Below are 56202 nucleotides of genomic sequence, written 5' to 3'. Positions count from 1 at the left end.
GCCGTAATTAACGCCGCCGGAAGCATCGGAATGCCGAATAATAAATACAGCCCCAGTGCCGCGCCGATAAACTCCGCAAGGTCCGTAGCAATAATCACCAGCTCACTCTGAATCCATAAGAAGATCGAGGTACCTTTGGAAAAGTGCTCGCGCGCCACTTCCGGCAGGTTCTTGCCGGTGGCAATGCCCAGCTTGGCGGATAACGACTGGATCAGCACCGCCATCAGATTTGAAGCCACAATTACCCACAGGAGCAGATATCCGTATTTGGAGCCTGCCGTAATATTGGTGGCAAAGTTTCCCGGGTCGAGATAGGCTACGGAAGCGATGAATGCCGGACCCAGGAACGGCAGCAGCCGTCTCCATCCCTTGATCTCCCCGTTCAGCACCGCTTGTGCAGATACTCTGTTGCCGCCCTTAAGAACCAGCGGCTGTTTGGCTGTTCTTTGTTCCAGCATATCCATCCCTCCTCATTCTAAAAGTTGTCTATATACATCAAAGTTTCCTTTGGGCAACTTTTGCTTTGGCTCTATTATATGCCCGTTGGTGCAGGATGTAAATGAAATTTTCATGGAAATCATTTTATCATTTCATTACTATTTATAACTCCACTCGTCATCAGGGAATCACTTGCGGGAATGTGGCGGACGACCCGAAGCACGCAGATGCTAATATGCATAAAAAATGGCGGGTGAGCGCCGGCCTGATGGCCGCACTCCCCGCCGGGATGCCGATGGTTATCCGTTTATACTCCGGACCTCCGCCCGTATTTGTTCGTTCTGTGCCTTCAGTTCCGCCAGCTCCCGCTGCAGCTCCTCCAGCTTCGGCTGCCTGGCGGAATGTCCGCCTTTCCCGTGCATCCCCCGCATGCCGCCAAACATCATCAAGATCATCATCAGCGGGCAAACGAGCGTGACCAGCCAGGACCATTTCATGCCCCCACCTCCTTCAGAATTTCGGAATCATCCTCATTATAAGGAGAGGTTGTGTAGAAACAATGTGGGGCCTTATTTGCGCCCCTTCCAGCCGTCCTTCAGCGGCACGATGCGGTGAAAGATCAGCCGTCCCGCCTCCGGTTTCGTGTCCGCCGAGAAGAACCCCTGCCGCATGAACTGGTATTTGGCTTCCGGCAGCGTCTCCAGGGCGCAAGGCTCCAGCAGGCAATGCTCCAGCACGGTCAGGGAAGACGGATTCAGCCGGTGCTCCCAATCCTCGCCGGCGCTTGCAGCTCCGTCTTCCTCCAGCAGCAGCGGCTCATACAGCCTTACCTCTGCCGGAACAGCCTGTGAAGCCTCCACCCAGTGGATCGCACCTTTGACCTTACGGCCGCTATTCGGTCCGCCGCTCTTGGAGTCCGGGTCATAGATGCAGCGCAGCTCGGCAATTTCGCCGGTCTCCGCATCCCTGACCACCTCCTCGCACCGGATGATGTAAGCACCCTTGAGCCGCACTTCCCCGCCCGGGATCAGCCGGCGGAAGCCGGGGGCCGGTTCTTCCATGAAATCGTCGCGCTCAATATAGAGCTCCCGGGAGAACGGCACACTTCTGGACCCCAGTGCTTCGTTCTCACTGTTGTTATCCAGCGTAAGAAGCTCGGTTGCCCCTCCGCTGTAGTTGGTCAGCACTACCTTGAGCGGACGAAGGACCGCCATAATGCAAGAGGCCGAAGCCTTCAGATCCTGCCGGAGGCAATGCTCCAGCAGTGAAAAGTCCACGGTCGACTGGCTGCGGACCATGCCGATCTCCTGCACGAACCGTCTGATGCTCTCCGGCGTGAAGCCCCTGCGGCGGAGGCCCCGCAAGGTTGGCAGGCGCGGATCGTCCCAGCCCTCCACATAGCCTCCGGCTACCAGCTGGCGCAGATAACGCTTGCTCGTGATGACTCCGGTCAGATTCACCCGGCCGAATTCCCTTTGCTTCGGCGGCTGCGGGATACCCAGCTCCTCCAGCACCCATTCATAGAGCGGCCGGTGATCCCGGAATTCCAGCGAGCATAAGGAATGCGTGATTCCCTCGATCGCATCTTGTATAGGATGGGCGAAATCATACATCGGATAGATGCACCAATCGTTCCCGCTGCGGTAATGCCGGGCATGGATAATGCGGTACAGCACCGGGTCCCGCAGATTGATGTTTGGCGAGGCCATATCGATTTTGGCCCGCAGCACTTTGGCGCCATTCGGATATTTCCCCTCACGCATCTCCCTGAACAGCTGCAGATTCTCTCCGGCGGACCGGTTACGGTACGGACTGTCCTGCCCGGGCTCGGTCAGCGTTCCCCGGGCAGCCGTGAGCTCCTCGGCCGTCAGCTCACAGACATAGGCCTTGCCTTTGCGGATTAACTCCTCCGCACAATTGTAAATTTTCGCGGAATAATCCGAGCCGTAATAAATATGGCTGCCAGGACTGGCGCCCAGCCACCCGATATCCTCCATGATTGCCTCGACATACTCCATATCCTCTTTCAGCGGATTGGTGTCGTCAAAGCGCAAATGAAACCGCCCGTTAAAGGTCCGGGCCAGATTATAATTCGTCAGAATCGCAAAAGCGCTGCCGATATGCAGATAGCCGTTGGGCTCGGGCGGGAACCGGGTACAGACCTGCCGGCCGAAGGTTCCGGCCTCTGCGTCTTCCCGGATCATCCGCTCCATGAAATTTTCCTCCGGCATTTCCGGAACATTATCTTTCGCTGTATCTTCGTTCAAGTTCGTGTTTGTCGTCATCTTCATTCCTCCCTGTTAGGTGGTATCCCCGCGCAGCCATTTCGCCGCACACAAAAAAAACCTCACCTCCAAGACGATAGTCTTGGGGACGAGATTCTCGCGGTGCCACCCCAGGTTTATTAATATGTCGCCATATTAATCTCATCGAGTACGGCCTTGCCCTGCGGCAAGGGTTATACTCTAGCCCTGTAACAGGAGCGCCTGTCGCACCATCCCCGGCCTAAAGTAAAGACCGGTTCCGATCCGCCGCTCAGAGACTTGGTTCAATAAAGTCTTCCCTGCCCCCTTTCAGCAACCGGGGCTCTCTGTGAAGGAACGCCTTATCTACTCTTCTCATCATCGCGTTTCGTTAATGAATTGGCTCTAGGATAGCAAATCAGGCCAGCTTTTGTAAAGCCCGCTTCCTGATGCCGGTTATTATGTCCCGTTCGCCTGCGGCTATATCACAAGCCTGAGAAATAAGCCCGGGGTGCGCAACAGAAGCCATACGGACCAGAATGATGTCCGCATGGCTCCTGTGTTTATTCGCCCGTTATTCCCCGCTCTCGGCGAAACGCCGGATCCGCTGGCCGATCTCATCCCGGACGCGCCAGAAGACGGCCCACTTTTCTTCTTCGCTTCCCGCCGCTTTGGCCGGGTCATCGAAGCCCCAGTGCTCCCGCTTCACCTGCGGCGGGGTCACCGGGCATTTATCGGCGGCATCGCCGCAGAGCGTGACCACCATATCCGCGCTGGCGAGCAGCTGCGGATCGATGATGTCCGAGGTCTGACCGGAAATATCGACACCCGCCTCGCTCATCGCCTGCACCGCTTTGGGATTTAAGCCGTGGGCTTCAATACCGGCGCTGTATACATCCCAGCTCTCGCCCAAATATTTCTTCGCCCACCCTTCCGCCATCTGGCTCCGGCAGGAGTTCCCTGTACACAAAAAGTAAATAATGCTTCGTTTCATCGTTATCGGTCCCCTCTCAACCTCATTTATGATTTCGATCCGATCAGAACAGCTTCAACCCTAAATACAGGCCGAGCAAAGTCAGAAACAGTGTAGGAATCGTCAGGACAATGCCTGTCTTGAAATAAGTGCCCCAGGAGATCTTCACGCCCTTGGAAGACAGCACATGCAGCCACAGAAGCGTCGCCAGCGAACCGATCGGCGTAATCTTCGGCCCGAGATCGGAGCCGATGACATTGGCATAGACCAATGCTTCTTTAATCAGACCCGTTGCATCCCCAGTATCAATCGCCAGTGCACCGATCAGTACCGTCGGCAAATTGTTCATTACCGACGAGATCACGGCAGACAGAAACCCCATCCCCATCGCTGCCGCCAGTAAGCCATGCTGCGCCGCTGTCTGTATCCATCCGGCCAGCACATCGGTCAGTCCTGCATTGCGCAATCCGTACACAACGACGTACATTCCGACCGAGAAGAACACAATGGCCCACGGCGCTCCCTTGACCACTTCGGTTGTCTGAACCGCATGGCTGCGGCTGGCCATCAGCAGAAAGCACACGGCGACTACGCCGGCTACAAGCGAAACGGGAATACTCATAAACTCGCTGACAAAATAGCCGATTAAAAGAACGCCCAGCACCCACCAGGACAGCTTGAACATGCGCGGGTCCGTAATCGCCTCACTGGGCGCTTTCAGCCCGGAAGCGTCAAACTCTGCCGGGATGCTCCGGCGGAAATAAAGATATAAGACCAGTAGGCTTGCCCCCAGCGAGAACAGGGTCGGCAATAGCATACGCCCCGCATACTCCATAAATCCGATGCCGAAGAAGTCGGCGGACACGATGTTAACCAGGTTGCTGACCAGTAGCGGCAGCGAGGTCGTATCCGCGATGAAGCCGCTGGCTATAATAAAGGGAAATACCTTCCGCTCGTCAAAATTCAGCGCCCGCACCATCGCCAGCACAATCGGGGTCAGGATCAGTGCCGCGCCGTCATTGGCAAAAAAGGCGGAGACCACCGCTCCCAGAAGGATAACATAAACAAACATCTTTACCCCTTTGCCGCGGGCGGCGGCCGCCATATGCAGCGCTGCCCATTCGAAGAAGCCGATCCGGTCCAGGATCAGCGAGATCAGGATGATAGCCACGAAGGCAAGCGTCGCATTCCAGACGATGCCCGTAACATCCAGCACATCCTGGAAGCTTACTGTTCCCGCCAGCAGGGACAACGCCGCGCCGCCGCAAGCCGACCAGCCGATCGACAGCCTGCGCGGCTGCCAAATGACGAAGAATAAAGTAACAATAAAGATCAGGCAGGCAACCACTACCACAATATAGCCTCCCGTACGCCGCACCATGTCATGTTCACAAACACTCCCAGCCAAAGTAATCACTGCTCATTCTCTATATCTCACCGGAAGATCCGCCCGGTTAATCACATTCGGCGCACCCCTCCCCCTGCTTCTTGCCCAGCAAGTCCAGGAGTGCCGCCGTATCCGGCAGCTGAGCGAGAACCGCCGCAATATGCGGCTTGTCCGCCACGTCGAGCGAATAATGAACCCACTGGCCGCGCTTGCTCTCCTTAACGATGCCCTTAACCCGCAGCTTCCGCAGATGCTGGCTGACCGCCGGCTGCGAAATCTCGAAGATATCCACGAATTCGCATACGCACCATTCACGCTCACGCAGCAGCCCCAGCATCCCCAGACGCGTCTTGTCTCCCAGAAGCTTAAGATCCCCGGCAACCTCGTCCAGTCTGTTCATGTGTCCGCTCCCCCCTTTTATATAAGTTAATGCTTATATACTAAAGCCGAACTCAGCCGTTAACAAGAATTTTTTTTGCAGCGTCCACCTTTAAATAACTTGCATTTTGCAATAAATATCTTTATAACATAAGTATGAGGTGAGTACATTATGGAAAATGCCAGAGAACTCTTTCAAGTCATGACCCGCAGGTTAGGCCTGCTGAACAAATGCTGCTGCAGTGTGGACGGATACGATATCTCCTTAACGCAAAGCCATCTGCTCTACGAGATTGAACGCCGCCGTAACCCGTCGATGCAGCAGGTGGCGGAAGCGCTGGGTACGGATCTCACCACCTTCAGCCGTCAGGTGCAATCCCTGGTCCGCATGGGCCTCATCCACAAAACTGCTGCGCCGGACGACCGCCGGGTGTCTCTTCTCTCCTTGACCTCCCCGGGCGAAGCCGTTGCCCGGGGCATAGACAGGCAGATGAATGATATGCTGGATGAGGCCTTCTCCTTTCTGACCCCCTTTGAACAGGAGACATTGCTGCGCTCGGTGCAGATTTTTAATGAAGCATTGGGGAAGTCAAGCCGCTGCTGTCAGCCGGCACAGGAGGGTGCTTCGCCCAATAATACTTGTAATTAACAAGTTTTATAATCCGCTTAAGGAGTGATGACGTGAACCTGCCTACCCATGACCAAATCCGCCAAACGGTCCGCAACCGTTACGGGCAAATCGCCGTGACCGGACACAGCTCCGCCTCCGGCTCCTGCTGTTCCACAGAGAGCGCTGATATCTGCTGCTCCGTTCCCACAGAGTTCGATGCCATTTCAGCCAAGCTTGGCTATTCCGGCGATGAACTGAATGCTGCTCCTCCGGGTGCCAACCTCGGTTTGGGCTGCGGCAATCCCCAGGCCATCGCCGGATTGCAGCCGGGAGAGACCGTGCTTGACCTGGGCAGCGGCGGCGGCTTCGATTGCTTTCTCGCTTCCCGCAAGATTGGGACAGAGGGGCTGGTCATCGGGGTCGATATGACTCCTGAAATGCTCTCCCTGGCGCGGAGCAACGCACTGCGCGGGGGCTTTATGAACACCGAATTCCGGCTTGGCGAGATTGAGCATCTGCCGGTCAGCGACAACAGCGTGGATGTCATCATCTCCAATTGTGTCATCAACCTCTCCCCCGATAAGGGTCAGGTGTTCGCCGAAGCCTTCCGGGTACTGCGCCCTGGCGGGCGGCTGGCCGTCTCCGACGTGGTGACGGCCGCAGAACTGCCGCCGGAGATCCGCGGCGATTTCGGCGAGCTGTATGCAAGCTGTATTTCCGGCGCATCTTCCACAGCCGAGCTGACGACCTTGCTGCAATCCAGCGGTTTCATGGAGATTTCCGTAGAACCGAAGGAAGAATCCGGAGCTTTTATCCAAGAATGGGTTCCCGGCTCAAATATTGAAAGCTATATTGTCTCTGCCGTAATCAAGGCGCGGAAGCCCCTTGAAGCTGTACTACAAGCCGGGAATACCGGTAACGGCAGCAGGACGGCACTGGCCGGCAGTAAAGGACAGGGCGATAGTACAGCAGCAGCTGGCATGACCGGGCGGAGCGGCATTGCCGCAGCGTCTCACAATACCGGCGAGGGCAGCACGGCAGCAGCTTACAGTACTGAGCATTCCGCCGTTGCGGCAGCGGCCAGCGGGGCTGAGCAGGGCTGTGCCGCTAATCCTTCCACTCTCGCAGAGCCCTCCTCCGGATTGCAGGTTCGCTCCGCCGAATCCGCAGATCTTCCCGCAATTCTAAACATCTATAATCAAGGCATCGCCGACAGAATAGCAACTCTTGAGACGCAGCCCAAGAGTCTGCAGGAAATGAACGACTGGTTCGGTGCGCATCAGGGACGTTATCGCGCTCTGGTTGCGGAGGCGGACGGCCTTATTAAGGGCTGGGCTTCCTTGAATCCTTACTCTCACCGCTGCGCTTACAACGGCGTTGCTGATCTGTCCGTATATGTGGAGCGCGAACAGCGCGGGCAGGGCATCGGCTCCGCGCTGCTAGAAGCACTTGAGCAGGAAGCGCGGCAGGCGGATTTCTATAAAATCGTGCTGTTCACGTTTCCCTTCAACGCGCAAGGGCAGTCTCTTTATCGCAAACTGAATTACCGGGAGGTCGGCGTATTCAAAGAGCAAGGCAGGCTTGACGGCCGGCCGGTGGATGTCATGATCATGGAGAAGCTCCTATATTAATTATTTACGGGGTTAGGTACTAATGCCGTTAACCGTATCATAGATTGAAGCATGGGTGAACAGAGCATCTCCGCCCGGGAGAGGAGATAACCGGTCCGAACGAGCCATTCCACTACAGGATTGGAGGCCCGGACCGATATGAGTACAGATCAGCTCATTGCCCTGCTCGTCCTTGTTATCATGATCATTCAGCTTGCCGGCAAGAAGGGGAAATTCTAGACACACGCAGAAACGGCTGTACCGTCCGGGCTTGGGCGGTCGGCCGTTTCTGCGTTACACTGGTATGTTTGTGTGGTAACCAAGTCTTCAAATGCCGGCCGGCTTTGCTCCGCTACTTAATAAAGACACGGATTTGGCTGGCACCGGTGCGGCTCATTACCCGGTAGCCTTCGCCCTCCGGCGCCGGCACGCCGATCCCTTCATCGTTCGGCCTGCAATAGCCGCCTGGTTCACAGGTGCCGTCGTCGCGGACAAGCAGCTTGCCGATAATTCCCACGGCCACCCACTCCTCCCGCTCCCGCCGCGGAATATATTCCTGCGAACCGTCCCATTCGGGACTCAGCACCGGCTCTTTCTTGATAAAGGCTGCTCGTACCACATTGCCCAGTTCATCCTTCACCTCGGGCACTTCGACCTCCTGCAGCTGCACCCGCCCCCATTCATCCATCACAAACAGCTTATGCCAGCGCAAATTGCTGGCATCGGCCAGAACGGCCGGCCGTGCGCTTACAACGCCCAGGATATAAGGATCGGACGACACCGCCTTGCGGATCTTCTCGCTGGCGCCGTCGAAGGTAACGAAATACCCCGGCGCGATGGTCCGTCCGTCCGTCGTCTCGAACATCTCGGCGTAATCCGCAGCCGCCGGTGCACTGAGCGTGCCGTCCAGATACAGGTTGCCCGTGGCTCCCTCGATAACGGCGGAATTCAGCGACGGGCCGACGTCCAGCCCGCTGGCCAGATGCCAGGAATAGGCGAACCGGGTGGAGCCGTTCTGCCCCATAATATGCGCGCCCGGGTGCTCGGCGAGCACCGTCGTGTTCTCGCCTTCGGCATGGCCGTTCGCCGCCAGCGCCCGGGTCATGAAGCCTTCGGCATGCGAAGCCTTGCCGTCGGCTGTCGTATTCGCGCCTTCGGCATGCGCATAGGCTCCGCTGGCCGAGGTCCCGGCGCCTTCGGCATGGGCGGACGAGCCGCCGGCCGCCGTGTTCTGCCCTTCGGCGTGGGAGAAGTCGCCCAGCGCGATCGGACCCGGCGCGGCGGTTATATCCGGCGTCCCTCCTTCCGCATGGGCGGCAAACCCAAGGGAAGTGGTGCCCACACCTTCCGCATGGGAGCCGGCGCCTCCGGCAAAGTTCGGAGCCGCATTCCCCAGCGGGTCCGCGCCCCCGCCTTCGACATGGGCAGCCCGTCCGGCGGCGGAATTGCCCTCGCCTTCGGCGTGGGCATTGACCCCGGTCGTCTGAGTTGAGGTATTATAGCCTTCTGTGTGCGAGCGGTCGCCCCAAGCCTGCGTGCCGCTGCCCTCCGCATGGGCCTCCCCCCCGGCGGCCATAGTCATCGAGCCTTCGGCGTGCGAACGCTCACCTGTAGCATGGGTAGCATAGCCTTCCGCATGCGATGCGCTGCCGCTGGCCTCGGTCGAGCTCCCTTCGGCATGCGCTGTATCCGCCGTAGCCAGGGTCAAATGGCCCTCCGCATGGGCGGCGTCCCCGCTGGCCACGCTGGCATTCCCCTCCGCATGCGCGGTCGCTCCGCTCGCCAGTGTAGAGTACCCTTCCGAATGGGCTGCCTCCCCGGTTGCCATTGTATTCAGTCCCCTGGCCTGGGCCGCAAATCCGGCAGCTGTATTACCGATTCCGCTTTCCACCTGATCACCGCTTTCTGTCCGTATTACAATATAACTATGTTCGCGGACAAATGGCAGGAACGGCAAAAAGGGCCCAGTTGCCGAAATGGGTGTATTGTCCTATCGGCTGAAACCTAATTCAGGACTCCTGCGTCTGGAGAGTGACGGAAGGTTCCGTAAATCCCCGTATGACAATGGGAGGGCTAACTATGAAACATAAATATCTGTTCCTGCTGCCGTTGGCACTGATGTTAGGACTCTTATGCAGCGGATGTATCCAAGAAAGGCAGCCTGAGCAAATATCGCACAATTCTGCAGGACAGGCGGATTATTCGCAGATGGACTTGGCCGAGATTTATGAAGAGCTGGCTGAGCTGACGGCAGCCTCCCCGCTCATCGCCGAGGTTGAATTAACCGGAAATTCCGGTAAGCTGGCTTACGCCGGGGCAAATTTTGTGATGAACGAGGTTAAAATAACAGACGTTATCCATGGCGACGCTTCAACTGCCGGGCAGACGCTCGGGATTTTGGAAGTCTCCGCTTTTAGTATGAACCTGAACCAAAGCAGCAGCCGGTTGATTCTGTTTCTGCAGCGGTACGAAGGTCCGGCCACAGCGGAGGAAACCTATGTAATCACCGGAGTTTATCAGGGGAAGTACGAGATCGGCGAAGACGGTAATGTCCGTTATCCTGCCGGGGAACTGGGCGGGGTAGTCACTTTTCAACCCGAAGTAACCCCGGCCCGGGTGAAAGAATTCAAGCGATCCATTGTCATGTCGCTTGAGCCATCTGACAACGATACCGCTGCCAAAAAATAGTGATTTGCATTAGTCCCCGGATCATTAGGGTAATTTAAGAATGCTTGGGGAATGGTGATTTTTGCGAAATTCCACTTACTAAAGTTGAGAAACAGTAAAAAGTATAGTAAACTGGGTCTATGAATCAAAGGAGGCGGTTTGCCATGACCCTTACAAATAATTATCACCAAATGGAAATCGGAATCAGTACCTTTCTGGAGACGACCCCGGACCCGGCAACCGGAAAAGTAATGAGCCACGCCCAGCGGCTGCGCGATGCGGTGGAGGAAATTGTGCTGGCCGACCAGGTCGGCCTGGACGTGTACGGCATCGGCGAGCATCACCGGATCGACTATGCCGGCAGCGCCCCCGCCGTTGTCCTCGCCGCAGCAGCAGCCATGACGAAGCATATCCGTCTGACCAGCGCGGTAACCGTGCTCTCCTCGGATGACCCGGTGCGCGTCTATCAGTCCTTCGCCACCATTGACGGCATCTCGAACGGCCGGGCGGAAATTATGGCCGGACGGGGCTCGTTCATTGAATCGTTCCCGCTGTTCGGTTATAGCCTGGACGATTACGACGAGCTGTTCGAGGAGAAGCTGGAGCTGCTCCTGAAGATCCGCGCTTCGGAGAAGGTCAGCTGGCCCGGCGGCCATCGCCCGGCCATTCATAACCTTCCGGTGTATCCGCGCGCGGTCCAGGACCCGCTGCCGGTGTGGATTGCCAGCGGCGGCAATCCCGAATCGGCGATCCGGGCTGGGATGCTGGGCTTGCCGATTGCTTTTGCCATCATCGGCGGTATGCCTGAGCGCTTCGCCCCGCTCGTCAATCTGTATAAGGAGGCAGCGGCCCGCGCCGGGCATAATCCCGATACGCTGCAGATCGCCACGCATTCGCACGGCTTCGTCGGTGAGACCACCGAACAGGCCGCCGAGCTGTTCTTCCGTCCGACTATGGAGCAGATGAACGTCATCGGGCGGGAACGCGGCTGGAACCAGCCTTATACCCGCGCCACCTACGACGATGCCCGCAGCCTGCGCGGCGCACTGTATGTCGGCGACGCTGAATATGTCGCCGAGAAGATCCTGCTGCTGCGCAAGAATCTTGGCGTGACCCGCTTCTTCCTGCATGTCAATGTCGGCACCATGCCGCACAGCGATGTCATGCGTGCCATCGAGCTGCTCGGCACCAAGGTCGCCCCGATCGTGCGCGCCGAGCTGGCCCGCGGGTAACTCCGCAGCGGGCGCGGTTTGCTCCGGAACTGCGGGTTGACCCTTAGCACCTTCTGATTGCAGAATGTGCAATAGATTTCCTTAATATAGCCTCAGATAAGCAATCTGCTGCATTTTGTGCAGCAGATTGTTGCATATTACCGCCATTACGCTGCTACAGCCAAATTCTAGTGTACAAAGTGCAGCAGATCGCAAATTTCAGTCTATTTTTCGGCAATCTACTGTACGAAATACAATAGAACGTAGAGAGCTCCACGGGTGTCGGCGTCAATCGGCTTGCTCATTCCCCCCGCTTCGCCCCTCTGCCCGCATCATACTCCCACCAGGTCTCCGAGGAGTACGGCCGGAACCCGATGTTGTAATAGAACTGCTGCGAAGAGCCGACAAAAGCCCTGGCAGCCCCGCGCGCGCAGCAGCGTCTTACCCCTTCCAGAACAGCGGCCTTGCCCAGCCCCATCAGGCGGTACGCCGGATCGGCGGCCACCGGTTCCACCAGCGCATAAGCGCTGCCGGGAAGATGCCACATGCCGCAATAGGCAACGAATTCGCCGTCCGGCGCAGCTACTGCCACCTTTAAAGCCAGCTCGGCATGCGGAGCGGACAGCTCCCTCCTTCTTTTAGCGATTGCCTCCTCCGTCCCGGGAACCGGTCCCTTATGGTCAAACCCGCGCCACAGCACCTTATTGTATTTGTGTAAATCATACTCCTCTTCCAGGCTTACGATCCGGTAACCCTCTGGCAGCGTATAGCCGAGCGGCGTATTGTCCATCTCCAGAACGGCATTGCGTTCCTGCTCCTGGGTGGGCCGGAAGCCCCGGCAAGCGGCAGCTCTCTGAAGCTCGGCATCACTGTCCTTGATCAGCACTTTTACGGCGCCGTCTTTGCTCATCTGTCCGATGGCGTAATCCAGCATTTCCGCTTTCAGTCCGGCATAGCGGGGATCTAGGGCGAACCAGGCATTGCCCAGCCCCTGCTCGGTCACCGCCACGGCCACCACTTCCCCTTCGTCTTCCCACAGCCCCATACGCCCCAACGCCGCCGTCTCCAGATACGGCAACGAAAAAGCCCACTCCCAGCGGCCCCACAGAAAACCTTCGGTAAGTACCTGCCCGGCATTCAGCCGGACCAGGAAATCAAACACCCGGCCGTAATCGGCAGAGAACCCCGGTTCTCCGCTATAGGCTCTGCATACAACAGTCATTTTGTCAGCCTCCCCAAAAACACTTATCTGCTGCTATTGTAGAGTCTGCGCGGAATCCGGTGCTATCCCGAGAATGCCTTATAAGCGTTTATGCCCCAGCTTCAGGTCCCGGCGGAATTCAGGGAGGTCTCCGTTCCATTCTTATAAATCCGGATAGCCGAATAATCCTGCGAACCAATCAGCCGGTAAATCCGCATGTCCCCCAGCCGTTTATCCGCAACATCGGATACAGACCGTTCTTCCAGCTCGATCTTCAGCGTCTCCTCCCGGACTTCGGCCGTAAGCTTTTCCAGATAGGGAGCCTTCTCCCCATTCGCTACGGATGCATAGTTGACGATCAAATATTGACGTTCACCTGCCGGAGAATAGAGAAACAAACCGTCACTGTCCCTGATTCTCTCCACATAAAGCCGGGCATCTTTATCCAACTGCTGTAATTGCACTTCTTTTACATAGGCATCTCCGCTCATCGTACAGCCCGTTATTAAGACTGCAGCCAGAAAGGCCAGACCTGGCCGTAACCGCCAGACTGTCCATCGCATGAATGTCCCCCCTCTATGGATAGAAACAGAACTTCCTTATACTCTACACACTGTATTCGTGGAGCTACACGGTATATCCTCCCAATACATTTGAACACTCACTTCCTCGCAAAAATATCTCCAACACGCCAAAAACCCGCGCCATGCGCGGGTCCATCGTGCTTATCCGTATTTGGCCTGCACTAGGCCTCCAGCAATCTCCGTTTCAGCTCTGCAAGCTGCGCTTCACTTAGGCCAATGGAAGCCAGATAGGCTTCCGCACCGCCGTACCGGGCATGCAGATGCTGCAGCATGATCTCCATATTCTCCGGAGCGCTGCCCATAAAGGCTTCGTAGCCGGCGCTGCGCATCTCTTCCGGCATCTCGGCCAGGAACTCCGCCATCAGCGGGGCCAGGTTGATCTCTGTCTCGGCATAGTCCTGCACGATCAGCTCCTTTGGCACGCCCGCAAGGTCCAGCAGCAGCGCGGCGACCACACCGGTGCGGTCCTTCCCGGCCGCACAGTGGAACAGCACGCCGCCTTCTCCGGCTTCGGCAATCAGCGTGAACACGCGGCCAAGCTGCGGTCCGCATTCATCCAGCATATTCACATACATGTCGCCCAGGCAGCGGATGTCCGCTTCCATCGTCGTTGCCGGATTGATCAGGCTCACATTGTAGTAAGCCAGCGCCTCTGAATCTGCGAATACATTGCGCTTCGCCAGACATTCGTCGTCGTGGCGCAGGTCAATCACCGTGCGGAGACCTTTGTCCAGCAAAAGCCCCTGGTCCCCTCCGGTCAGCCTGTGCAGGCCGTCGGCACGGAATAACCGGCCGCGCTGCACCAGTTTCCCGTGTTCTGCCGGGTAGCCCCCGATATCCCGTACATTATATGCGCCTTCCAGCTTCAGCAACCGTTCGATACTGCTGTTCGTTGTTGTAGTCATGCGTTCCGCCCGCCTTTATTGTTGGATTTAATGTTGCCTTGGTGCCGCCTAAGCCTAAGCCGTCTGTTGCCCTGCTACTCTCCCGCCGCCTGTGCATGCATCTCATGTTCCTTGCCCTGGTAAATATTATAGATCATTTCTTCAGTCAGTTCTTCCGGTGCGCCGTCAAAAACTTTGGCCCCGCCCTTGATGCCCACGATCCGGGTTGCATATTTCTTCGCCACTTCCACCTGATGCAGGTTGACGAGACAGGCAATGCCCCGCTCCCGGCAGTTCTCGTAAATCGTATCCATCACCACCGCCGACGATTTCGGGTCCAGCGAAGCAATCGGTTCATCGGCCAGAATGAGCTGCGGCTCCTGCATAATGGCCCGGCTGATGCCGACCCGCTGCTTCTGTCCGCCGGAGAGCTCATCCGCCCGCTTGAACACTTCGTTCTCCAGGCCCACCTTGTGCAGCAGCGCAATGGCAGCCAGCTTGTCCTCTTCACTGTAGCGGCTGAACACTCCCGCCAGCGGGGACATATAGCCCAGGCGTCCATGCAGCACATTCTCCAGCACGCTGGAGCGGTTCACCAGGTTGTAATGCTGGAAGATCATCCCGATCTGCGACCGCCAGCGGCGCAGGCTGCCCTTGCTCTTGCTGTTCATCACTTCGCCGAGAAAAGCGACCGTTCCCTCCGTCGGCTCAATCAGCCGGTTGATGCAGCGCAGCAGCGTTGATTTGCCCGCTCCGCTGGGGCCGATGACGGCGATGAATTCTCCCGCTTCAACAGTCAGGTCGATGCCTTTGAGCGCGAGTGTGCCGCCTGCATAGCTTTTGACCAGACCTTCTACCTGCAATATTGTAGTCATACTATCCCTCCTGCGATTAACGCCGGGCCAAACGGCTGCGGACGCGGTTTGAAATCAGCTCAACGGCAAAGATGGTTACAAACACAATGATAATGCCCATCGCCAGATCGGCGAACTCATAATAGGAAATGTAGTCCTGGAGCAGAACGCCGATCCCGCCGGCGCCGACCATCCCCAGCATGACCGTCTCGGCCACCTCCATCTCGAAGCGGAACGAAATGATCGCCAGGAACGACAGCAGCAGGTTCGGCAGCAGCCCCTTGAACACGATCTGCAGCCAGGAAGCGCCAACGGCGCGCATAGCTTCAATGGTGTCGTCGCCGGATTCCTCAATCTGGGCGGCAAATGACTTAATGAGGTATGAAGAGGTCGGGAAGATCAGTCCGAGCACCCCGGCCATAGAGCCGAAGCCCATGCTGGCCACCGCCAGCAGCACCCAGATGGTCGTCGGCACGGTGCGGATGACCAGCAGCACTACGCGCAGTGCACGCCCGGCCCACTTGAACGGCGTAATATTCTCGGCAATCAGAAACGACAGCAGGATGGAAAGCACCACGCTGATCACCACCGTCAGAAAAGCAATAATGAGCGAGGTTACCATCCCGTCCAGCAGCGCCGGAAACGCATGGAAGGAAATAGTCATTACCTTGGACATAATGTCCGGAAGTCCGGCGATGCCGCTGCGGAACTGCTCCCAGCTCAAATCGAGCAGGCTCAGGCAGACCAGGAACAGCACAGCCGCAGCTGCGAAGAACAGCCTGGTCTGGCGCTGGGTGCGCCGGTGTCCGATTCTGATTTTGCCGCCGGAGGTCTGGACACCAGGCTGTGCCTGGGACGGCGAGTACGCCTGAAAAGAAGTTTGCTGCTGCATTAGAGAATCCGCTCCCTTATCCGTTGAGTCAGAAATTCCACGGCCAGGATCAGCACAATCAGGATCACAATAATCATGGAGGCTCTGCTGTACTGGAATAGATCCAGCGATTGCTTCAGGTTGCTGCCGATGCCGCCCGCCCCCACCAGACCGAGGATGGCCGAAGCGCGGATGTTAATCTCGAACATGAACAGCGTCCAGGAGAAATAACCGGGCATAAACTGCGGGATAATCGCGTGCTTGATGATTTGCCCGTAAGTTGCGCCGCTGGCTTCCAGCGCTTCGGTCGCCTCCTTGTCCAGCTCCTCGATCGATTCGGCATAGACCCGGGCCAGAAAGCAGGTGCCGAACACCAGCAAGGAGAACAGGCCCGGCATGGCGCCCACTCCGAAGATGACGACCAGCAGCGAGGCCCACACCAGAAACGGAACGTTCCGCACAAAAGAGACTACGCCACGGAGCGCGATCCGCACCGCCGGATGCGGCGCGGTGTTCCGCGCCATTAGAAAGGCGATGACCAGTCCAAGCAGGGAAGAGATGAACGTGCCGACTACGGCAAAGATCAGCGTATCCAGCACCGGGCGGAGATAACTGTCCATATTCGCGAAGTTCGGCGGCAGGAAATCCGTAAAGAGAAAGTTCAGGAACAGCGGAATGCCGCTGATAAATTCGACCATGTCAAACTTGACATACCAGATGGAGAAGGCCAGCGCCCCCGCCAGCAAGGCGAGCGACACCATGCGTTTGGCTTTTTTCTGCCGCTGCTCCGTGTGAGGTGATACGACTTGGCTCATGCTTCCAGCCTCCCTTCCGTATTCGTTACTTCAGCAATTCCTCCGTGCTGAGGTTCAGCTTCTTGGCTACATCGCGGATATTGTCAAAATCGCTGTCGCTCACTTCCACGAACTTGGCATCGGCCATCCCGAACAGATTCTCGAAATACTCCGGGTTGTCATAGCTGAGCAGGAACTCTTTAACCTTACTCTTGGTCTCTTCCGGCACCGTGGAACGGATGCCCATTGGCGTAGCGTTCAGAGGACCGGATTCGGCAATCACCCGGTAGGAGTCTTCCTCGATCAGACCTTTGGCCGCCAGCATGGCCGGATACATCCCGGATACGCCTGCCGCGTCGTATTGACCCTTCACTACGCCCAGAACAGCTGTGTCATGCTTGCCGGCAAATTGGATGCTGCTGAAAAAGCTTGTCTCCAGCTCCTCCGGGTCAATGCCCAGTTCATCGACAATCATCGATTTCGGGAACAGGTGGCCGGTGGTCGATACCGGATCAACAAAGCCGATGGTCTTGCCCTTCAGATCCGCGATGCTTTGAATCTCGGAGTCTTTCGGAACGATAATGACCGAGGCCGGTGCATCGGCCATCGACGGCAGGCTGATACCTACGACAGGCTCCACCTTTGCCCGGTCCACAGCAACGATATAAGAGAAGGGACCGAACGTTGCCATATCGGCTTTGCCGTTCTTGATCGCTTCAATGGCGGCATTGTAGCTGGTTGCTTTATAGGATTCCACCGGCAGGCCGATGGCCTCCGACAGCGAATCCTCAAAGTCCTTGTTCAGCTTTGCGGCGCTGTCGTTCGACTCGCTGGGCAGATAGGCAATGACGAATTTGTCCATGGCTCCCGCCTTATTGGTCCCGCATGCGGACAGTACGGTTACGGCGGTGAAGAGGAGCAGGAGCAGGCTAAGCGTTTTTTTCACGATCGATACCTCCAAGTAGTTGTAGATACTTCAAATTGAAAATGAATACAACTAGAATACTACATGGTTTTTGTAAACTCCGTATTAGCGGTTTCGGGTATTTCTGTAAAGGGGCGTTGATCTTGCGATGACACTTTTTTACACAAACTTAACTTTACGCTCTCTTCTCTTTCGTTCTATACTAGCGTCATGACTCATAGGAAAGGCTGAGAACCGTTATGAAGGAATCCGGAAGGCTGATCGACACGGCCTATGCCTATTTAAGAAATCAAATCATCCAAGGTGAGATTCTGCCGGGAACGATGCTGTCGGAGAATGAAATTGCCCTGCAGCTCGGCGTCAGCCGGACACCCGTGCGGATCGCCATTTCCCGGCTTGAATCGGAGGGCATTGTGCAATCGCTGCAGAAGCGGGGCGTTCTGGTCAAGGAGGTCTCCTACCAGGAGGCAGCCGAAGTTGCCGAGACCACGCTGGCCATGACGCTGTACGCCGTCTCGGTGATCGAACGCGAGGGCTTCAAGGAGCTGGAGCAGCTCCGCGGGCATTTCCGCCAGCAGCAGGAAGCGACGGAGGCCGGAGATTATGTGGCTTATATTCACAAAGCGCTCGATTTCGACCGCTGCCTGCTCTCCTCGGTGCGCAACCGCAGCCTGCTGCAGATGCTGGAGACGCTGCAGAGCAAGATCATCCTGATCGCCGTCATGAACTACCGCATGACCCCGCTGGAGCCGCATTTCAGCGCTACGCTGCTGAACGGCAGCATTCTCGAAGCGCTGGAGGCGCAGGATTACGCCAAGCTGCGGGAGGTTCTGCACACCGCCTCCCGGCGGATGCGCCAGAACCGTTCGTTCTATTAAATGCCGCGCCTGCATTCCGGGCAAGCCAAAAACGCTTCCTCAGCCATGTTCTTACATGGAGGAGGAAGCGTTCTTTATTGTCCGGAAATATAGTTAACTATAAAAAAACGTCCGCCGCACATCCGCCACCCACTCCACCGGTACCTCCCACGGAATAAAGTGCCCGCCCCGCGCATGGGCGGTAATGTTAACGTGGTTGTACCAGACGGCGCGGTCGCTGTCCAGAAAATGCTGCACGCGCTGCTCCGTGGTCACTCCCGGCGGATTCTCATAACCGACAAAGGTTATTCCGGTCTTCGCCTCAATGACCGGCCAGCGGTCATGGGCAGGCGTCCAGGGATAGCGGTTATTGTTCGAGTAAATGCGCGTTGAAGTCTCAATGGCATTATTAACCCAGTAGATGGTCGCGTGAGTCAAAAGATCGTCCTTGCTGAAGACCGTCTCCAGATCGCCGTGGTTATCGCTCCACCGCTCCCACCGCTCCAGCATCCAGGCCAGCATGCCGGCCGGCGAATCGCTGAGTCCGAAGGCCAGAGTGCCGGGGTCCAGGACATGGATCGCCAGATGCGAGGCAAACCGGCGGTCCAGACGCAGTATTCCTTCACGGATATGCGGGGGCAGCTGCTCCGGCAGCGGCCGCCCGCCCGAGAAATCCCAGGCCCGTTCGCCGCTGAAGAAGCTTAGCTTCTGCGCGGACCCGATATGGATGCCGTACAGCTCTGCGCCGTATTTATGCCCGAGCTGGCCGGTCACCAGTGCGCCGACATCGCAGCCGCCTGCCGCGTATTTACCGTAGCCGAGAATATCTGTCATCAGGATATGCCACAGATCGGCAATCTTCCAGAAATTCATCTCCGGATGATCCGGCAGCGGCGCCGAGAAGCCAAATCCCGGCAGACAAGGCACAATGACCTCGAAGGCCTCCGCCGGGTTACCGCCGTATGCGCCCGGGTCCGCCAGGGCATCGATTACTTTGGACCAGTGCCAGAAGGTCCACGGCCAGCCGTGGGACAGGATCAGCGGCACCGGATTCGGGCCGGCGCCCGGCTTGCGCATGAAATGCACGGACACCCCGTCCACCTCCACCTGATAATGCTCGTAGGCATTCATCGCCCGCTCCGCCTTACGCCAGTCGAATTCATTAATCCAGTAATGGACAAGCTCCTCCACATAGCTGCGGCGGACACCGTAATAACCGTCTTCATTGCCGGCATCCAGCGGCCAGCGGGTGTTCAGTAACCGGGTCTGCAGATCATCCAGAATGGGCTGGGGCACATGGATCGGGCTTGGCTCCAGCGGAAGCGGAACACGCGCGGTGGTCATGGTCTCTCCTCCTTTGGTGCGGTAACAGTCTGCGGCGACTGCTTCCCGTTGCCCAGCTCGGCCAGCCGCCGCAGGGCGGGAATGGCGGCAGCGATATGCTGCTGCTGTTCCAGGCTCAGTCCGTCCATATACCTGCCGAGCCCGGCAATTCGCTCATGCCGGCGGGACTCAATGACCCTGGCTCCCTCCGGGGTAATGTGCACCAGCACCACCCGCCCGTCATGCGGATCGGCCCGGCGCTCTACCAGTCCGTCCCGTTCGAGACGGGTCACAAGCTGCGTCATCGCCGACTGCGTCACCTGCTCGGTAGCGGTAAGCTCGGTAAGCCGCAGCGGGCTCTTCAGGGTCAGGGTGTGCAGCACCGACAGCGAGGTGAAGCTCAGTTTGTCCACGGACGGCAGCCGGATCATGAATCTCGTCATTTGTTCAAGAGCCATAGCCAGTTCGGCAACATCTAATTCTCGATTGGGAAAGTTTTCTGTAGTCATGAGCCGATTATATCAGCAACTTATATAAATTACTAATATAATTTTCAAAGCTCCTCCAAGCCCTGATTATTAGAGCAGTGCGTTTATCCGTTAAAGGCGCCTTTTTTGTCTCCCTCTACCAATGTCTATATCACCTTCTATGCATTTACATATACTAGCAGTGTAATCAAATCTATAGAATGGAGTGATATTCATGGGCTTCTATGTACAGAACAATACCCCTAACCCTGTATGGGTGGCCATTGGTTACTATGATCCTAACTGTAATCCCATCACTTATGTTAAGAGGGGCTGGTACCGGATCATTCCCGGAAGACGTTCACTTCTTGTGGGCGGGTCTGCGGCAAATCAATATTTTTATATCTACGCGGAAGATAACGCCAATAATTACTGGGGCGGTGATTATTACACGTATGTTCCCGACTCCGCCTTTACTATGTGTTGGATCGAAAGATGCCAGGGCGAAGGCTGTAACCAAGTAGGTTTTGAAGAAATCCAGGTCGGAAACTTTCAGAATTTCACATTGATTCTTACAAATGATGCTTCAACCAGACTTAAAAATACGTTGCGCTCCAAAAAAAGAGCCCGGAAATTTAAATTGGGCCGGTCGAGCATTAGAAAAACTCCCGGAAAAGTAGGTTCTTTAGGCAGAGTGGTCAGACCGCGTCGCCGTCAATAGCACAAGTTGCATAAGCAATAATACAGAAGCGATCGGCAGATGCTATTCCTGCGGATCGCTTCTGATGTTTTTTTCGTAAAACCGCTCCAGAGCTCATTTACAGGTAACACAGCATCGACTTCTCAATCCAATACATAAACTCTGTACCGGGACTGAGGTGCTCGTACTGCTTCATCCGTAAATACAGGTCAATGCCGTCGGACACATCATGCCACAAATCGGTAAACACAAAATCGTACATTCCTTTGGGCAGCTCAGCCTGGGCGAAAGCAAAGGCATCCGCCTGGACTACCTTGATCTTTCGGGCCTGGCCGAATTGGGGCAGCACATGCTCCTTGAACAGTGCAATAACGTCCGGATTGATGTCCACTACCGTCACGCTCTGTACCCGCTCCTGCTCCGAGACCATATAGGCGTAATAACCCAGCCCCAGGCCAAACGCCAGCACATGCCCGTGCGCCCGCTCCACCGCCTCGCGCATCGTCTCGATTTCATTGGGGGTTACGGTCATCCAGATCCGCCCGTTCTCCAGAATTGCCGGATACCTGAACTCCTGGCTGAAAAAACCGATCTGCGGAAGCTGCCGTCCCTCGGCGGTACGGAGGATATCGTTGCAGACAAAGCCCTCATACGGCTGATATGCCTCATATTTCAGCTCGCTGCCACCGGCGGCAGCCGCGGAAAATTGGATATGCTTGTAATAGGGATTATCTGCATATGTTTCGGCATCAAGCTGATGAATCATCCGGCTCAAATAATTGTTGAACAGCGCCTTGTCTTCCGGCTGCTCGGCAATATCCAGACCGAAGGCGCCGGCCAGAATGACGGCAAAGGCATATTCCTCGGAGACGCCGTATTGCACAATCTCCGCAATCTCCTCCGCTTTGATGAAGTCGGGGACATCATTCAAGTAGCGGCTCAGCCAGGCAAAAATTTTATAGTTGTCCGCCCTGATCCCGTCGTCGGCAGCCGGATTATGCTCCATTTCATCACCTGTGTTCTTTCTGTTAGCATCGAATTAATGGAAAAGCTTCATGAGATTCATTAGGCCTGGTCCGCGAACCGGTAAGTCCAGAACTTCTCTGTTCCGTAGCGGAGCCGGATTTCTTCGGCGGTCAGCTCACGGTTTCCGACCAGCTCCGCCGCCTGAAATTGCGTGGCATGGGCGCGGATCGACGCCATTTTCTGGTCCAGGAAATCGGAGACGTCGAAGATAACATCCGCTTGTCCGATCGCCTGCTCATGATTGACCGCAAAAGCGCTGCAATAGACCACCGGCCGCTCCGCCTCCGGCAGCCGGCCGACTGCGCGAATGACCGCAGCCCCGGTGGCATCGTGATCGGGGTGCACGCTGTAACCCGGATAGAAGGTAATGACCATCTGCGGCTGCAATTCCAGAAGCAGCGCCGTGACTGTGGAATCCAGCAGCTGCCGGTCTTCGAATTCAACCATTTTATCGTGGAAGCCAAGCATTCTCAGGTCCTGTATGCCGATGGCACGGCACGACGCCGCCAATTCTTCCTTGCGGATGCCCGGAAGGCTTACCCGGTTGGCAAAAGGCGGAATGCCCATGTTGCGGCCCATCTCGCCCAGCGTCAGACAGGCATAAGTGACCTCGGCGCCGCCTGCGATGTACATCGACAGTGTGCCTGCGGCCACAAAGGATTCATCGTCGGGATGGGGAAGCACGACCAGGATGCGCTGCTGTCCGGTTTGTTTTGTATCGTTCATAGTTGTCAGATCCTCCGTTCTCATCAGAACATTTCCCGGCTTAGCTGCAAAGCCACAACCAGCTTGCCCTGCCCGTCGTGTCCGGCCAGGATCAGGCGTTCCGCCTCCGTCTCATCCACATGGGTCAGACCCTCGGCATATACCCAGCCCTGCTCCGTCTTTAAGCCGACCCGGTAGGGACCGGAGCCGGAGATCGAGCCTTGCGAATAGCGGACTGCCGCATTGGTTATAAACACCGATGCAGGGTGACGGGTGCTGTCCAGATGGCTGGCATACGCCCCTGTCGTGAGTTCAAGGTGTATGTACAGATCCTGACCGGCGAGGCGGTCGATCCGGGATTGAATGTCTTCGAATGGTATGGGCTGCATGGGGCGGCCTCCTTACTGTCGGGTTGGTTTGTGATTTTCATTCCGTTAATCATTCATGGCCTGATGCATTAACGGCCTATTTGAAAGTATAGCACAACAGGGAAGAATTCCGTTACCCTCTGGATGAGCGTCACTCCTAGGGATTCCATCCCTATTACAATTCCCATGATTTGCACCTGCTATAAAAAAGGTCCGGCATACGTCTTATATGTGAAAGGGGGACGGCGGCAACATGGAGGAAGGATCAAAGGTACCCGAGCTCTTCCAGCGCTTGTTCCGGGAGCATTACCCCGAGGTGGTGCGAAAGCTCTATGCCCTGACCGGCGATTACGCGGCGGCCGAGGATTTGACCCAGGAGGTATTCCTGCGGCTCTACCGGAATCCGCCGGAGCGGCTGGAGGCGGTAGGCGCCTGGCTGCACCGGGTGCTTACCCGGGCCGGTTATGATTACCTGCGGCAGCGGTCGTCGGGCAAGACATTAGTGGAGAAGGAAACGGCCCGCATCGCAGCCTGGTCGGAAGGCGCTGCCCCTTCAGGGGAGACTGAGGTCATCCGCGAGTGGGAAAAGGATGTGGTCCGCCGGGTGCTGCAGAAGCTCTCGGACCGCGACCGGACCGCCCTCCTGCTGCGGGAGGAAGGATACAGCTATGAGGAGATTGCCCGGCGGCTGGAGGTTAACCCGAAGATTGTCGGCACTCTGCTGGCCCGGGCGGAAGAACGGCTGAAGAAGAAATATGGTCAGGAGGAGAAGCAAAGCGATGACGGACAAAGCGAAGCGGGCCGGCGCGGAGCCGGTCTTTGATACAGACCGCGCTTGGGAGCGGTTTGAGGGCCTTGCGCAGCGGGAGCCGGTTCCGGCATTCTGGACCGCGCCCGCAGAAGACTGCCGGGATTCCGGCGGAACAGCTCCCCGGCCCCAAATGACAGGAATGGAAGCTCAAGATGAAAAGGATGGTGTAATTCACATGTTGCAAAGCGATCGTTTACAAGATACGCCGGCGATGGCCGCTGCACCGGCAGCGGAAGCTGCAGACACGGCAAGGACCGGCAAGGCCGCAGGAGCCTGGAAGACAGAACGGCCGGCCAGACGCCGGCTGCGGAGAGCGGCGGCCGGGGTTACCGCAGCCGCCATAGCTGTAGGACTCTTCACCACACCGCTTGGAGACCGGGTGCTGGCTTCGATGCAGCATACATTCCGCATTCAGCAGATGGTCGGCGTCAGCATTACGGCCGATGATATGACGGCGATCTCCTCGCTGCTGGAGAACGGTTCGCCCGCCGGTGACCGCAGCTTCAATCTGGCCCAGTACGGCAGCTTGTCCCAGTCCAGCAGCGGCGAGGCCCTTGACCTGAGCTGGAACGAAGCCGAAGCGCGGATGGGCGGCAACCTGCTGCGGCTGGAGGACTCCGCCGGTCCTGTCTTTCAGCCGGCTTCCAAGCTGACCTTCAACCTGAACGTGAAGGCCGTCAACCGGCTGCTGGCCCGGTTCGGCAGCGGCACCGCCCTGCCGTCCGAAGCCGACGGACAGCCGATTACGCTGTCGATCCCGGACGGGGTCGTCTCGGCGGGCAGCTTATCCGGCCACCCGGTCCGGCTGCTCCAATTCGGCAAACCGGAGCTGACCGTAGGCAATGGCATTGACCCGCAAACGGTGCGGGATGCGGTGCTGGGTCTGCCCGTGCTGCCGGACAGCCTGCGGACCAAGCTGGCCGCCATCGGCGACTGGCAGAACACCCTGCCGGTTCCGGCCGTCGACGGCACGACTACCGTTCTCAAACTGAACGGGTATGATGCGGTCATGGCCGAGGGCGGCGCCGAGCGCTTCCTGCTCTGGCTCGACGGAGACCGGATGAGCCTTCTGAGCGGAAGCACGCAAGACTTCCCGACGGACGCCTCCTTCACTCAGGCTGCACAGGAGCTGATGCAGCAGTGATGATCGAGACGGCGGAATTGACCAAGACCTATAATGGCCGCGGCGGCTGCCGCGGCATCACCCTGCAGGTGCAGGAGGGCAGCATCTTCGGTCTCTTGGGACCCAACGGTGCCGGCAAAAGCACCTTCGTCAAGATGCTGGCCGGCCTCCACCGCCCCGATTCGGGGCGGGCCACCGTTCTGGGACAGCCGCTGGGCCGGCCGGAAGCAAGGCGTAAGCTCGGGTATTTACCCGAGCTGTTCCGCTTTCAGGACTGGCTGACCCCGGCGGAGGTGCTCCGCTTCCACGGCCAGCTGGGCGGGCTGCGGCCGCAGGAGACGCGCTCGCCCGCTTTCCGCGCCCGGGTCCGGGACACCCTGGACCTGGTCGGCCTCTCGGAAGCCGCAGACCGCCGGGTCGGCGGCTTCTCCAAAGGCATGCAGCAGCGGCTGGGCCTGGCGGCCGCGCTGCTGCTGGAGCCGGAGCTGGTCATCCTGGATGAGCCCGCTTCGGCCCTCGACCCTGTCGGCCGCTACGAAATCCGCAGCCTGCTGAAGCAGCTGCGGAAGCGCGGCGTGACCGTCTTCCTCAACACCCATCTGTTGGAGGATGTGGAGGAGCTGTGCGATGCAGCCGCCTTCCTGTACGGCGGCGAGCTGCTGGCCGCAGGCCCGCTGCACGAGCTGCTCGGCGGCACCGGCGGCGTCAGCTGGCGCTTCCGGCTCGGCGGCTGGCTGCCGGAGAGCTGGGAGGAGCTCGCTTCTGCCACCGGCGGCACGCAAGCTCCGCTGCTGCACCTGGCCGAAGCAGACGATCAGGGCAACGCGCTCCTGACCGCGCGCGTCACGGACCGGGAACAGGCCGGCTACCTCTGCTCCCTGTTCATCCGCAGCGGCCTGACGCTCTACGAGTCCGGCCCCGAGCCGAACAGCCTGGAGGCCTGGTTCCTGCGGATGGCAGAATCCCGCAAGGGAGGTGTCCGGCAATGACCATGTATATTTCAGCCACCTTCAAGGAACTGACCCGTAAGCGGGTGTTCCTGGTGACCTTTATTCTGACCGTGGTGTTCATGGTTCTGTTCGCGCTTGGCGTCCGGGAGCTGACAGGTGTAATCGGAATGAACACGGTCTCCGCTGCCGAACGGATGCTGAACGGAATGGTGCTGATGGTGCTCGGGCTGTTCTTCGCGCAGCTTCTGTCCGCCTTCTTCGTGCTCTTCTCGACGATGGGAACCATTACCGGCGAGCAGGAGAGCGGCCTGCTGCTCGCCGTCGCCGCCCGCTCCCTTCCCCGCTGGAGGCTGTACCTGGCCAAGTGGCTGGGCCACGCGGTGTGGATCACGGTGTATAATGCCGTCCTGTTCCTGTCGCTGGTCTGGATCGTTTACAGCCTGGCCGGACTCCCCCTCCTTCCCGGGGATATTCTGCGCGGCCTTGGGCTGTTTCTCTGGATGCCGCTCCTGCTGCTCTCGCTGACCATGCTGGGCTCCGTGTATCTGCCGATGCTCGGGAACGGCATCTGCTCGGCCCTGCTCTATGGCTTCGCCCTTTTCTGCGGACTGGTTGAAGGGATTTCCGTCTATGGCGGAGTCAACCCCGCCGTAGAGAAATTCATGCTGGTGACCGGACTGCTGCTGCCGACTGACTCGGTATACCGGAGAAGCCTCTATGAGCTTGCCGGCGGTGCGGATTGGGCCGGCCTGGCCATATCGGACGTGGGCCCCTTTTCCATAGCGAATGTGCCTTCCAATGCCTTTCTTCTCTACACCGCAGGGTATGCGGCGCTGCTGCTTCTGCTCGGATGCCGGGCGTTCAGCCGGAAAGACCTGTAGCTGCGGGATTCAGGCACAGGTTGGATGAGAGTGACGCTCTATTTGCGCAGCGTCCTCCATTAATCTTAGCTCTACTACGAGGCTGTCCCTAGAAGCCAATTGATGGCTTATGGGACAGCCTCTATTTTTCGCCCTTATTTCTTCTCCGCCAACACAGCAAGGGTGTCATGACCTTCACGGTAAGCTTCACCGGCAACATCGTTGTAGAAGGACATCAGCTCAAATCCCGCTCCGGCCAGCTCGCTTGCAAGCATCTCTTCAGTAAAAGCCTGATCCCAGATGTAATAGGCCTCCGTTTCTTGCCCGGTCACGATCACCGTATGGTTCAGCGAGACATAACCGTCATATTTCAGGCTTTGGGCCAGCTCCAGATGGGCGTCCGGCGACCAGAACCCGCCATGCGGCTGCAGCGACCAGCGGCTCTCTTCCGTCAGACGCGCAAACCGGTGGGCGGTGAATACATCCAGCAGCAGCCTCCCGCCTGCCCGCAGGCTCCCCCGGATATTGTGCAGCAGCTGCCTCCGGTCCTCTGGCCCCAGCGCCCCGTAATCGCAGTAGATCAGGATTGCCAGATCATATGGCCCCTCCACGGCCAGCTTCAGGTAATCCCCGTAACGGTAGGTGATCGCCAACTGCTTGGCCTGCGCACTTTCCCTGGCATACCTGATGGAATGCTCCGAGAAGTCGATCCCGGTTACCGCAAAGCCCCTTTGCGCCAGCCGCTCGCAATACAGCCCCGGCCCGCAGCCGTAATCGATAATACGTGTACCGCCGTCCTTCATCGCCGCCGCTGCGATAAAATCCGCCGAACGGTCAAGAAACTCCGGCCTTCTGCTGGCTGCATCCGTCTGCGGACTCAAATGCGCCTCCAGCAGATACCTTGCAATATGCGGGTCCTGCCAGAACATCTTCTCCGGGCGTTTGAATGTCTCCGGCTTCTGCAGCTGCTGAAATAAATCCATGAACATGAGTAAACCCTCCTTATGCTTCAAGCACAACTTCCGGATAAAGCAAAAAGACCGCAGAGCTATCGCTCTACGGTCTACAACAAGTGAAGCTATTCCGGAGAGCAGAACATCAATTTGCGCGCAACAAATAAGCGTACAGCTTATTTATTGTGCTTAAAATTGAATGTTTGCCCTCTCCAGCCGCAGCAAAGCTCCCGAACATCAAGCTTCTGCTGCGCCGAATCTCTTCACCCGGCTTTCATGTGCTTGTAAAGACAACTTTAACAGGGAACTCCTGTAATTTCAAGGATCAAGCTTCCGGCAGCAGCCCGATTTCAAATTCTTCGTCACGGTTGCACACAAGCACACCGTCCATCACATCCAGCCGGGCCACCTGGATGGAAGAGCGGCGGCTTTGGTACCTGCCCTCCGGCCCTTCCACCGTCTCTGCCCCGTCTCTTCCGGGATGCGTGAAATAGAAGATATAGGCCTGTTCCCCTTGTACGACCACATCGGCATGGAGTCCGATCGTACCGTCGTCCTCGCGCGTACCCGGCTGGTCAAGGATTAATCCGGTCCGCTCCCACGATTCCAGGTCATCCGAACGGAAGACGCCCTGCCCGCGCCATTCGTCGACGATCAGCCAGTAGCTGCCTTTAAACCGGAATACATTCGCCCCTTCATGCGGCCGCTCCGTGAGCACCGGGCCTGCAACTTCCCAGTGATACAGATCCTTGCTGTCCGCCGCATACGTGTGTGAACCGTTGGCTTCGTCCTTGTACCACATCCGGAAGCCGCCTCCGGGCAGCTCATGGATGCAGGCATCGATGACCCGGTCCGAGCTCAGATTCAGCCTGGAGCGGAAGGTCCATTTCAGCAGGTCCGGACTTGTATAATGCAGCATATCTCGGCGGTGGCCGGACCAGCCGGTCGGCACACCCTGAATATAGCTGACATACATATGGTACAGCCCGTCATGCCAATAGATTTCCGGCGCCCAGAATGTGTTGCGGCCCCATTCAATGTCGAGGCCCTGCAAGGTGCCGCGGTACAGCCAGCTCCGGCCCCCGTCCCGCGAGGAAGCGACGCCAAGGTCGGTGCCGTGCACCCAGGCGACTCCCTCACCCTCCGCCGTTACCCTGCGGTTCGTATAAATCATCCACCACTCCTGCGCCTCCCGGTTCCATATCAGGACAGGGTCAGCCGCGCCATCGAACACCGGATCGCGGAATAAAGGTGCCTTCATCCAAATTCATCCTCTCTATGATGTAAGCGCTTATTACCCTATTCTATGAAAATGGAATTCAGATTACAATCGTTCTGTTACACCTTAAACACATTCACAGTCTCACTCAGCCCCTCGGCAAGCTTCGCCAGGGACTGCGACGTCGCTGCCGTCTCCTGGGTGGCGGCGGCAGTCTCTTCACTGATCGATGCAATGGATTCAATGGACTGCATAACCAGAGCCGTCTGGGCGGCTTGCTCCTCGCAGGCGGCCGCTATCATCGTAATCTGCTCGGAAGTGTCATTCACTTTCAGCATAATCTGTTCAAAGGAAGCCTGCGTCTGCCGGGAATGGACGACTCCATCTGAAACGGCCCTTGCGCTGTTCCGGGTATTCTCCTGGATCTGGCAGATGATGGCGGAGATTTGCTTGGTGGCGCCGACACTGCGCTCCGCGAGCTTGCGGACCTCAGCGGCCACCACGGCAAATCCGCGGCCCTGCTCACCCGCACGCGCGGCTTCAATGGCCGCATTCAGCGCAAGCAGGTTCGTTTGCCCCGAGATTTCGTCAATCACCGCGATAATTTCGCCAATCCGCTCCGAGTCTTTCTCCAGCAGCTTCATTTGTTCGTTTACCTCATCCATGCTTTGAATGGAAGACTGGATAACGGCTCCGCCTTCCACCGCAATGTTGACTGTGTTCGCGGATAATTCGGCCGCATTCTCTGCCCGGACTGCCACGTCATTAACTGCCGTGGACAATTCCTTGAACAATTCGGCAATCATCTGGGTATCTTCAGCCTGCTTTATGCTTCCGGTGGAGACATCGTCCGAGTTGGCGGAGATCTGCTGGCTGGAGGCGGCTACATTGCTTGAAGCATCCAGGATATGGTCAATGATACTCCGTAGGTTCTTCACGGTCGCATTGACGGCATCGCTGAGCTGGCCCAGCTCGTCCTTCGATTGATACTTCACCTCGGCTGTAAGGTCATTGTTCCGGACCCGTGCCATAACGTCCTGCAGCTGGCGGACGGGCCGGGTGATGGAACGGGCAATTAGCAGCCCGATCAGTCCGCACAACACCACAGCCAGCACGGTTAACAAAGCGGTGAGCACATTCGAACGCTGCGCACTTGCCTTGCTCTCCTCGTAGAAGGTCAGGGCGTCTGCCTGCTGGTTGCCGACAATGGCTTCAATCGCTCCAATCATCTTCGCGCGGATCGGCTTTAGCTGGTCTGTGTATACCCGGTAAGCATCCTCCTGGCTTCCGGCGGCGAGATGAGCGTCGAACTGCTGCTTCACTTCATTGTTCTGCGTAATCAGCGACTTGAAGAGCGTGTATTGCTCCTGAATTTCCGTCGTCATCGGAATGGCTTCAAAGGCCTTCTGCACCTCTATATTCTCGGTGACCCGGTCTTGGATCTGCCGGAGCAGAGAATCGTTATTGGCGGACGACGTGTCGATCAGCCGCTCCAAATTGTAGGAGTCGATTTGGGCATTGTTGAAGAGGATATGTTGGATAAGCCCCGAGGAGACCAGCTTTTCCTCATACATCTTTTTGGACTTGGCGGTAACGCCCTCCAATGAGAAAAAGCTTGATATGCCGATTGCGGTCATAAACATAACCGAGAGAATCAGCACACATAAGATTTTGGTAGATACTTTCCAGTTGCGAATAAACATGAGGTCCCTCCCGAGGTGCGGATGTCTTGAATCTAGTAAGATGTTCTCTCCTATTTATCGGTGATTCATTCAATTTCATGTATATAAAATTCACGATTCAGCAGGTGGCCGCCGAAACAGAGCAAACCGGCCATCCTGGGCAGGACAGCCGGCTGCTGCAAAGCGGTATTCGGTTCGCTTCTTGTCTATTTAAGCTACAGTTTCCGGTAGTAAGGCAGCCTGCCCAGCGGTACTTCGATGTTCAGGACATCCGGTCCCTCCACCACACTGCCGTCATCTCCGCTCCAGGTTCCTTTAGGGAAAATGACCCGCCGTTCCCTGCGCCCCTTCTCCACTACAGGAGCTACCAGCGTACTACTGCCCAGCATGAACTGGTCTTTGATCATCTCCAGCCCTTCTTCCGGGAATTCATAAGCCATATGCCGCAAAATCGGCTCGCCCGTACGCGAAGCGTGCCGGGCAAGCTCCAGAATTTCGGGACCGAAGCTGGCATGCAGCCCGGCCGCCTCCACACAATAACGCAGATGCGTCTCATCCAGAACCCGCCATGGCGCGGCAGAGAACTGCATCATCGGAAACAGCGCCGAGCACTGGGCGTAACGGACAAACAGCTCCGGGTCGATCTTGGCTGAGGTAAAGCTCCCGATCTCCCCGCCGCCAATCATGTCCGGGCAGGTGTAGGCATATCCCAGCAGACCCTGTGCCAATCCATCAGGGATTAACGCCCCAAGGCCTTCCGCGCCCCAATCATGGCGCTTGTCTTTAAGCCGCTGCACCAGCGGCTGGCCGGCCAGCTTCCAGCAGGCCCGGTATTCGTTCAGCTTATATTTCAGCCCGGCCCGGGCCCAGGCTTCGCTGTGGCCGCTGGGGGTGGCGGGGGCATAGCTGAGATCATCCGGCGCGTAGAACTCCGCATCCCCGGCGTCCAGCTTGAAGCCGTCGATGCCATAGTTGCGCTGCAGGGTATCCAGCCGTTCCTGAATCCACTCCACCGCTGCCGGGTTGGTGCAATCCAGCACGGCACTGTAGCCGTTCCACCATTTGCGGAGGGCCGTCCGCCCGCTGCTGTCTTTAAGCAGAATGCCGCGCGGCTCAAGCTCGCGGAACGCCGGCGAATCCGGGCTGATGAAGGGGCACACCCACAGCATCACCTGGAAGCCCAGCGCATGCAGTTCCTCTACCATCGCTTTTGGATCGGGGAACCTTCCGTAGTGAAACGTCCAGTTTCCGTAAGGCTCATGCCAGCTGTCGTCGATCATGAGGACGCCCGGCGGCAGCCCGTGCTCCAGCACGCTTTTGGCATAGGCTATCACCTTCTCCTGGGTTGGCTCATACTGCAGCTCTATCCACAGGTTATACTGGGGCGCAGTAAATAACAGCTCTTCCGGAATGCCCCCGGCTGGCGGGAAATAAGTCCGGGAGACCTGCTGAAATACGCCCTTCAGGCTCCCATGGCCTTCCCCTGTAATTAATTCTCCCGCGCCGTGCGCCGTAAGGTAACCGTCCTCGAAACGAAAATGAAAAGGCCCCCCGCTCCACAGGTATCTTCCCTTACTGGAAATCAGCAGCGGCGCAGCCTGGTTACCATTATGATTGCCGGTCATATCCGCCTGAAACAGCGCAGGACCATAAGGCATGCTTCCTCCGTCGGCCGTCCGGCCGCCCCACCAATATTCATCCTCAAGCAGTTCGATTGTCACGGTCTGATTGTGTGCAGACATCTCATTCACTCCTTATCCTACCACGATCTTACCGCTGCAGGGCAGCTGGGACAATCTAAACGTTGTGCGCTATAATATAACAAAATTGACTTTTTGTCTGAAGGAGAGCGATATATGTCTGGGCCATCTTCCTTTGCCTTTCGTAATGAAGATACATCAATCTTGACGCTGGACTCGATCGGCCGGCAAACCATTACAAGCCCGGAATACAGCTTTGCCGGGGATACGCGTCCGGACTCCGGGCATGTTATTTTTCAATATACGCTCAGCGGTCAGGGGTTCATAGAGGTGGAACAGCGGACCTTCCCTTTGCCCAAGGGTACAGGCTTTCTGGTGAAGGTCCCCAGTAAGCACAGATACTATTATGAGGAGCAGGAGGAGCCCTGGGAGGTGCTCTGGCTGAACCTGCGGGGCCACGAGGCGGACCGCATCTGGGAGCTGGTCATAGAGCAGGAAGGACCCGTCATTCAGAGGGCGCCTGATTCTCCGGTGATTACCGGGCTGCTGGAGCTTCTCGGCAAGATTGCGCAGGAGAAGATTACCGACAAGTACCGCTTATCAGCCATGGTCTATAACTGGCTGCTCTCGCTGGTGCAGACCAGCAGGGAGTCCGTCAAGGACATCAGCCCCCATTCCAGCACGGTGATTCAACGGGCCAAGCTATATATGAAGGAGCACTACGCTAGTCCAGTTACTCTGGATCTGCTGTCCGAGCACTGCGGGATCAATAAATATCACCTGTGCCGGCTGTTTCAGCGCTCCGGGCAGACCTCTCCCCTCGCCTATTTGCGGGACCGGCGGATTGAAGCCGCGCTTGCCCTGCTGCGGACCACCGACCTTCCCGTCCAGGAAGTCGGCCGGCAATGCGGCTTCGACAGCCCGAGCTACTTCGGCAAAGTGTTCCTGCAATACATGTCCATGACCCCCAAGGAATACCGGATGAGGAAGCTGGAGTTCCCGTATCATGCGGTTTATTATGATTAGGCCGCACTGAGCCAGGCTTTTCCGTACAAAAAAAAGAACACCGCCATGGTGTTCCTTCTTTTAAATGCATCCTAGTGAAGCGGCGGCAGCGCGGACACCGGGGCATACCCGTTCTGAATCTGCTGCATATCTTGCTGGGCCAGCTGCGGCACCTGATAATATCCATGCTTATTCTGGTACAGTGAGATTTCATAGGCCATTTCGATGCAGTTGGGCAGAGAGTCTGCAAGAACACGGCGCACCACCGGATTTGTGGATTCCAGGGCAGCCATTGTTTTGGCCGTTGCGCCGCCCTTTACGGCATAGAGCAGATTACAGGAGATCACTTCGTCATTGATTTGTGCTGCGGATTGAATCGGCTGTTTAGGCTGAGTAGGCTTCAAGCCATACGTGAAGTCATTGCCTTCCGCCATTTTGTAGCTTTGCGTAGGCACTGCAGGATCTTGTCCTGTCTGGAAGCACTCTACCGTTGTGTTGTACTCATCGGTCATAAATTGCTTTTGGCGCTCAATAATGCTGCGGAGCTCAGGGTCCTGCACATATTGCCCCAGCATGGTGTACGTATTCAACGTGTTGATGGCGCCGCCCAGCACTTCATGGACATCCAGTACCTCATGGGCCCCGTGGTTCAGCTGCTGCGGAATAGCGCCTGTCTCAATGTTGTGATGCTGCTCAAATTGCATGTATTGATCCTCCTAGGTTCATCTTGACGGAATTGGTGTGTCCTGCCTGTAGCATACAGGCCAAGTATATTGTTGAACCAAGACCGGCAAAATATTCAACCGGGGTCACTGTATTTTCAATATGTATACTTCTTCATCATCCTGCAGCTGTCCCGTACTTGTGAACCCTAAGCTCTCATAAATATGCTTTCCTTTGGCATTCGCCGGATCAGTAGACAAACAGATCTCCTTGCAGCCAAAATGCTTCACCATTTCATCGATAATTAAAGCCAATGCCTGCTTACCGTAACCTCGTCCCTGAAACTTTCTGTCAATCATAAATCTGCAGAGTTCATAGGAAGCACTTCCTTCCGGGATACCGTACATGGCAAAGCCAATCAGATCACTACCATGCTCAATTGCCTTTATCGTCCAATTCCCTTCATAGAAGGATTCAATAATTGAATAAGCATTGGAAGCGACAAATTCCTCACCCAGTGTGTGCTGATTATCCATATTCGTAGTCAAAAGGATCACGCTCAGCCAGTTTTCTTTTGTCACATCAACAAGTCTCACCGTTTCCGCTCCTGTCCACTTGAAACTATTGAACCTGATCTACCAAGTCGGTCAACTCGGACACCTTTAATTTATAGTCCCCTAACGGATCGCGATTTCCATTCACATAATAAAAATACCGGGCCAAGAATCCATCATCGCGTTCCCACCAGATCGATTGGCTTGTCTCGTCCTCGTCGTAAAAAGCTTGTTGTCCATTCTCAAGTGCGACGGCTTCCTTGCCTGTCTTGGATACTCTCTCCGGTTCATCAAAAGTCTTGCTCAGGATGTACCTGATTTCCTGCGTAGTCTGCATGTTTTTATAATGAAAAACATATTGCTGAAGCGAGACCCGGTCATAAACCTCTATCTCCGTACGTACTTCATTAACTTCAAAGGGAAACCTGACCGGTTCCCTGAAATCATTGAGGATAGGCAACCCTCTATTCGCATTTTCATTATTGCTGCACCCACTAATTAAAATAATCAAAATTAATAAAGCAAAAGGAAGCTTCTTCATTGCCCACTCCTTCTCGTTACACGTTTATTCCCTCTCCTAGCTGTACGCTTTCCTGGTTCTTATTTATACTCTTTATACTTATTACTCCTTTGGTTCTTCTGTAATATTGGATTTCAACATCGTGATCTTCGCTGATGTCCTTCATTAGTTCAGTCTTAAAGGCGAACTTTCTATCCTTACCGCTATCAACCGTAACTATAACTACATTCCGGACCTTAGATTTTACACGCCCTTGAAGAGTTACATAATCCCGCTTCGCCAGATCCAGAGAAATTACCACCACAGGAACAACACATATCAGGGTTAACGATAGTTGTAACGCGATTAGCCAATAAGGCTTATCCAGCGCTGTGCTTACGAGTACTTGAACGGAGAAAGAAAAAGTCATTAACAGTGAGAAAAATAATAAAAACTGAAGCAATGGCTTTGCCTTTTTATCTATCATCGCTTTGTCCTTTCCGCTCAATCCCAGTGCTTTTCCATAGCTTCTTCACATCGGGAAAACCCATTTTTGGAATAAAACTTTACGCTCTCGCTGCTTGGCCAAAGGATAAGAAACTCGGCCTCATTCTCTATTGACCACTTTTCCATAGCCTTATGAATTTGTGATCCGATTCCTAAATTCCTGAAAGCCGGGCGAGTATACACATTCGTAACGTAACCGTAGTAAGGATCTGGAGATTTCCCCGGACGCGGAACCTTATGTATTAATTGCAGGTACATATGTGAGACAAGACTTCCATCCATTTCTGCAACCCAAATGTACCAATCTCCGCTTTGGATTGCTTTTACCAGAAAATCGCTGCACACCTGCTCAAATTCCTCGAATTTAACCGCAGCATCCATACGTTCCTCTTCGGAAAAGTCCCAACGCATCTGAACAAGCTGAGGAATATCCTCAACCGTGGCCAAGCGAACCAGCACCATCACTCACCCCTTGTTTGTAAATATCTTCAAGCTTCATTTTATCATGCCTTTGCGAATTTGGATGTTTCATACCCTTGTCAGTTTATTTTTCAGTTCAGAGCATTATTATAGGATAAGTTCAATAACCTCAATCGTAACCTTTGGCGTTGAATTTTCTGAAATAAATTCTAGTATATCTTTTAAATCAGCGTTGTAGACAATATCATCGCCATTCTGTATTTCATGCTGTAATTTTTCTACAATTCCTTCTATGAGGTAATACACTATATTCTCTACTCCGTGCTTACTTTCCCGGTTATTATAATAGACATAGAATTCATCTCTATTTTCTCCAATAGCTTTGTTATCTTTGAAATAATAAAGCCGATAAAAATTAGTTCTAGTAATTTTGCTGAAAGTATGTGGATTATTTGTACAGTTCTTAAGTAATAGTTCACATTTATTAGATCTTGTAATTCGCCAAGTGTTCCTGACATTGGGAGCGAATAATTTATGCCTATTGCAAAATATATGATATCGTACATTTTTTAATTCACTATGTTCAATCACGTTTACGTAAGCAAAAAAATCAATGCAACGCCCTGATGTTTAGGCTTGAGCCTATTAAACTCTGTATCTTTCTTTATAAATTTAGTGAGCTCTATCAGAGCTACAACAACAAAAAATAAGATTTGAGTAGTTAATAAAACAACCATTGCTGTGAAAATTGTAATAAATACTCGTTCATTTTTTCAATAAAATCAGATTGTGCATTCAAACCTAACAGTAATACTACGTTTCTTCTTTCTACACACGGCACATTTAAGGGATTTATCAAGTCACATACGAAAAAAAGCACACGAAGTTATCTCGAGTGCTTTATTTTTCTGCTGTCAGTTTTATGTTCCTGTAGCTAATTACTTTTCTTCCATACATCAACTACTGTTCTTACAAGTCTTTTTGCTGTATCTGCTCGAAAAGGCATGACATGGCCGTGAAATATATAGTAGATTAAATAGCTGCCATGAGTTTCATAGCCGCCTTTTATCCATTCTTCTCTATTCGGAAGATACCCCGTGCAGCCATTGGTATACCCATTGAAAAATAAAAGAGGATTGTCTGTTTGTTCCGTAACCGCAAGCGAAAGCTCACAGAAAATTTCATCTGACACACCACACAGGCTGCCCTCATTCAACAATAGAAAATGGATGGTACGGTTCTGCGTTTGAGTGGTTATCCCGGCGTTTCTTAACTGTTCACATTCACTAAGCCAACCTGTCGCATCCAAGCCTGATTTTTCCGCAATTTGTCTTGCTTCATCAACTTCTGGAACATCAGAGTACATTTCAATCTCTGTTTCCACCATATGCAAACGTGTTATTTTTTTTGGGGAAAATCGAAGTTTTGTCGCAGATTGCAGAAGCTCATCTGCTATTCGTTCAACATCGGATGTAGTGCCGCCATCAATTTTATCAACACCAACAGGCTTAATGTTTCCTGCAGCACCTTGTATCATCATAATTGGACAACCGTAGTGTTCTGCAATCTTTTCCCGCGTCGCACCGAAATAGTCGCTTGACAGTTTGTTGCTATGGCTCATTAAGATATTGGCATGAGCACAAACCCGTAATAGCATTACAATCGATTTTTGAGTAGTAGCATTAACAATTTGCAATGCTCCAAGGCGCTTATCCACAACGCTGCACCCATCCCGCCGGTTTTCACCTATATCTGTTTCGCCAACTGCCCAGGAGACGAGGCATGGCTGTAAATTTACTAGCGCATTTGTTATACAGGAAATCACTCTGTCACATAAGAGCGAATAATACTTTTGTCCATTAAGCGGCGACAAAGGATCAGGTGCCGAGTGGGTATGGGAAAAATTGAGCATAACATTAGTGGCAGTAGTGTCTAATGCTTCTGCAACCCTTTTCCGTAATTCATTTGATAGAGCTGTGATAAAGCCTAAGCTATCTATGGCAATCAAGCAATAGCGGTCATTTTGATGTTCAAACAGTACTATTTGTGCTTTCAAGGGATAATGAATACCGTTTACTTTATTCTTCTCACGCGAACGGCCAATCATTTCTACAGGAAAATCCGGGGTAATATCCGTCTGCGAAAAAGCAGCTCTATAGTTATAGTTCATTTAGCTTTTCTCCTTGATTTGAATTTTGGAAAAAGCCATGAGTAGGACAAAATTTATAACGGAACAATCATTAGTTTCTTATTAAAGTTAATTATATACTGTTTTTTTAAGGGGGGCTATCCGAAAAGAATGGTTTGTTGACCAGACCTCATACACAAAGATGTTCTACTAACTCAGAGGCAATACCTCAGAATTTTGAGATGTTGTTTGAACAAACCTGCCCGTTAGTTGAAAAAAGGCAGCCGTCCACTTTTAGTGACCGGCTGCCGTTGTGTTTTTGGCACTACGTCTGAGATTAAGCTAATAGCAAAGTCTAATACTTTTCCGAGTCTAATACTTTATTTTTCAGTCTAATACTTTATTTTCTTCTAACAACAAAAGTTTCAACCAAACCAATCCCTACTCCACCGTTACACTCTTCGCCAGATTCCGTGGTTTATCCACGTCATGACCCAGCGCCAGCGAAGCATAGTAAGCCAGCAATTGGGTAACAACTACGGACAACGCGGAAGTCAGCAGCGGCAGGGTCTTAGGGATCACGAAGGCCTGGTCAACGGACTTCAGAAGGTCGGTGACATGCTCTTCGTGAGTGATGGCCAGCACGTCTGCGCCGCGGGCTTTCACTTCTTTGATGTTGCTGACGGTCTTCTCCAGTACGGATTCCTGAGTCGCCAGAGCGATCACTGGAACGCCTTCTTCGATCAGTGCCAGCGTACCGTGCTTCAGTTCACCTGCAGCATAGGCTTCAGAGTGAATGTAGGAGATTTCCTTCAGCTTCAGCGAGCCTTCCTGGGCTACTGCGTAGTCTACGCCGCGGCCGATGAAGAACAGGTGCTTGTGGCTGGAGATTTGCTCCGCATAGGTCTTGATGGCATCCTTCTGGGCCAGGATTTCTTCTACCTGCTCAGGCAGGGAATCCATAGCTGCCAGAATCTCGGCAACCTGTTCGTCAGTCTGCGTTCCGCGTACTTCAGCCATGTACAGGCCAAGCAGCGTGAACGCAATAATCTGCGAAGTGTAAGCCTTGGTGGATGCTACAGCAATTTCTGGACCAGCCAGAGTTACCAGAACGTCATTGGCTTCGCGGGCGATGGAGCTGCCCACCACGTTAGTGATGGCCAATACATGGGCGCCGTTGGCCTGACCTTCACGCAATGCAGCCAGTGTATCGGCAGTTTCACCGGATTGGCTGACTACGATAACCAGAGTTTCCGGCGTAACGATCGGCGAACGGTAGCGGTATTCGGAAGCAATATCGTTCTCTACCGGAATGCGAACCAGCGACTCGATCAAGTTACGTCCGACAAGGCCGGCGTTGTATGCCGTACCGCAAGCAACGATCTGGATGTTACGAATGTTCTTGATCTGTTCAACAGTCAGATTGAGCTCAGGCAGAATGACCTTGGTGCCTTCGGCATTGATGCGGCCGCGCATGGTATCGCGGTAAGCCTTTGGCTGCTCGTGGATCTCTTTCAGCATGAAGTGCTCATAACCGCCTTTTTCTGCGGTAACAGCATCCCAATCGACAGTAATCATTTCCCGAGAAATAAAGTTGCCTTCAATCGTCATCAGTTCGACAGCATCCCGTGTCAACACTGCCATTTCGCCGTCGTTCAAAATATATACGTTACGGGTATATTCCAGCAGTGCCGGAATATCCGACCCGATAAAGTTTTCACCATCGCCAAGACCGATAATCAGCGGGCTGGCCTGACGCACAGCTACCAGCTTATCCGGCTCATGCTCGGTCAGCACGCCCAGGGCGAATGCTCCGCGCATGTGAGAGATCGCTTTTTGCACAGCCTTAACGATATCACCTTCATATTCGCGGGCGATCAGGTGGGAAATAACCTCCGTATCCGTCTCGGAAGTAAAAATCGCTCCCCCGGCAATCAGCTCTTCCTTCAGTTCCAGGTAGTTCTCGACAATCCCGTTATGCACAACCGAGAATTTATGGCTGTTGTCGGTGTGCGGATGGGAGTTCTCATCGGATGGCTTGCCGTGAGTCGCCCAGCGGGTGTGTCCAATACCGGCGCTTCCGTTCAGCGGAGTGGCTTCCAGTCTCGACTCCAGGTTCGCCATGCGGCCCTGTGCCTTAACAACCTGCAGACCGTCCTTCGTGAATACGGCAATACCCGCCGAATCATAGCCGCGGTACTCCAGCTTCTTCAAGCCCTCTACCAGGATGCCCTGAGAATTCTGATTACCAATATATCCTACGATACCACACATTATAAATTCCTCCGTCCAATGATTGAAATGTGGGCGGCATAAGGAAAGAAACGTGCCGTGCGGCATGCTGTAGAGAATAAGCAAATATTCTGTTGTATTGTAAATTCCACAACGCTCAACAAAATAAACCCGTTAATCTATACAGGTATTCATGACATGCACAGTCTTACTCTCTGCCGCAGCAGGACCTGTGTTTCTTCCGTTAGCGCATACCCATGAATAATTTGTTATAAAATATGAACACCCACAGAAACGTTGTGTGCAGGGTTGCCCCCGCATTTTCCGGTTCTGTTTACGGCTCTGGTGCATCACCGGGAGGTCCCCGCCGAACATTCCGAACACCTCCACCTCGTCAGCTTGCTGCTGCCGTGATCCGTTCCTCCGACTGCTCCGGATTCCCTTCTCCCCCGCGCGAGTGCAAGCTCTGGCGCTTATGTTGCTAAAGTAACCTCACGATCCCCGCTTTCCTTCTGTAATGGCACCTAATCATTATATGCACCTGACTTCGTTTTGGCAATGCTGAAAAGCATGGATATCCTTGAAAACTTTCATGAATAATTCAGCGGCAGAACGCTATAATAGGTTGAACTTCTGAAGTACACACGACATTTGTTCGTAACTGCGGGGAATGTTTGGACTTCCGGCCGCTGTTGCCCCCAGATTTCTTTTATTCGAATTAACGGTTGAAATCTGGTAACAAAGGCGGACGCTATCGCTCCTCCAGTTCCAAACTTCCCCTCTGCACTCCCATTTTTGTGTTATTCTTTGTTCAACTTATATAGACCTGCCAGCGTTCTCTGCCGCTGAAGCAATATTTAAGTACTATTAAACCAATTCCTGCTGTACAACCTCAACAATCTGACCGACAAAAGCATCCAGCTCGGCTTTATCCGGGCCTTCCGCCATAACCCGGATCAGCGGCTCCGTCCCGGAAGGACGAACCAGCACCCGGCCGTTGTCGCCCAGCTTCGCTTCAACTGCACTGATCGCCGCTTCAATCGCCTGATTATTCGGATAGTTGGTCTTGTCTTGCACCCGTACGTTCACCAGAACCTGAGGATACTTCGTCATCATCGACTTGAGCTCGCTCAGCTTCTTGCCGGAGGCCTTCATGGTATCCACCAGTTGAATCGCAGTGAGGATGCCGTCGCCGGTTGTATTATAGTCGAGGAAAATCACATGCCCCGATTGCTCTCCGCCCAGATTAAAGCCGCTGCGGCGCATTTCTTCCATCACGTAACGGTCGCCTACGGCCGTCTTGGCGGTGCTGAGAGACAGCTTCTCGGCTGCTTTGTAGAAGCCGATATTACTCATTACCGTCGATACAATAGTTCCGTCCTTCAACTTGCCTGCCCGGTTCATCGCGTCGCCGCAGATCAGCAGGATGAAATCGCCGTCCACTTCATCGCCGTTCTCGTCAATGGCAATTAGACGGTCTGCGTCCCCGTCAAAGGCAAGGCCCAGATCGGCACCCTGACGCAACACTTCGGAGCGCAGCGTTTCCGGATGGGTCGAACCGAAGCCGTCGTTGATATTGAGTCCGTCCGGCTCTGCGCCAATGGCGACAACCTCGGCACCCAGCTCTCTGAACAGACGCGGAGCCAGCTCGTAAGCCGCACCGTGTGCGCAGTCCAGTACGATTTTTAGTCCGGCAAAAGACTCGGCGATCGTGGTCTTCAAATACTCAAGGTAAAGGTACTTGGCATCGTTATCGACTCTTACTGTACCGAGGCCAGATCCTACCGGGCGCGGCAGCTCATCCTTCTCCGCATCCATCAGCTTCTCGATCTCTAGCTCGGTCTCATCCGTCAGCTTGAAGCCGTCCCCGCCAAAAAACTTAATGCCATTATCTTCAACCGGATTATGCGAAGCGGAAATCATCACTCCGGCATCGGCCTTCAGCAATCGGGTGATGTAGGCGACTGCCGGCGTGCTCACCACGCCCAGGCGGATGACTTCAGCTCCAATCGACAGCATGCCGGCCACGAGCGCCGATTCCAGCAGCGGCCCGGAAATACGCGTATCCATACCGATTACCACTTTAGGCTTCTCTACATTTCCAGCCAGCACATATCCTCCGCAGCGGCCGATGCTGTACGCCATTTCTGCAGTCAATTCCCGGTTTGCGACTCCGCGCACACCATCTGTTCCAAAATACTTACCCATCTGATATCTCCTTTATTTGCCCCAATTAGCTTAATGATTGTTGTCATATAAATTATTCCCGGAGCCCGGCTCCGGTGTACGAATAAATAGACGCAGCTTCCCTTGGAAAGTTACGTTCCCCCGCCAGCACCGGCGTTCGTGTCATTCCCGCCTGTAGAAGAATTGCCGGACTCCGCCGGTGATTCCGAAGGTGTCGGTGAAGCCGGGCTTGTAGCCTCTTCACTCGGGGAAGGCTCCGGAACCGGTTCTTCCCCTATCACCGGCTCGGCGCTTGGTTCAGGCGTGCTCTGCACGCCTCCTTGCGACGCTTCCGTGCTCTCCGGGGTGGAAACAGGCGAGTGTAATTCAACTGTTGCCGTAAGCGGCTGTGCGGCATCCACCAGCGAGATGAACCGCGGCAGCGAGACCTGCAGGGTCACCTGATGTCCGCCGGCAGACAGACCGCCGACATCGGCAATGATGCTGACATTCTCCTTATCCAGCTGATCCAGCAGCGTCGGCGCCCCTGATACGGTAAGCGTCATCGTCTGAGCAGCCGGAGCAATGATATTCCCCGTCAATCCGCTGCCGACCCCTTCCAGCCTGATGGGGATGTCCTCTACGGTCTTTTGGGTGATCTCCGCAGCGGATACCGAGACATTCACCGTTCCCGGTTCAATCTTCACCGCCCCTTCGGGGAGCTGCAGCTCCAGCTCCATCTGGCGGGTACCCGGCGCATCAATAGCGCTCAAGTCGATCGTCGCCTCATACGTCGATAACGCAGCCAGCGCTTGCTCGGTACCGTACACGGTCACAGTGTCCTGCTCGGGTGTTACTCGGGACAACACCAGGGAACCGGGCAGCTGGCCCGTAAAGCCGATGTCTAGCGGCAGGCTTTTGCTGGGAAGTGAAATCGGCAGTTCCACCGACACGGTGGCCGGTGAGATCACTGCATTCTTCAGCTCATTTCCATCCTTGTCATAGGCGCGGAGCCTGAGCTTCCGGTCGGTGAAGTTCTCCGTCTCGCCGTCCAGTTCGACCGTTCCTTCCACCTTCGCTACCTTTTCCAGCTCACTGGCGGCCATCGTCACCTCTGCCGTGTCCGGCGTAATCACCGGTGTACCGAGCTGGTAACCCTCTGCCGGCTCTCCGTTCGTTACGATCGTAACCGGAAAAGATTTCGTGTTGCGCAGCTCAATATGCACATTCACTTCATTGGGGTCCATCTCCACCAGTCTGACGCCATTCGGCAATTCATAATGCAGCGGGAGCGTAGTATCTCCCGGTCCTACTCCTTCCAGGTCGAGCATAACCTTATAGTCATCCGACAGCTTGAAGTTTAAGTCGGAATTTCTGCCCGCCACTTCCATTCCGACATAATCTACGTCTTTGGTCAGCTCATACTTTTCTTCATCGAAGTTGATGACCTCTATCTTCACATTCTCAATAAATTTACTCTGTGTGCTGACTGTAGTCTGATTCACCGGTTCCGTGTCGACATGCACAATGGTCCAGAGAATGACAGCGAAGACAAGGGCAAGAACTTTGTTGAAGTTGTTATTCTTCATCCACTTATCCATGATGCTTGTCCCCCCTCCGTTTCCAGAAAGCGGAGCTCTTCTCCTTCAGTGAAGCGGCAGGGCTAAGTTCCTGATGCAGCTTGGAGATCAGCGACTCTTCCTTAATATCGCGCACAATCTGCCCGTTGATGGCCAGTGAGATCTGGCCGGTCTCTTCGGAGACAATGACCGATACCGAGTCCGCCACTTCGCTGATGCCGATAGCCGCCCGGTGCCGCGTCCCCAGCTCTTTGCTGATAAAAGGGTTCTCGGACAACGGCAAATAACAGGCTGCAGCGGCAATCTGTCCGTTCTGCATAATAAGCGCTCCGTCATGGAGCGGAGTATTCGGAATAAAGATATTGATCAAGAGCTCTGAACTGACAACGGAGCCCATGGGAATTCCCGATTCAGTATATTCATTGAGCCCGGTCTTCCGCTCGAAGACAATTAACGCTCCTATTTTTCGCTGGGATAAATAATTCAGGGCCTTAATGACCTCGCCGATCAGCTTACTCGTCTCCTCGTCATTCTCCGATCCCCGTCCGAAGAAACGTCCGCGTCCCAGCTGTTCAAGCCCTCTGCGCAGCTCCGGCTGAAAGATGATGAATATCGCAAAAATACCGAACGTATAGATCTGGTTCATGAGCCATTTCAATGTGTAGAGGTCAAGCACCGTGCTCATCGCCCAAATAAACACCAGTACCAGAATCCCTTTGAGGAGTTGTACGGCACGGGTGCCTCTGACCATATTGAGCACTTTATAAATTATATAGCTAACGATCAAAATATCGATGATATCTTTTATGGCTTCTTTCCAGGTCATGTCGGTAAAATAACTCATTGCCCAAAACCCCCGTCTAATAATGTGCTGGGTTTATGTAAAATCTCTGTCAGCTCCGGTTCATATCTAGGTTATAACGTTCAGGCCCCGGTTGCAAGTTTGGGGAGCACGGATTTCGCCTGTTCCCAAAAATGGGCAATAAAAAAGCGCCACCTTTCCGGGAAAAGAGGCGCGTGGAGGGTCCGCATCAGCGGCACCCCTGATATTAACGGTAGGCAACTTCAGAGAACATGTTCGACACTTTATACCAGATCCAGCTTAGAGCTTGGTCTATTTTTTTGGCTTGCCCGGAAATATGAGCGGTTGAAGCCTGATACAGGGAGCCGTCGATCACTGTCACATTGCCGTTGACTTCGCCGTACACCTGGGTCTTGCCGTTCTCTACCGTCAGATCACCGGCAACGGTGGTTCCGGAAGGAACAATTACAGTATCGCCTTGAATCACGACCTGATCCAGATTACTTCCCCTGACCACAAGCTGTCTATCCTGGTTCCAGAACGTTACCGAGCTCATCAGCATGACCAGAATAAAGACGGAAGCCGCCGTGAGCGCCGGATGACGTTTGATCCAGGTCACAAAAGCCCGCTCTTTCTTGGTTGCCGGCAATGCACCCATTATCCGGCCTACCAGATCATCGGAGACGGCAGGACTCTGGTGCATGAGCGAGAACATCAGCATATCGGTTTGTTCCAATTCCTTGAACTTTGCACGGCAATCCGGACAGGATAGAAGATGCTCCTTCAATTCCCTCTGCTGCAGTTCGGGCAAGTCGTCATCCAAGTAGTCATGCATCATAGAGACGGCCAGTTTGCATTCCATAGGAGCCAATCCTTTCATGAGTGCTTATTTCAGGCAGCTTATCGCTTACGCCAAGACAGGCCGCGAGACCTGCTATCCTTCATACGTTGCTGCCGGAAATACGTTTCAATTTAAAAATGCATTTTTTAAAGTTTCGGGCCTAATTTTTTACGTAAAAATTCCCGTCCGCGGTGTACGCGGGTCTTAATCGTTGTCACCGGCATGTCGAGCACATCACTGATCTCCTGCAGCGACAAATCCTGCAAATAACGCAATATCATCACCGACCGGTATTTGACCGGCAGGCTGTCAATGGCTTCATAAATCAGACTCTGCGTCTCGGACAGCAGCAGCTCCGTCTCCGGCGTCACATTGTCGCTCGGGATCATGGAATACCCGTCAATGCCTTCCTGGTCGTTCATCTCCGCATCCAGCGAATACGTCGGCCGCCGCTTGCGCAGCCTGTCGATACAGAGATTCGTGCCAATCCGGTAAATCCAGGTCGAGAACTTCTGCTTGTCATCGTAACGGTCCAAATTCCGGTATACCCGCAAAAAGGTCTCCTGCACGATGTCCTCCGCCTCATGGCGGTTGTTCAGCATCCGGTAAGCCAGATGATATATCTTGTCTTTATACAGCTCCACAAGCTCGGCAAATGCTCTTTGGTCGCCCTTTAAGGCGAGCTTCGTCAATCTGCCTTCCAAATTCTCCACCTTTTAACTCCCCCAGACTTGCCGCCCTTGGTACTTCAACTATGTAAATATCCACGGTACAAGCATATAAATCGTAAAACATGTGGGTGTAAAAATCAAGAAAAGGTTGCGTTGGCTCGGGGGTGTCCGGGGATGATAGCGATGGTAACGCTGACTCCGCGGAAAATTTGGACTTCCGGTCGCTGTTATTGTCGGATTCCCTCATTATAACCGCTTCCCGCGGTAGGAATCCGACAATAGCTTATGCTTCCGATGCCAGCTTTCCTCCGGAAAGCTTTCAGGCGAACGCTGCCGCTCCTCCAGTTCCAAATCTCCGCTCCGCAGCTCCATCCGCCGTACTTCCCCTCCCCCCCCCCTCGCCACAATGGGGTAGGGGCAAGGGGTGAAGCCGCGCTGCGCTTGCGGGCTCTACCTGGGTAAACTCCTCCCCGCCTCCTTCGCGGCGGGGGAAGCGGCTGCGCCGGCTTCCTGCAAACGCAAGAAGCCCCGACTCGCATTGGCAAGTCGGGGCTTGGAAGCTTCTTCGTGTATTAAGGGATCAGCCGGTATTCCGGAGACCAGAGGCAATGCCGTTGATTGTGAGCAGCACCTCACGCAACAGCTCGGCGTCGTCACCTTCGGCCTCACGCAAGGCGCGAAGCTCGGCGAGCAGTTGTACCTGCAAGTAGCTGAGCGGATCGACGTAAGGGTTGCGCAGACGGATCGACTCCTGAATCACCGGCACATTGTCGAGAATATCCTGCTGACCGGTAATCTTGAGGATCAGCTCGGAGATCAGCTTGAACTCGGCTTCGATCTCGCCGAAGATACGGGTCCGGGCAGCCTCATTCTTGCCCATGGACGCATACTCTCTGGCGATAACAAGGTCAGCCTTGGCGATTGCCATTTGCAGCGTATCAATCAGTGTCGTGAAGAAGGAGAACTCTGCATACATAGTCTGCAGTATCTTCAGGTTCTCTTCCTTGCCGTCGTAGAAGCTCTGGAGGCCTGTTCCTGCAGCGTACCAGGCCGGCAGCAGATTACGGCTCTGCGTCCAGGCGAATACCCAAGGAATCGCCCGCAGGTCCTCAAAGCGGTCGCTGTTCTTCCGCTTCGAAGGACGCGAGCCGATATTCAGCTCGCCCACTTCCGGCAGCGGCGTCGACTCCTTGAAGTAAGCAAAGAAGTCCGGATCGCGGAAAATCAGATCCTGATATTTCTTCAGGGACACTTCAGAGATCCGGGATACGATCTCTTCCCATTTATCTTCATAGAGATTGGATTGCGGCAAACGGGCATTAATCGCCGCTGTAACCAGCGCAGAGGTCGCCTGCTCCAGACTGCGGTAAGCGATTCCTTTCATCGAGTACCGCGAGGAGATAACCTCGCCCTGCTCGGTGATTTTGATGCCTCCGCCGATGGTGGAAGCCGGCTGGGCCAGGATGCTGCGGTTCAGCGGCATACCGCCGCGACCAAGCGCCCCGCCGCGGCCATGGAAGAATTTCAGACGGATGTCGAACTTTTCGGCCATCGCTGTAAGTTCTTTCAGGGCAACCCGCAGCTCATAGTTCGCAGTCACTACGCCGCCGTCTTTGTTGCTGTCCGAATAACCCAGCATGATCTCCTGCTGGTCATTCATTGCCCGTACAGCCTCACGGTAGATCGGCAGCTTCAGCAGGCGTTCCATAATTTGCGGGGCATCATGCAGGTCGTCGATGGTCTCGAACAACGGCACCGCCTGCAGCGTGCAGACGACCGTACCGTCATTGTCCTTGTGGAACAGGCCGACTTCCTTCGAGAATACCATCACTTCCAGAATGTCGCTGGCCGCTTCCGCCATACTGATCAGATAGCTGGTGATACACTGCTTGCCGTATTCCTCCTGCAGCATGTACACCGTGCGGTATACCGCCAGGCATTCCTCTGTGCTCTCACTGTACCGCTGGTACGGGGAAGTGAGCGGACGCGGATCGTTCAGCAGCTGCTCCAATAGAGCGATTTTATCCTCTTCCGCCATCTGGCCGTAGTTCTCGGCAATATTCATTTTCGCCAAAATCTCGCTCATCGCATTCTCGTGCTCTTTGCTGTGCTGGCGAATGTCCAGTGTCGCTGTGTGGAAGCCGAACAACTCTACCTGGCGGATCAGCTTCTTAATATAGGTATCGGCTACATAATCGGCATAGTGATGCCGCAGGCTGCGGTCGATAATGTTCAAGTCCTTGATGAAATCCTCCGGGGCCGCGTAACGTTCCGGTGTGCCTTTTTTCTCATCATCCAGCACGTAATGGGTCTTGGCAATCATATAGGCTAATTTGATCCGGTAAGGCTCGTTGTCATTATGCCACGATTTAGCCTTCTCCAGATTGATCATTTCCCTGTCAATTTCAATGGATTGCAGCAATTCAGGCGTCACGTTGACAATGCTGGTGCTGAAGCTCAAATACTGCATCAGCTCCCGCATAATCCGCTGGTATTCACGAATAGCCAGCTTGCGCTGCAGCCGCAGCGTCTGCTCGGTAACCGAGGCGGTCACTGACGGATTACCGTCGCGGTCGCCGCCGATCCAGGAACCGAAACGCAGGTAGGTCGGCACATGCCAGTGCTGGCCCGGATAATATTTGTTAAGACATCGCTCCAGTTCCTGATAGACATCAGGCAGCACCTGGAACAGTGTTTCATGGAAGTAATACATTCCGTTACGCACTTCATCAAGCACAGTCGGCTTACGGTCGCGGAGTTCGTCTGTCTGCCACAAGGTAATAACCTCATTCAGCAGCTTCTCGCGCAGCTGTTCGCGTTCCCGGAAGGTTAAAGTGGGGTTATCCAGCTCCATGACATCATCGGAAATCCGTTTGTGAATATCAAGAATAGCCCGGCGCATGGCCTCTGTCGGATGAGCGGTCATCACCAGCTCCAGAGACATCGTATTCATGATTTCATGGACATCCGCAGGTGAGAAGTCACGCTCGCGCAGCTCCTGAATAGCGCTCTCAATCGATCCTGGCTGCACGGTCTCCCCCGCCGACCGTTCGTAGTCGCGTTTACGGCGGACACGATGGTTCTGCTCGGCAATGTTCACCAGCTGAAAGTAAATCGCAAATGCGCGGATGACCTGGTGCCGGTTCTCCGCATCCAGTGAGTTGATCATTTCTTTGAATTCATTGTGCAGTTCAGGCAAAAACAATGAGCGCAGCGATTTGCTCGTTTCGCGGATCTTCTCCACGATCTCCAGCAATTCGTTTCCGCCCTGGTGAACCAGGACTTCGCCCAAAATATTTCCCAGGAACCGTACGTCCCGCCGCAGCAGATTGTTGGAGTTGCTCTTGCTAACGGTAGTCGTAAGTTCAGTCATGCTGCTCCCCCCATCTCTTCCGGATCAATGTTCGTGAACATTGTCTAATTTCGAAGCTTTCCCATAGCATACAATAAACCGGCTGCCACAGCTAAAGGTTTATTGCGCTGTAAAGCGTCGCAGTAACTACGATTATACACCATTTAGGCTGTTTATGCAGTCATAAATCATAAAACGGAATTCCTTCTTATTATAATGTGGTCCGCCGGCCGTTGCTTTAAACTCAGATAAGCTCCCATGCGTTGATAGAATTATACATGCAAAGCGGCATTTTGGGAATCGGGGTTATAAAAAACAAAAAAAACCCGCTCTTACGAGCAGGCTCAATCCAATCTATCCTTATTCCTTCGTATTTCCTGCCCGGTTGTTAAAGGCAAGCTCAAACAGTCCCGTAGCGGACAAGCCGGCCAAACCTCCCGCCCATAGGCGAAGCGTCAAATTAAGGTCGGTAAAAGGGTAGGCCAATGCTCCCACCAGCAGGCCGACGCCAAGCCCGATAAACGGAATCACGTTGCGCGGAAGGTTAAGATTATTTTTGATCAGCTGTACGAGGGCCAGAATCACTACCGATAACGTGGTGGCGAAAGCCAGCACATGGTTAAACAACTCGTTGTTCATCTTCCTCCGGCCTCCTTACTGCAGGAAGTGAGGGTAACCGTCCGGCTGCTCTGGTCATAGGCTACCGTTAATCCAAGCGCTTCTGCAATGGGCCTGACCGGTACATAAGTCACTCCGCTGTCTATATAACCGTCGGCAATTGTGGTGCCGTCCAGCTTTACAGTTGCCGTGGCTGTCTTGCTCATCTCTTTAGCCTCCTTTGTTTGCAGCAGTTTGTATGCCGCTTCCACGGCGGCAACCTGTGGCCTTACCCCGCTCCGCAGTTCACTAATCGTTAAGCCAAAGCACATCTGTAAATGAGGATAATCTTTGAAGCTGCTCCAGTCTCCACCCCATTCAAAGCCAAGCACTTTGGCTTGCCGCACAACCTCCTGCCAATCTGCCGTGCCATCTCCGTCGCCATCGCGTTTCATCTCCCAAGAAACGGCGCCGCCGGGCAGCAGCAGGGCGAAATCAACAGCCAGCCCGTAATTGTGGTAACTGTATCCCCCGCGGGCATTTGTAACGACGGCTCCGGGCTTGGTCCGTCCCTGGGCGTATAAGGCGTCCTGCTCGGAGCTGGTACGTAATCCCTGAGTAATAAGAATCGGCACACCGGCAGCGTAGCAGCGTTCCATAAGCAACTCGGTTGCCGCGCGTACGGCAGGATGCAGCCCGTTCAGCCTGGAAGCCGATTTATTTTTCACCTGTGTCCATGTAAGCAAACCCGTTAACCTCCTCTCAAACTGTTATTGAAGAAATAAACAAAGCGATTTATAGTATTAGTTAAATATGGAAATCAACCAGGGGCAGGAGGTCTTTATTTTTGAAATAACCGGACCAGGTATGTTTTCATTGTTATCAGTATCCTGATCCTCACTTTTCTTATCTACAGGAATTTACCCTACATGATTACAACCTCTTTTCAAAAGCTGGTCACCCATCAAATCGCGGTAGAGCGTATTACATCCATCGAAATAAGTGAAATATCCATGGCACGGCCTTCCGGAGAAGAAGTAGTTCTAACAGATAAAAACGAAATAAAAGCTATGATGAGTAAGCTATCTGCGCTAGGTCACCAACGGTGATCAAGTTGATATTACAGTAACGTTGTTTAAGCTCCTCCCAGAAAAACATAGCCAATAATGACGAAGATCGTCCCGCCAAGCACGTACTTCAGCAGATCCATCCAGAATTTGCGTTCGGCTGCAGAATCTTTCCCCGTCTGCTGCAGCAGGGAGAAAATTTTATTCTCCAGACTGTCAATTTTGCCGATGATCGAAGAATATTGAACCTTCATTTCAATGGTGGTCTCCTTTAGCTGTGTCAGACCTTCCTCGTGGCGCCGGACATTCTCCTCCAACACCTTCAGCCGCTTATCGGCAGCCAGCGCTTCTCCAGAGAGCCGGACGAACTCATTCTTCATGGCGTTCAGCCCATACTCCATATCCTCGATGCGTTTATCCAATTCGCCTACACCTCCGGTCCCCCCTTGCTTCCCATTCTCCCCGCTGGACACCACAAGGCCCCCTCTCTCTATACTTATAGGTAAAAAGAAAGCCCCCGATTACAACCGGGGGCAAAATAAAAACGCCTGGATTGGCGTTAGTTACTCGATTTGTGTTGCAGCTAAAAGTCTATTCAATTCTTCTGTAACTTTACCCATAGTCCACATATTTAACAGAAAAAGATACACACTAATCACCCCGCTCAGTAGTTATTGAAGGCCCAAATCAAGCAATGCCAGAATTGCGGCTTCAGCCGCTTCAGTACGCTGCTCAAGCAATGTTAACTGCTCGGATAAGGGCTTTTGATAAGACTGATCTTCCTGTCCACTTGAAGGAAATGGGTCATAACAAAATTCAAGCTCCCTGGTTTCCGGATTGACCCGATAAGAGGTAGCATTTAGGAAGTCCTGCGCATACTGGCGATACTCTAGCTCGATCATCCCGACGGTGTCTGGAGCTTGATCTGCCAGCACTTTAAAATAAGAGAAATCCTCTTTCCGAGTGGTAGGAGCAACATTCCCTGATTTCTCACCTGTATTTAGGATTACTTTCCCCGTATCTGACGTAAATATTTATCCCGAGGTCTGGCTGGTAAATACCATAGTCATCCGCTCCATCCGCTTTACGGGCTATCGCAGTTCTGGGAGCAAATCCAAGATTTCCGATAAAGACATCCTCAAATACTCCCTGAACGGTATGGGAACCCGATGCATATCGTTTACCCTCAATTAAGCTGCCGATTACACCGAAAATTTCAGCACCTCATTTAATGTACTCTGGAGCCAAATAAGCGTTAACTGACTTCAATTGTACGACAGATACCTTGATTTCTCCTGCTCCGGCCCCGCCTTTTCTGTAGCCTTCTGATGGATAAACTGCTAGCGTTCCGTCTCCCCATTTGCATACACCTTGGGCCGGATCATCTCCGGATGAATAATAGGCACGGTGCCTTTGACTCCAGCAATCGTAGTATCGGATAGGATTTTGTTTGAAGGTGCTGACACTGCTGCAACAGTGATGGGGGAAGAATAGTACCCCGCTGGTTTGGTTTGGGCTGCCTTGAAGGTGTAACTGTCCCACCAGCTCCGTTGTTAACCATTGTTCCCGTTAATAATCCTGACTCTGTACCTATGGTCTTGCCGGCCAAAACCTCGGATGCTATTGCTGTACCATACTCCCCCCTCACCCTGTAAGATAAAAAGCCGAGCCATCGTAAACCAGCGTGTACACCCCGCCATAAGCCAAAGGTGGATTGTTGCCATTCATGCTTTTTGATCGGCCGTGCTTCCAGCCCGTCAACCGTAAGCGTGATCGGCCCTGTGCTGGCAGCATGGGTCTTGATCGTTATCCTTAACCCTGCAGAAAGGGTATAAATAGTCCTATCAGGATAATTTGCGGCGTATCCACTGGCTGTGTTGGTAGTAACAGCATACGGCGGGTTTACTACAGCAGCCGATACGTCCCATTCACTCATGACTTTTGCCCAAGCCGACCAGTTCCCCGTGTCCGAACGAGAACGCCATTTCTTACCTGATCCGACCACACTAGTCGCTTCCTGTACAACAAAACCAGCGGCATTTTTCGTAACGTCTAATTCGCTCCAGCTAAGACCTGGTGCGTTAACATATTGTGAATTATCACCCAGCAGGTACATGCCGGGTTCCACAACTTCGTTTAGATTAGTGCTCGGTAGTTCACGGGGTTTCATCATTCCAATTTTTATGCGTGAGATAACCCTGATTATATCCGTTAACCCCGGCAGCTGCCAGAGCTTTGGAAGCCATTAGGCCAATGATAGCACCCAACTTGCTTCCGCCTGCATCAGCACCTGGCATATCAGCATTAACAAGTGCCTTATTTCCTAAAATCCCTATAGCTTCAAACGGCTTAAGCATATCAGCAATCTTAGGCAATTTTAGGGGAGCAGCGGGGCATTTGGCTTTCTCGGGGTTGGCAGAACTTTTGTCATTTCCTTGTGCCTTGTCTGGACACGTTTTTTTCTGTCTTTCCTCCGGACAAGGAGATTCTTCCTTTTTCTCTTGCTTTTCTTCCTTCTTCTCCTTTAGCCCTTTCCACCAATTCATTATAGGAATAGGTGGTGGCAGCCTCTCTGGCTTCGAAAGTAACTCCTATAAATACGGTATCGTTCAAGCATATTCTCGCAAAGAGGACATTTTAATCATAAAACACACTCCCTTAGAAGTTATGTTAGGTGATTAGCAGAGGAAGCCTTTCGGAAAATGTGATAAAATCTTCTCTCTGTATGGTAAAACACAGAATTTCCCTGTTTTTAGAACAAAACTAATGGTTTTCGCGCTTATTCTTGTCTTTTGGCAACAGTTATGCTTTATACTTTTACCTTTTGACAATATTTTTTAATATTATTACCATAAGTCAATAAGGTTAAAAGGAGTGGGACCATGACGGTATTCGGGGAATATCTCAAACAGCTTCGGGAGCAGCAGAGCCTGACGATTCATCAGCTTGCCGATAGAGCCGGGATCAGCGGATCTCAGATCTCTAGAATGGAGAACGGTCATAGAGGTGTGCCCAAGCCGGCAACACTGCGAAAGCTCGCTGAAGCCCTTGAAGTTCCTTATGAAGCAATGATGGAGCGGGCCGGATATATGGAAGATCAGGTCAGCCTTAACGAGAACACAGTCCCTGCATGGGCCACAAGCAAGGATAAGCGCGATTTCCGGGCCATGCTGGAGGACGACGGTGAATTGATGTTCGATGGCATCCCGTTGAACAAAGAAGATAAGCAGCGGATTAAGGATGTACAGACCGGCCTTTTCTGGGAAGCCAAGCAGGTGAACAAGCGGAAGAAGTCCGACGAGGAAGACAGTCATTAATCTTTTCGCAAACCAACTACACTAACTGCCCGTAGGTTGTCATTCATGAGGGGCTTCCTGCAGAGTGGCAGCGTTTTGTCTGCACACATGAACTCGGTCACGACCGTCTGCATAAAGGGATGATGCGGGATAATTAGACAAACATAAGTTCTCTTCATTTGCTATACAACAAAAAACTCTTACCGAAGTAAGAGTTTCTCGCAGTCCGTAGACTTTGGATCGGGATGACACGATTTGAACATGCGACCCCCTGGTCCCAAACCAGGTGCTCTACCAAGCTGAGCTACATCCCGTTATGAAATTATTATGGAGCGGGTGATGGGAATCGAACCCACGCTATCAGCTTGGAAGGCTGAAGTTCTACCATTGAACTACACCCGCAAAGAAATGATATCGGGATGACACGATTTGAACATGCGACCCCCTGGTCCCAAACCAGGTGCTCTACCAAGCTGAGCTACATCCCGTAAATATCAGCCATATAAATGGCGCGCCCTGAGAGATTCGAACTCCCGACCTTTTGATTCGTAGTCAAACGCTCTATCCAGCTGAGCTAAGGGCGCAAATTATGGAGCGGACGACGGGAATCGAACCCGCGACCCTCGCCTTGGCAAGGCGATGCTCTACCGCTGAGCCACGTCCGCATAATGTAAATGGTGCGCGTGGAGGGACTTGAACCCCCACGTCAAAGACGCTAGATCCTAAGTCTAGTGCGTCTGCCAATTCCGCCACACGCGCATATTGTATTAAGAAGTGAGCCATGAAGGACTCGAACCTTCGACACCCTGATTAAAAGTCAGGTGCTCTACCGACTGAGCTAATGGCTCGCACTTGGCAGGGGATATAGGATTCGAACCTATGATGACGGAGTCAGAGTCCGTTGCCTTACCGCTTGGCTAATCCCCTAGGGCGAACACCAATAGAGTGTCCAAAATCACTTTAAAATAAAGATGATAATGGTGGAGGCTGAGGGGTTCGAACCCCCGACCCTCTGCTTGTAAGGCAGATGCTCTCCCAGCTGAGCTAAGCCTCCGAATGTAAGGTTGATCTCAAAAGAAACGAAACCTAAATGAAAATTGGTGACCCGTATGGGATTCGAACCCATGTTACCTCCGTGAAAGGGAGGTGTCTTAACCCCTTGACCAACGGGCCTTAAAAGATGGAGCTCTCAACCGGATTCGAACCGGTGACCTCTTCCTTACCATGGAAGCACTCTACCTGCTGAGCTATGAGAGCATGGCTCCCCGAACAGGACTCGAACCTGTGACAACTCGATTAACAGTCGAGTGCTCTACCAACTGAGCTATCAGGGAATATTATATAGTTCCGCTTGGCGGCGTCCTACTCTCCCAGGACCCTTCGGTCCAAGTACCATCGGCGCTGGAGGGCTTAACGGTCGTGTTCGGGATGGGTACGCGTGGAACCCC

Annotated in this window: 55 protein-coding genes, 12 tRNA genes, 1 rRNA gene, 2 pseudogenes and 1 other annotated feature (1 of these 71 only partly in view); of the genes and pseudogenes, 14 read left to right on the top strand and 56 right to left on the bottom strand. The window is 54.0% G+C overall.

Annotated elements, in window-relative coordinates; genetic code table 11:
- From F1381_RS24035 to F1381_RS24010, 6 genes are all read right to left on the bottom strand, one after another.
- Positions 1-458: the beginning of an Nramp family divalent metal transporter gene (locus tag F1381_RS24035; RefSeq protein ID WP_151737369.1), read on the bottom strand. The gene continues 835 nt to the left of window position 1, outside the view; 458 of the gene's 1293 nt are visible here — the first part of the coding sequence; its start codon is at positions 456-458; the stop codon falls past the left edge of the window.
- Between the two features lie 279 nt (positions 459-737).
- Entirely contained in the window at positions 738-935 is a 198-nt protein-coding gene (locus tag F1381_RS24030; RefSeq protein ID WP_151737368.1) for a DUF2933 domain-containing protein, read from the bottom strand.
- A 72-nt stretch (positions 936-1007) separates the two neighbouring features.
- Positions 1008-2669, bottom strand: a complete 1662-nt coding sequence (locus F1381_RS24025; protein ID WP_222850484.1) for a glutamine--tRNA ligase/YqeY domain fusion protein — start codon at positions 2667-2669, stop codon at positions 1008-1010.
- A gap of 135 nt (positions 2670-2804) precedes the next feature.
- Positions 2805-3072 (bottom strand) — a binding site (T-box leader).
- 183 nt (positions 3073-3255) lie between these two features.
- The gene (gene arsC, locus F1381_RS24020) at positions 3256-3675 is read right to left on the bottom strand and encodes an arsenate reductase (thioredoxin) (protein WP_151737366.1); all 420 of its coding nucleotides are present in this window, start codon (positions 3673-3675) and stop codon (positions 3256-3258) included.
- 43 nt (positions 3676-3718) lie between these two features.
- Positions 3719-5035 carry an arsenic transporter gene (locus F1381_RS24015; protein ID WP_151737451.1) on the bottom strand — a complete coding sequence of 439 codons (1317 nt, stop codon included), beginning with the start codon at positions 5033-5035 and terminating at the stop codon, positions 3719-3721.
- Between the two features lie 73 nt (positions 5036-5108).
- Complete coding sequence (locus F1381_RS24010; RefSeq protein WP_151737365.1) at positions 5109-5441, bottom strand: ArsR/SmtB family transcription factor; 333 nt, start codon at positions 5439-5441, stop codon at positions 5109-5111.
- 150 nt (positions 5442-5591) lie between these two features.
- Between F1381_RS24010 and F1381_RS24005 the strand changes: the two genes are divergently transcribed.
- From F1381_RS24005 to F1381_RS28635, 3 genes and pseudogenes are all read left to right on the top strand, one after another.
- Complete coding sequence (locus F1381_RS24005; RefSeq protein WP_151737364.1) at positions 5592-6068, top strand: MarR family winged helix-turn-helix transcriptional regulator; 477 nt, start codon at positions 5592-5594, stop codon at positions 6066-6068.
- A gap of 32 nt (positions 6069-6100) precedes the next feature.
- Positions 6101-6913 (top strand): annotated as a pseudogene (locus F1381_RS28640) (arsenite methyltransferase); the annotation flags it as partial.
- A 258-nt stretch (positions 6914-7171) separates the two neighbouring features.
- On the top strand, positions 7172-7660 hold the full coding sequence (locus F1381_RS28635) for an arsinothricin resistance N-acetyltransferase ArsN1 family A (RefSeq protein WP_246188184.1): 489 nt from the start codon (positions 7172-7174) through the stop codon (positions 7658-7660).
- A 331-nt stretch (positions 7661-7991) separates the two neighbouring features.
- Here the strand turns inward: F1381_RS28635 and F1381_RS23995 are convergent, their stop codons facing one another.
- A complete protein-coding gene (locus tag F1381_RS23995) occupies positions 7992-9467 on the bottom strand; it encodes a peptidase G2 autoproteolytic cleavage domain-containing protein (protein WP_151737362.1) in 1476 nt (491 codons plus the stop codon).
- A gap of 251 nt (positions 9468-9718) precedes the next feature.
- On the opposite strand from F1381_RS23995, the gene F1381_RS23990 reads away from it, so the two are divergent.
- Together F1381_RS23990 and F1381_RS23985 are read left to right on the top strand one after the other, a co-directional pair.
- A complete protein-coding gene (locus F1381_RS23990; RefSeq protein WP_151737361.1) occupies positions 9719-10327 on the top strand; it encodes a hypothetical protein in 609 nt (202 codons plus the stop codon).
- A 170-nt stretch (positions 10328-10497) separates the two neighbouring features.
- Positions 10498-11538, top strand: coding sequence for an LLM class flavin-dependent oxidoreductase (locus F1381_RS23985; RefSeq protein ID WP_151737450.1), 1041 nt, complete (start codon positions 10498-10500; stop codon positions 11536-11538).
- Between the two features lie 280 nt (positions 11539-11818).
- Here F1381_RS23985 and F1381_RS23980 read toward each other — a convergent pair whose 3' ends face one another.
- The 7 genes from F1381_RS23980 to F1381_RS23950 form a co-directional block, all read right to left on the bottom strand.
- Positions 11819-12739: a GNAT family N-acetyltransferase gene (locus tag F1381_RS23980; RefSeq protein WP_151737360.1), complete on the bottom strand. Its 921-nt coding sequence runs from the start codon at positions 12737-12739 to the stop codon at positions 11819-11821.
- Between the two features lie 101 nt (positions 12740-12840).
- A complete protein-coding gene (locus tag F1381_RS23975; RefSeq protein WP_151737359.1) occupies positions 12841-13281 on the bottom strand; it encodes a hypothetical protein in 441 nt (146 codons plus the stop codon).
- 182 nt (positions 13282-13463) lie between these two features.
- Positions 13464-14207, bottom strand: a complete 744-nt coding sequence (locus F1381_RS23970) for a tyrosine-protein phosphatase (protein WP_151737358.1) — start codon at positions 14205-14207, stop codon at positions 13464-13466.
- A 74-nt stretch (positions 14208-14281) separates the two neighbouring features.
- On the bottom strand, positions 14282-15061 hold the full coding sequence (gene phnC, locus F1381_RS23965; RefSeq protein WP_151737357.1) for a phosphonate ABC transporter ATP-binding protein: 780 nt from the start codon (positions 15059-15061) through the stop codon (positions 14282-14284).
- A gap of 16 nt (positions 15062-15077) precedes the next feature.
- Entirely contained in the window at positions 15078-15932 is an 855-nt protein-coding gene (locus F1381_RS23960) for a PhnE/PtxC family ABC transporter permease (protein ID WP_151737356.1), read from the bottom strand.
- Positions 15932-16726, bottom strand: coding sequence for a phosphonate ABC transporter, permease protein PhnE (gene phnE, locus F1381_RS23955; RefSeq protein WP_151737355.1), 795 nt, complete (start codon positions 16724-16726; stop codon positions 15932-15934). The genes F1381_RS23960 and phnE overlap by 1 nt, the downstream gene beginning before the upstream one ends.
- A 25-nt stretch (positions 16727-16751) precedes the next feature.
- Entirely contained in the window at positions 16752-17651 is a 900-nt protein-coding gene (locus F1381_RS23950) for a phosphate/phosphite/phosphonate ABC transporter substrate-binding protein (protein WP_151737354.1), read from the bottom strand.
- A gap of 218 nt (positions 17652-17869) precedes the next feature.
- On the opposite strand from F1381_RS23950, the gene F1381_RS23945 reads away from it, so the two are divergent.
- Entirely contained in the window at positions 17870-18508 is a 639-nt protein-coding gene (locus F1381_RS23945; protein ID WP_151737353.1) for a GntR family transcriptional regulator, read from the top strand.
- A gap of 93 nt (positions 18509-18601) precedes the next feature.
- On the opposite strand, the gene F1381_RS23940 is transcribed toward F1381_RS23945, so the two are convergent.
- Entirely contained in the window at positions 18602-19831 is a 1230-nt protein-coding gene (locus tag F1381_RS23940; RefSeq protein WP_151737352.1) for an epoxide hydrolase family protein, read from the bottom strand.
- Positions 19828-20253: a MarR family winged helix-turn-helix transcriptional regulator gene (locus F1381_RS23935; RefSeq protein ID WP_246188178.1), complete on the bottom strand. Its 426-nt coding sequence runs from the start codon at positions 20251-20253 to the stop codon at positions 19828-19830. The genes F1381_RS23940 and F1381_RS23935 overlap by 4 nt, the downstream gene beginning before the upstream one ends.
- Before the next feature lie 259 nt (positions 20254-20512).
- Between F1381_RS23935 and F1381_RS23930 the strand changes: the two genes are divergently transcribed.
- On the top strand, positions 20513-20998 hold the full coding sequence (locus tag F1381_RS23930; protein ID WP_151737350.1) for a DUF1036 domain-containing protein: 486 nt from the start codon (positions 20513-20515) through the stop codon (positions 20996-20998).
- A gap of 97 nt (positions 20999-21095) precedes the next feature.
- Here the strand turns inward: F1381_RS23930 and F1381_RS23925 are convergent, their stop codons facing one another.
- From F1381_RS23925 to F1381_RS23915, 3 genes are read right to left on the bottom strand one after another with little or no spacing between them, the layout of a single operon-like run.
- The gene (locus tag F1381_RS23925) at positions 21096-21983 is read right to left on the bottom strand and encodes a spermine/spermidine synthase domain-containing protein (RefSeq protein WP_151737349.1); all 888 of its coding nucleotides are present in this window, start codon (positions 21981-21983) and stop codon (positions 21096-21098) included.
- A gap of 59 nt (positions 21984-22042) precedes the next feature.
- Entirely contained in the window at positions 22043-22729 is a 687-nt protein-coding gene (gene bshB2 / locus F1381_RS23920) for a bacillithiol biosynthesis deacetylase BshB2 (protein ID WP_151737348.1), read from the bottom strand.
- A gap of 23 nt (positions 22730-22752) precedes the next feature.
- The gene (locus F1381_RS23915; protein WP_151737347.1) at positions 22753-23097 is read right to left on the bottom strand and encodes a YojF family protein; all 345 of its coding nucleotides are present in this window, start codon (positions 23095-23097) and stop codon (positions 22753-22755) included.
- Positions 23098-23329: 232 nt separating this feature from the next.
- On the opposite strand from F1381_RS23915, the gene F1381_RS23910 reads away from it, so the two are divergent.
- Genes F1381_RS23910 through F1381_RS23895 form a run of 4 tightly spaced genes read left to right on the top strand, consistent with a single transcriptional unit; the run spans position 23330 to position 26841 of the window.
- Entirely contained in the window at positions 23330-23899 is a 570-nt protein-coding gene (locus tag F1381_RS23910; RefSeq protein ID WP_151737346.1) for a sigma-70 family RNA polymerase sigma factor, read from the top strand.
- Positions 23856-25031 (top strand): hypothetical protein, encoded by a 1176-nt coding sequence (locus F1381_RS23905; RefSeq protein WP_151737345.1) that lies wholly within the window; start codon positions 23856-23858, stop codon positions 25029-25031. The genes F1381_RS23910 and F1381_RS23905 overlap by 44 nt, the downstream gene beginning before the upstream one ends.
- A complete protein-coding gene (locus F1381_RS23900) occupies positions 25031-25999 on the top strand; it encodes an ABC transporter ATP-binding protein (RefSeq protein WP_151737449.1) in 969 nt (322 codons plus the stop codon). The genes F1381_RS23905 and F1381_RS23900 overlap by 1 nt, the downstream gene beginning before the upstream one ends.
- The gene (locus F1381_RS23895; protein ID WP_151737344.1) at positions 25996-26841 is read left to right on the top strand and encodes an ABC transporter permease subunit; all 846 of its coding nucleotides are present in this window, start codon (positions 25996-25998) and stop codon (positions 26839-26841) included. Before F1381_RS23900 ends, F1381_RS23895 begins: the two co-directional genes overlap by 4 nt.
- A gap of 134 nt (positions 26842-26975) precedes the next feature.
- On the opposite strand, the gene F1381_RS23890 is transcribed toward F1381_RS23895, so the two are convergent.
- The 4 genes from F1381_RS23890 to F1381_RS23875 all read right to left on the bottom strand — a co-directional run bounded on the left by F1381_RS23890 (position 26976) and on the right by F1381_RS23875 (position 32416).
- A complete protein-coding gene (locus tag F1381_RS23890; protein ID WP_246188177.1) occupies positions 26976-27809 on the bottom strand; it encodes a class I SAM-dependent methyltransferase in 834 nt (277 codons plus the stop codon).
- 289 nt (positions 27810-28098) lie between these two features.
- Entirely contained in the window at positions 28099-29034 is a 936-nt protein-coding gene (locus F1381_RS23885; protein ID WP_151737343.1) for a glycoside hydrolase family protein, read from the bottom strand.
- A 77-nt stretch (positions 29035-29111) separates the two neighbouring features.
- Entirely contained in the window at positions 29112-30695 is a 1584-nt protein-coding gene (locus F1381_RS23880) for a methyl-accepting chemotaxis protein (protein WP_151737342.1), read from the bottom strand.
- A gap of 194 nt (positions 30696-30889) precedes the next feature.
- Positions 30890-32416 (bottom strand): glycoside hydrolase family 31 protein, encoded by a 1527-nt coding sequence (locus F1381_RS23875; protein ID WP_151737341.1) that lies wholly within the window; start codon positions 32414-32416, stop codon positions 30890-30892.
- Positions 32417-32530: 114 nt separating this feature from the next.
- On the opposite strand from F1381_RS23875, the gene F1381_RS23870 reads away from it, so the two are divergent.
- Entirely contained in the window at positions 32531-33400 is an 870-nt protein-coding gene (locus F1381_RS23870; protein WP_151737340.1) for a helix-turn-helix transcriptional regulator, read from the top strand.
- 71 nt (positions 33401-33471) lie between these two features.
- On the opposite strand, the gene F1381_RS23865 is transcribed toward F1381_RS23870, so the two are convergent.
- The 20 genes from F1381_RS23865 to F1381_RS23780 form a co-directional block, all read right to left on the bottom strand.
- A complete protein-coding gene (locus tag F1381_RS23865; protein ID WP_151737339.1) occupies positions 33472-34083 on the bottom strand; it encodes a spore coat protein in 612 nt (203 codons plus the stop codon).
- 105 nt (positions 34084-34188) lie between these two features.
- Positions 34189-34638: a GNAT family N-acetyltransferase gene (locus F1381_RS23860; RefSeq protein ID WP_246188176.1), complete on the bottom strand. Its 450-nt coding sequence runs from the start codon at positions 34636-34638 to the stop codon at positions 34189-34191.
- A 25-nt stretch (positions 34639-34663) separates the two neighbouring features.
- The gene (locus tag F1381_RS23855) at positions 34664-35137 is read right to left on the bottom strand and encodes a hypothetical protein (protein WP_151737338.1); all 474 of its coding nucleotides are present in this window, start codon (positions 35135-35137) and stop codon (positions 34664-34666) included.
- A gap of 16 nt (positions 35138-35153) precedes the next feature.
- Positions 35154-35603, bottom strand: a complete 450-nt coding sequence (locus tag F1381_RS23850; RefSeq protein WP_151737337.1) for a hypothetical protein — start codon at positions 35601-35603, stop codon at positions 35154-35156.
- Positions 35600-36049 (bottom strand): GNAT family N-acetyltransferase, encoded by a 450-nt coding sequence (locus F1381_RS23845; protein ID WP_246188175.1) that lies wholly within the window; start codon positions 36047-36049, stop codon positions 35600-35602. Before F1381_RS23845 ends, F1381_RS23850 begins: the two co-directional genes overlap by 4 nt.
- A gap of 120 nt (positions 36050-36169) precedes the next feature.
- A complete protein-coding gene (locus F1381_RS28475) occupies positions 36170-36613 on the bottom strand; it encodes a hypothetical protein (protein WP_187355541.1) in 444 nt (147 codons plus the stop codon).
- Between the two features lie 343 nt (positions 36614-36956).
- A complete protein-coding gene (locus tag F1381_RS23840; RefSeq protein WP_151737335.1) occupies positions 36957-38192 on the bottom strand; it encodes an alkaline ceramidase in 1236 nt (411 codons plus the stop codon).
- 399 nt (positions 38193-38591) lie between these two features.
- Positions 38592-40424, bottom strand: coding sequence for a glutamine--fructose-6-phosphate transaminase (isomerizing) (gene glmS / locus F1381_RS23835; protein ID WP_151737334.1), 1833 nt, complete (start codon positions 40422-40424; stop codon positions 38592-38594).
- An 825-nt stretch (positions 40425-41249) separates the two neighbouring features.
- A complete protein-coding gene (glmM, locus tag F1381_RS23830; protein WP_151737333.1) occupies positions 41250-42590 on the bottom strand; it encodes a phosphoglucosamine mutase in 1341 nt (446 codons plus the stop codon).
- 110 nt (positions 42591-42700) lie between these two features.
- A complete protein-coding gene (locus tag F1381_RS23825; RefSeq protein WP_151737332.1) occupies positions 42701-44149 on the bottom strand; it encodes a CdaR family protein in 1449 nt (482 codons plus the stop codon).
- On the bottom strand, positions 44142-44972 hold the full coding sequence (cdaA, locus tag F1381_RS23820) for a diadenylate cyclase CdaA (protein ID WP_151737331.1): 831 nt from the start codon (positions 44970-44972) through the stop codon (positions 44142-44144). Before cdaA ends, F1381_RS23825 begins: the two co-directional genes overlap by 8 nt.
- Before the next feature lie 205 nt (positions 44973-45177).
- Positions 45178-45792 (bottom strand): zf-HC2 domain-containing protein, encoded by a 615-nt coding sequence (locus F1381_RS23815; protein WP_151737330.1) that lies wholly within the window; start codon positions 45790-45792, stop codon positions 45178-45180.
- Between the two features lie 125 nt (positions 45793-45917).
- The gene (gene sigW / locus F1381_RS23810) at positions 45918-46484 is read right to left on the bottom strand and encodes an RNA polymerase sigma factor SigW (RefSeq protein WP_039294228.1); all 567 of its coding nucleotides are present in this window, start codon (positions 46482-46484) and stop codon (positions 45918-45920) included.
- A 538-nt stretch (positions 46485-47022) separates the two neighbouring features.
- Complete coding sequence (gene ppc / locus F1381_RS23805) at positions 47023-49815, bottom strand: phosphoenolpyruvate carboxylase (RefSeq protein ID WP_151737329.1); 2793 nt, start codon at positions 49813-49815, stop codon at positions 47023-47025.
- A 339-nt stretch (positions 49816-50154) separates the two neighbouring features.
- Positions 50155-50433: a holin gene (locus F1381_RS23800; protein ID WP_151737328.1), complete on the bottom strand. Its 279-nt coding sequence runs from the start codon at positions 50431-50433 to the stop codon at positions 50155-50157.
- Positions 50430-51137 carry a M15 family metallopeptidase gene (locus F1381_RS23795; protein WP_151737327.1) on the bottom strand — a complete coding sequence of 236 codons (708 nt, stop codon included), beginning with the start codon at positions 51135-51137 and terminating at the stop codon, positions 50430-50432. Before F1381_RS23795 ends, F1381_RS23800 begins: the two co-directional genes overlap by 4 nt.
- A gap of 389 nt (positions 51138-51526) precedes the next feature.
- Entirely contained in the window at positions 51527-51931 is a 405-nt protein-coding gene (locus tag F1381_RS23790) for a hypothetical protein (RefSeq protein WP_151737326.1), read from the bottom strand.
- A gap of 198 nt (positions 51932-52129) precedes the next feature.
- Entirely contained in the window at positions 52130-52360 is a 231-nt protein-coding gene (locus F1381_RS29000; protein WP_246188174.1) for a hypothetical protein, read from the bottom strand.
- Positions 52361-52798: 438 nt separating this feature from the next.
- On the bottom strand, positions 52799-52924 hold the full coding sequence (locus tag F1381_RS29155) for a hypothetical protein (protein WP_281349951.1): 126 nt from the start codon (positions 52922-52924) through the stop codon (positions 52799-52801).
- A gap of 690 nt (positions 52925-53614) precedes the next feature.
- A complete protein-coding gene (locus F1381_RS23780) occupies positions 53615-54004 on the bottom strand; it encodes a hypothetical protein (protein WP_151737324.1) in 390 nt (129 codons plus the stop codon).
- 336 nt (positions 54005-54340) lie between these two features.
- On the opposite strand from F1381_RS23780, the gene F1381_RS23775 reads away from it, so the two are divergent.
- Together F1381_RS23775 and F1381_RS28995 are read left to right on the top strand one after the other, a co-directional pair.
- Positions 54341-54775 carry a helix-turn-helix domain-containing protein gene (locus tag F1381_RS23775; RefSeq protein ID WP_151737323.1) on the top strand — a complete coding sequence of 145 codons (435 nt, stop codon included), beginning with the start codon at positions 54341-54343 and terminating at the stop codon, positions 54773-54775.
- 35 nt (positions 54776-54810) lie between these two features.
- A pseudogene (locus tag F1381_RS28995) lies at positions 54811-54903 on the top strand (ImmA/IrrE family metallo-endopeptidase); the annotation flags it as partial.
- Positions 54904-54994: 91 nt separating this feature from the next.
- Here F1381_RS28995 and F1381_RS23765 read toward each other — a convergent pair.
- The 13 genes from F1381_RS23765 to rrf form a co-directional block, all read right to left on the bottom strand.
- Positions 54995-55068 (bottom strand) — tRNA-Pro (locus tag F1381_RS23765).
- A 14-nt stretch (positions 55069-55082) separates the two neighbouring features.
- A tRNA-Gly gene (locus F1381_RS23760) sits at positions 55083-55156 on the bottom strand.
- Between the two features lie 12 nt (positions 55157-55168).
- A tRNA-Pro gene (locus F1381_RS23755) sits at positions 55169-55242 on the bottom strand.
- Positions 55243-55261: 19 nt separating this feature from the next.
- Positions 55262-55338: transfer RNA gene (locus tag F1381_RS23750), tRNA-Arg, on the bottom strand.
- Between the two features lie 6 nt (positions 55339-55344).
- Positions 55345-55419: transfer RNA gene (locus F1381_RS23745), tRNA-Gly, on the bottom strand.
- 10 nt (positions 55420-55429) lie between these two features.
- Positions 55430-55513, bottom strand: a tRNA-Leu gene (locus F1381_RS23740).
- A 16-nt stretch (positions 55514-55529) separates the two neighbouring features.
- A tRNA-Lys gene (locus F1381_RS23735) sits at positions 55530-55602 on the bottom strand.
- A 5-nt stretch (positions 55603-55607) separates the two neighbouring features.
- Positions 55608-55681, bottom strand: a tRNA-Gln gene (locus F1381_RS23730).
- Between the two features lie 51 nt (positions 55682-55732).
- Positions 55733-55808, bottom strand: a tRNA-Val gene (locus tag F1381_RS23725).
- 44 nt (positions 55809-55852) lie between these two features.
- Positions 55853-55927 (bottom strand) — tRNA-Glu (locus F1381_RS23720).
- 8 nt (positions 55928-55935) lie between these two features.
- Positions 55936-56011 (bottom strand) — tRNA-Thr (locus tag F1381_RS23715).
- Between the two features lies 1 nt (position 56012).
- Positions 56013-56088: transfer RNA gene (locus F1381_RS23710), tRNA-Asn, on the bottom strand.
- Between the two features lie 15 nt (positions 56089-56103).
- A 5S ribosomal RNA gene (gene rrf, locus F1381_RS23705) occupies positions 56104-56202 on the bottom strand; the annotation flags it as partial.

This window comes from Paenibacillus tengchongensis (genome assembly GCF_008973665.1).
GTDB lineage: Bacteria > Bacillota > Bacilli > Paenibacillales > Paenibacillaceae > Paenibacillus_AQ > Paenibacillus_AQ tengchongensis.
Note: the sequence above shows the minus strand (reverse complement) of the source record. Positions and strands in the feature narration are given on the sequence as shown.

What these genes read in the sequence shown, in the direction of transcription:
- F1381_RS24030 (WP_151737368.1), bottom strand. Translation starts at nt 935, where the DNA reads ATGAAATGGTCCTGGCTGGTCACGCTCGTTTGCCCGCTGATGATGATC.
- F1381_RS24025 (WP_222850484.1), bottom strand. Translation starts at nt 2,669, where the DNA reads ATGCCGGAGGAAAATTTCATGGAGCGGATGATCCGGGAAGACGCAGAG.
- arsC (WP_151737366.1), bottom strand. Translation starts at nt 3,675, where the DNA reads ATGAAACGAAGCATTATTTACTTTTTGTGTACAGGGAACTCCTGCCGG.
- F1381_RS24015 (WP_151737451.1), bottom strand. Translation starts at nt 5,035, where the DNA reads ATGGTGCGGCGTACGGGAGGCTATATTGTGGTAGTGGTTGCCTGCCTG.
- F1381_RS24010 (WP_151737365.1), bottom strand. Translation starts at nt 5,441, where the DNA reads ATGAACAGACTGGACGAGGTTGCCGGGGATCTTAAGCTTCTGGGAGAC.
- F1381_RS24005 (WP_151737364.1), top strand. Translation starts at nt 5,592, where the DNA reads ATGGAAAATGCCAGAGAACTCTTTCAAGTCATGACCCGCAGGTTAGGC.
- F1381_RS23995 (WP_151737362.1), bottom strand. Translation starts at nt 9,467, where the DNA reads ATGGCAACCGGGGAGGCAGCCCATTCGGAAGGGTACTCTACACTGGCG.
- F1381_RS23990 (WP_151737361.1), top strand. Translation starts at nt 9,719, where the DNA reads ATGAAACATAAATATCTGTTCCTGCTGCCGTTGGCACTGATGTTAGGA.
- F1381_RS23985 (WP_151737450.1), top strand. Translation starts at nt 10,498, where the DNA reads ATGGAAATCGGAATCAGTACCTTTCTGGAGACGACCCCGGACCCGGCA.
- F1381_RS23980 (WP_151737360.1), bottom strand. Translation starts at nt 12,739, where the DNA reads ATGACTGTTGTATGCAGAGCCTATAGCGGAGAACCGGGGTTCTCTGCC.
- F1381_RS23975 (WP_151737359.1), bottom strand. Translation starts at nt 13,281, where the DNA reads ATGCGATGGACAGTCTGGCGGTTACGGCCAGGTCTGGCCTTTCTGGCT.
- F1381_RS23970 (WP_151737358.1), bottom strand. Translation starts at nt 14,207, where the DNA reads ATGACTACAACAACGAACAGCAGTATCGAACGGTTGCTGAAGCTGGAA.
- phnC (WP_151737357.1), bottom strand. Translation starts at nt 15,061, where the DNA reads ATGACTACAATATTGCAGGTAGAAGGTCTGGTCAAAAGCTATGCAGGC.
- F1381_RS23960 (WP_151737356.1), bottom strand. Translation starts at nt 15,932, where the DNA reads ATGCAGCAGCAAACTTCTTTTCAGGCGTACTCGCCGTCCCAGGCACAG.
- phnE (WP_151737355.1), bottom strand. Translation starts at nt 16,726, where the DNA reads ATGAGCCAAGTCGTATCACCTCACACGGAGCAGCGGCAGAAAAAAGCC.
- F1381_RS23945 (WP_151737353.1), top strand. Translation starts at nt 17,870, where the DNA reads ATGAAGGAATCCGGAAGGCTGATCGACACGGCCTATGCCTATTTAAGA.
- F1381_RS23940 (WP_151737352.1), bottom strand. Translation starts at nt 19,831, where the DNA reads ATGACCACCGCGCGTGTTCCGCTTCCGCTGGAGCCAAGCCCGATCCAT.
- F1381_RS23935 (WP_246188178.1), bottom strand. Translation starts at nt 20,253, where the DNA reads ATGACGAGATTCATGATCCGGCTGCCGTCCGTGGACAAACTGAGCTTC.
- F1381_RS23930 (WP_151737350.1), top strand. Translation starts at nt 20,513, where the DNA reads ATGGGCTTCTATGTACAGAACAATACCCCTAACCCTGTATGGGTGGCC.
- F1381_RS23925 (WP_151737349.1), bottom strand. Translation starts at nt 21,983, where the DNA reads ATGGAGCATAATCCGGCTGCCGACGACGGGATCAGGGCGGACAACTAT.
- bshB2 (WP_151737348.1), bottom strand. Translation starts at nt 22,729, where the DNA reads ATGAACGATACAAAACAAACCGGACAGCAGCGCATCCTGGTCGTGCTT.
- F1381_RS23915 (WP_151737347.1), bottom strand. Translation starts at nt 23,097, where the DNA reads ATGCAGCCCATACCATTCGAAGACATTCAATCCCGGATCGACCGCCTC.
- F1381_RS23910 (WP_151737346.1), top strand. Translation starts at nt 23,330, where the DNA reads ATGGAGGAAGGATCAAAGGTACCCGAGCTCTTCCAGCGCTTGTTCCGG.
- F1381_RS23905 (WP_151737345.1), top strand. Translation starts at nt 23,856, where the DNA reads ATGACGGACAAAGCGAAGCGGGCCGGCGCGGAGCCGGTCTTTGATACA.
- F1381_RS23900 (WP_151737449.1), top strand. Translation starts at nt 25,031, where the DNA reads ATGATCGAGACGGCGGAATTGACCAAGACCTATAATGGCCGCGGCGGC.
- F1381_RS23895 (WP_151737344.1), top strand. Translation starts at nt 25,996, where the DNA reads ATGACCATGTATATTTCAGCCACCTTCAAGGAACTGACCCGTAAGCGG.
- F1381_RS23890 (WP_246188177.1), bottom strand. Translation starts at nt 27,809, where the DNA reads ATGTTCATGGATTTATTTCAGCAGCTGCAGAAGCCGGAGACATTCAAA.
- F1381_RS23885 (WP_151737343.1), bottom strand. Translation starts at nt 29,034, where the DNA reads ATGAAGGCACCTTTATTCCGCGATCCGGTGTTCGATGGCGCGGCTGAC.
- F1381_RS23880 (WP_151737342.1), bottom strand. Translation starts at nt 30,695, where the DNA reads ATGTTTATTCGCAACTGGAAAGTATCTACCAAAATCTTATGTGTGCTG.
- F1381_RS23875 (WP_151737341.1), bottom strand. Translation starts at nt 32,416, where the DNA reads ATGTCTGCACACAATCAGACCGTGACAATCGAACTGCTTGAGGATGAA.
- F1381_RS23870 (WP_151737340.1), top strand. Translation starts at nt 32,531, where the DNA reads ATGTCTGGGCCATCTTCCTTTGCCTTTCGTAATGAAGATACATCAATC.
- F1381_RS23865 (WP_151737339.1), bottom strand. Translation starts at nt 34,083, where the DNA reads ATGCAATTTGAGCAGCATCACAACATTGAGACAGGCGCTATTCCGCAG.
- F1381_RS23855 (WP_151737338.1), bottom strand. Translation starts at nt 35,137, where the DNA reads ATGAAGAAGCTTCCTTTTGCTTTATTAATTTTGATTATTTTAATTAGT.
- F1381_RS23840 (WP_151737335.1), bottom strand. Translation starts at nt 38,192, where the DNA reads ATGAACTATAACTATAGAGCTGCTTTTTCGCAGACGGATATTACCCCG.
- glmS (WP_151737334.1), bottom strand. Translation starts at nt 40,424, where the DNA reads ATGTGTGGTATCGTAGGATATATTGGTAATCAGAATTCTCAGGGCATC.
- glmM (WP_151737333.1), bottom strand. Translation starts at nt 42,590, where the DNA reads ATGGGTAAGTATTTTGGAACAGATGGTGTGCGCGGAGTCGCAAACCGG.
- F1381_RS23825 (WP_151737332.1), bottom strand. Translation starts at nt 44,149, where the DNA reads ATGGATAAGTGGATGAAGAATAACAACTTCAACAAAGTTCTTGCCCTT.
- cdaA (WP_151737331.1), bottom strand. Translation starts at nt 44,972, where the DNA reads ATGAGTTATTTTACCGACATGACCTGGAAAGAAGCCATAAAAGATATC.
- F1381_RS23815 (WP_151737330.1), bottom strand. Translation starts at nt 45,792, where the DNA reads ATGGAATGCAAACTGGCCGTCTCTATGATGCATGACTACTTGGATGAC.
- ppc (WP_151737329.1), bottom strand. Translation starts at nt 49,815, where the DNA reads ATGACTGAACTTACGACTACCGTTAGCAAGAGCAACTCCAACAATCTG.
- F1381_RS23800 (WP_151737328.1), bottom strand. Translation starts at nt 50,433, where the DNA reads ATGAACAACGAGTTGTTTAACCATGTGCTGGCTTTCGCCACCACGTTA.
- F1381_RS29000 (WP_246188174.1), bottom strand. Translation starts at nt 52,360, where the DNA reads ATGATCGAGCTAGAGTATCGCCAGTATGCGCAGGACTTCCTAAATGCT.
- F1381_RS23780 (WP_151737324.1), bottom strand. Translation starts at nt 54,004, where the DNA reads ATGAATTGGTGGAAAGGGCTAAAGGAGAAGAAGGAAGAAAAGCAAGAG.
- F1381_RS23775 (WP_151737323.1), top strand. Translation starts at nt 54,341, where the DNA reads ATGACGGTATTCGGGGAATATCTCAAACAGCTTCGGGAGCAGCAGAGC.